This window comes from Thermostichus sp. MS-CIW-30, from assembly GCF_054058015.1.
In genome coordinates this window covers 55,631-102,869 of the sequence record NZ_JBSRZW010000010.1, presented here as the reverse complement: position 1 = coordinate 102,869, position 47,239 = coordinate 55,631, and the positions used below count along the sequence as shown (strand labels likewise).

Annotated in this window: 46 protein-coding genes and 1 riboswitch (1 of these 47 only partly in view); of the genes, 28 read left to right on the top strand and 18 right to left on the bottom strand. The window is 57.7% G+C overall.

From position 1 onward, the window contains the following. Positions 1-255 precede the first annotated feature (255 nt). Positions 256-4,356 carry a hypothetical protein gene (locus tag ACVWXW_RS06540; RefSeq protein WP_457403257.1) on the top strand — a complete coding sequence of 1,367 codons (4,101 nt, stop codon included), beginning with the start codon at positions 256-258 and terminating at the stop codon, positions 4,354-4,356. Between the two features lie 27 nt (positions 4,357-4,383). Here the strand turns inward: ACVWXW_RS06540 and ACVWXW_RS06535 are convergent, their stop codons facing one another. Genes ACVWXW_RS06535 through ffh form a run of 3 tightly spaced genes read right to left on the bottom strand, consistent with a single transcriptional unit; the run spans position 4,384 to position 7,425 of the window. Further along, a complete protein-coding gene (locus ACVWXW_RS06535; protein WP_457403256.1) occupies positions 4,384-5,445 on the bottom strand; it encodes a histidinol-phosphate transaminase in 1,062 nt (353 codons plus the stop codon). Between the two features lie 48 nt (positions 5,446-5,493). Continuing rightward, a complete protein-coding gene (locus ACVWXW_RS06530) occupies positions 5,494-5,952 on the bottom strand; it encodes a tRNA (cytidine(34)-2'-O)-methyltransferase (RefSeq protein ID WP_414342486.1) in 459 nt (152 codons plus the stop codon). A 9-nt stretch (positions 5,953-5,961) separates the two neighbouring features. Then, complete coding sequence (gene ffh, locus ACVWXW_RS06525) at positions 5,962-7,425, bottom strand: signal recognition particle protein (RefSeq protein WP_414398875.1); 1,464 nt, start codon at positions 7,423-7,425, stop codon at positions 5,962-5,964. Positions 7,426-7,591: 166 nt separating this feature from the next. Between ffh and ACVWXW_RS06520 the strand changes: the two genes are divergently transcribed. The 7 genes from ACVWXW_RS06520 (at position 7,592) to ACVWXW_RS06490 (ending at position 15,322) form a co-directional block, all read left to right on the top strand. Continuing rightward, a complete protein-coding gene (locus tag ACVWXW_RS06520) occupies positions 7,592-9,040 on the top strand; it encodes a carotenoid oxygenase family protein (protein ID WP_457403255.1) in 1,449 nt (482 codons plus the stop codon). Between the two features lie 574 nt (positions 9,041-9,614). Then, on the top strand, positions 9,615-10,574 hold the full coding sequence (locus ACVWXW_RS06515) for a hypothetical protein (protein ID WP_457403254.1): 960 nt from the start codon (positions 9,615-9,617) through the stop codon (positions 10,572-10,574). A gap of 82 nt (positions 10,575-10,656) precedes the next feature. Continuing rightward, positions 10,657-10,947 carry a DUF7219 family protein gene (locus tag ACVWXW_RS06510; RefSeq protein ID WP_414384063.1) on the top strand — a complete coding sequence of 97 codons (291 nt, stop codon included), beginning with the start codon at positions 10,657-10,659 and terminating at the stop codon, positions 10,945-10,947. 87 nt (positions 10,948-11,034) lie between these two features. Then, positions 11,035-12,762, top strand: coding sequence for an ABC transporter permease (locus ACVWXW_RS06505; protein ID WP_457403253.1), 1,728 nt, complete (start codon positions 11,035-11,037; stop codon positions 12,760-12,762). 28 nt (positions 12,763-12,790) lie between these two features. Beyond that, complete coding sequence (locus tag ACVWXW_RS06500) at positions 12,791-14,164, top strand: ABC transporter ATP-binding protein (RefSeq protein ID WP_457403251.1); 1,374 nt, start codon at positions 12,791-12,793, stop codon at positions 14,162-14,164. A 148-nt stretch (positions 14,165-14,312) separates the two neighbouring features. Further along, complete coding sequence (locus ACVWXW_RS06495) at positions 14,313-14,777, top strand: macro domain-containing protein (RefSeq protein ID WP_457403249.1); 465 nt, start codon at positions 14,313-14,315, stop codon at positions 14,775-14,777. After that, positions 14,762-15,322, top strand: a complete 561-nt coding sequence (locus tag ACVWXW_RS06490; RefSeq protein ID WP_457403248.1) for a hypothetical protein — start codon at positions 14,762-14,764, stop codon at positions 15,320-15,322. Before ACVWXW_RS06495 ends, ACVWXW_RS06490 begins: the two co-directional genes overlap by 16 nt. A gap of 63 nt (positions 15,323-15,385) precedes the next feature. On the opposite strand, the gene ndk is transcribed toward ACVWXW_RS06490, so the two are convergent. From ndk to ACVWXW_RS06475, 3 genes are all read right to left on the bottom strand, one after another. Then, entirely contained in the window at positions 15,386-15,835 is a 450-nt protein-coding gene (gene ndk, locus ACVWXW_RS06485; protein WP_011431937.1) for a nucleoside-diphosphate kinase, read from the bottom strand. A gap of 87 nt (positions 15,836-15,922) precedes the next feature. Further along, complete coding sequence (locus ACVWXW_RS06480) at positions 15,923-16,594, bottom strand: HupE/UreJ family protein (protein ID WP_457403247.1); 672 nt, start codon at positions 16,592-16,594, stop codon at positions 15,923-15,925. 49 nt (positions 16,595-16,643) lie between these two features. Further along, positions 16,644-17,156: a hypothetical protein gene (locus tag ACVWXW_RS06475; protein WP_414329998.1), complete on the bottom strand. Its 513-nt coding sequence runs from the start codon at positions 17,154-17,156 to the stop codon at positions 16,644-16,646. 61 nt (positions 17,157-17,217) lie between these two features. Here ACVWXW_RS06475 and ACVWXW_RS06470 point away from each other — a divergent pair, with 61 nt between their 5' ends. From ACVWXW_RS06470 to ACVWXW_RS06460, 3 genes are all read left to right on the top strand, one after another. Continuing rightward, complete coding sequence (locus ACVWXW_RS06470) at positions 17,218-17,571, top strand: MGMT family protein (RefSeq protein WP_457403246.1); 354 nt, start codon at positions 17,218-17,220, stop codon at positions 17,569-17,571. A gap of 212 nt (positions 17,572-17,783) precedes the next feature. Continuing rightward, the gene (locus tag ACVWXW_RS06465) at positions 17,784-19,736 is read left to right on the top strand and encodes a bifunctional metallophosphatase/5'-nucleotidase (protein ID WP_457403261.1); all 1,953 of its coding nucleotides are present in this window, start codon (positions 17,784-17,786) and stop codon (positions 19,734-19,736) included. A gap of 345 nt (positions 19,737-20,081) precedes the next feature. Further along, on the top strand, positions 20,082-20,609 hold the full coding sequence (locus tag ACVWXW_RS06460; RefSeq protein WP_457403245.1) for a hypothetical protein: 528 nt from the start codon (positions 20,082-20,084) through the stop codon (positions 20,607-20,609). Between the two features lie 35 nt (positions 20,610-20,644). On the opposite strand, the gene ACVWXW_RS06455 is transcribed toward ACVWXW_RS06460, so the two are convergent. After that, on the bottom strand, positions 20,645-21,862 hold the full coding sequence (locus tag ACVWXW_RS06455) for an RNA-guided endonuclease InsQ/TnpB family protein (protein ID WP_457403244.1): 1,218 nt from the start codon (positions 21,860-21,862) through the stop codon (positions 20,645-20,647). A gap of 57 nt (positions 21,863-21,919) precedes the next feature. Between ACVWXW_RS06455 and tnpA the strand changes: the two genes are divergently transcribed. The 5 genes from tnpA to ACVWXW_RS06430 all read left to right on the top strand — a co-directional run bounded on the left by tnpA (position 21,920) and on the right by ACVWXW_RS06430 (position 25,841). Then, positions 21,920-22,381: an IS200/IS605 family transposase gene (gene tnpA, locus ACVWXW_RS06450; RefSeq protein WP_457403243.1), complete on the top strand. Its 462-nt coding sequence runs from the start codon at positions 21,920-21,922 to the stop codon at positions 22,379-22,381. Between the two features lie 33 nt (positions 22,382-22,414). Continuing rightward, positions 22,415-22,879, top strand: coding sequence for a GUN4 domain-containing protein (locus ACVWXW_RS06445; RefSeq protein WP_457403241.1), 465 nt, complete (start codon positions 22,415-22,417; stop codon positions 22,877-22,879). A 45-nt stretch (positions 22,880-22,924) separates the two neighbouring features. Beyond that, entirely contained in the window at positions 22,925-23,662 is a 738-nt protein-coding gene (locus ACVWXW_RS06440) for a DUF1995 family protein (protein ID WP_457403240.1), read from the top strand. Positions 23,663-23,774: 112 nt separating this feature from the next. After that, positions 23,775-23,875: riboswitch (TPP riboswitch) on the top strand. A 5-nt stretch (positions 23,876-23,880) separates the two neighbouring features. Then, positions 23,881-25,248 (top strand): phosphomethylpyrimidine synthase ThiC, encoded by a 1,368-nt coding sequence (gene thiC, locus ACVWXW_RS06435; protein ID WP_457395687.1) that lies wholly within the window; start codon positions 23,881-23,883, stop codon positions 25,246-25,248. Between the two features lie 206 nt (positions 25,249-25,454). Further along, positions 25,455-25,841: a VOC family protein gene (locus tag ACVWXW_RS06430; protein WP_457388271.1), complete on the top strand. Its 387-nt coding sequence runs from the start codon at positions 25,455-25,457 to the stop codon at positions 25,839-25,841. A gap of 127 nt (positions 25,842-25,968) precedes the next feature. On the opposite strand, the gene psbM is transcribed toward ACVWXW_RS06430, so the two are convergent. Both psbM and ACVWXW_RS06420 read right to left on the bottom strand, forming a co-directional pair. After that, positions 25,969-26,076: a photosystem II reaction center protein PsbM gene (psbM, locus tag ACVWXW_RS06425; RefSeq protein WP_071818137.1), complete on the bottom strand. Its 108-nt coding sequence runs from the start codon at positions 26,074-26,076 to the stop codon at positions 25,969-25,971. Positions 26,077-26,161: 85 nt separating this feature from the next. Next, the gene (locus tag ACVWXW_RS06420; RefSeq protein ID WP_011431947.1) at positions 26,162-26,458 is read right to left on the bottom strand and encodes a 2Fe-2S iron-sulfur cluster-binding protein; all 297 of its coding nucleotides are present in this window, start codon (positions 26,456-26,458) and stop codon (positions 26,162-26,164) included. Between the two features lie 362 nt (positions 26,459-26,820). Here ACVWXW_RS06420 and psbB point away from each other — a divergent pair, with 362 nt between their 5' ends. From psbB to ACVWXW_RS06405, 3 genes are all read left to right on the top strand, one after another. Next, the gene (gene psbB, locus ACVWXW_RS06415; RefSeq protein WP_414350489.1) at positions 26,821-28,353 is read left to right on the top strand and encodes a photosystem II chlorophyll-binding protein CP47; all 1,533 of its coding nucleotides are present in this window, start codon (positions 26,821-26,823) and stop codon (positions 28,351-28,353) included. 106 nt (positions 28,354-28,459) lie between these two features. After that, positions 28,460-28,558: a photosystem II reaction center protein T gene (locus ACVWXW_RS06410; RefSeq protein ID WP_011431949.1), complete on the top strand. Its 99-nt coding sequence runs from the start codon at positions 28,460-28,462 to the stop codon at positions 28,556-28,558. A gap of 400 nt (positions 28,559-28,958) precedes the next feature. Then, complete coding sequence (locus tag ACVWXW_RS06405) at positions 28,959-29,369, top strand: response regulator (protein ID WP_457403238.1); 411 nt, start codon at positions 28,959-28,961, stop codon at positions 29,367-29,369. A 17-nt stretch (positions 29,370-29,386) separates the two neighbouring features. Here the strand turns inward: ACVWXW_RS06405 and purQ are convergent, their stop codons facing one another. Continuing rightward, on the bottom strand, positions 29,387-30,064 hold the full coding sequence (purQ, locus tag ACVWXW_RS06400) for a phosphoribosylformylglycinamidine synthase subunit PurQ (protein WP_414408622.1): 678 nt from the start codon (positions 30,062-30,064) through the stop codon (positions 29,387-29,389). A gap of 115 nt (positions 30,065-30,179) precedes the next feature. After that, a complete protein-coding gene (gene purS, locus ACVWXW_RS06395) occupies positions 30,180-30,437 on the bottom strand; it encodes a phosphoribosylformylglycinamidine synthase subunit PurS (protein ID WP_011431952.1) in 258 nt (85 codons plus the stop codon). A 62-nt stretch (positions 30,438-30,499) separates the two neighbouring features. Here purS and ACVWXW_RS06390 point away from each other — a divergent pair, with 62 nt between their 5' ends. Both ACVWXW_RS06390 and ACVWXW_RS06385 read left to right on the top strand, forming a co-directional pair. After that, the gene (locus tag ACVWXW_RS06390; RefSeq protein WP_414330211.1) at positions 30,500-31,273 is read left to right on the top strand and encodes an ABC transporter permease; all 774 of its coding nucleotides are present in this window, start codon (positions 30,500-30,502) and stop codon (positions 31,271-31,273) included. Positions 31,274-31,289: 16 nt separating this feature from the next. Continuing rightward, complete coding sequence (locus ACVWXW_RS06385) at positions 31,290-32,018, top strand: 2-phosphosulfolactate phosphatase family protein (RefSeq protein ID WP_457403260.1); 729 nt, start codon at positions 31,290-31,292, stop codon at positions 32,016-32,018. A 117-nt stretch (positions 32,019-32,135) separates the two neighbouring features. Here ACVWXW_RS06385 and ACVWXW_RS06380 read toward each other — a convergent pair whose 3' ends face one another. Further along, a complete protein-coding gene (locus tag ACVWXW_RS06380; protein ID WP_414355344.1) occupies positions 32,136-32,420 on the bottom strand; it encodes a hypothetical protein in 285 nt (94 codons plus the stop codon). Between the two features lie 244 nt (positions 32,421-32,664). Between ACVWXW_RS06380 and argC the strand changes: the two genes are divergently transcribed. The 4 genes from argC (at position 32,665) to ACVWXW_RS06360 (ending at position 38,365) form a co-directional block, all read left to right on the top strand. After that, positions 32,665-33,771, top strand: a complete 1,107-nt coding sequence (argC, locus tag ACVWXW_RS06375) for an N-acetyl-gamma-glutamyl-phosphate reductase (RefSeq protein ID WP_011431956.1) — start codon at positions 32,665-32,667, stop codon at positions 33,769-33,771. Between the two features lie 38 nt (positions 33,772-33,809). Further along, the gene (locus ACVWXW_RS06370; RefSeq protein WP_457403236.1) at positions 33,810-35,252 is read left to right on the top strand and encodes a hypothetical protein; all 1,443 of its coding nucleotides are present in this window, start codon (positions 33,810-33,812) and stop codon (positions 35,250-35,252) included. A gap of 601 nt (positions 35,253-35,853) precedes the next feature. Next, on the top strand, positions 35,854-37,296 hold the full coding sequence (gene murD, locus ACVWXW_RS06365; protein WP_457403234.1) for a UDP-N-acetylmuramoyl-L-alanine--D-glutamate ligase: 1,443 nt from the start codon (positions 35,854-35,856) through the stop codon (positions 37,294-37,296). Then, a complete protein-coding gene (locus tag ACVWXW_RS06360) occupies positions 37,241-38,365 on the top strand; it encodes an FtsW/RodA/SpoVE family cell cycle protein (RefSeq protein ID WP_457403233.1) in 1,125 nt (374 codons plus the stop codon). Before murD ends, ACVWXW_RS06360 begins: the two co-directional genes overlap by 56 nt. 143 nt (positions 38,366-38,508) lie before the next feature. Here ACVWXW_RS06360 and ACVWXW_RS06355 read toward each other — a convergent pair whose 3' ends face one another. Then, positions 38,509-38,703, bottom strand: a complete 195-nt coding sequence (locus tag ACVWXW_RS06355; protein WP_457403232.1) for a hypothetical protein — start codon at positions 38,701-38,703, stop codon at positions 38,509-38,511. 115 nt (positions 38,704-38,818) lie between these two features. Beyond that, positions 38,819-39,430, bottom strand: a complete 612-nt coding sequence (locus ACVWXW_RS06350) for a hypothetical protein (RefSeq protein ID WP_414343849.1) — start codon at positions 39,428-39,430, stop codon at positions 38,819-38,821. Positions 39,431-39,761: 331 nt separating this feature from the next. Here ACVWXW_RS06350 and ACVWXW_RS06345 point away from each other — a divergent pair, with 331 nt between their 5' ends. Further along, positions 39,762-39,941, top strand: a complete 180-nt coding sequence (locus ACVWXW_RS06345; protein ID WP_011431964.1) for a hypothetical protein — start codon at positions 39,762-39,764, stop codon at positions 39,939-39,941. 191 nt (positions 39,942-40,132) lie between these two features. On the opposite strand, the gene ACVWXW_RS06340 is transcribed toward ACVWXW_RS06345, so the two are convergent. Then, positions 40,133-41,719, bottom strand: coding sequence for an NAD(P)H-quinone oxidoreductase subunit 4 (locus ACVWXW_RS06340; RefSeq protein WP_457403231.1), 1,587 nt, complete (start codon positions 41,717-41,719; stop codon positions 40,133-40,135). A gap of 256 nt (positions 41,720-41,975) precedes the next feature. Further along, positions 41,976-42,977: a pyruvate dehydrogenase (acetyl-transferring) E1 component subunit alpha gene (pdhA, locus tag ACVWXW_RS06335; RefSeq protein WP_011431966.1), complete on the bottom strand. Its 1,002-nt coding sequence runs from the start codon at positions 42,975-42,977 to the stop codon at positions 41,976-41,978. Positions 42,978-43,303: 326 nt separating this feature from the next. On the opposite strand from pdhA, the gene ACVWXW_RS06330 reads away from it, so the two are divergent. Next, on the top strand, positions 43,304-44,125 hold the full coding sequence (locus tag ACVWXW_RS06330) for a phosphatidate cytidylyltransferase (RefSeq protein WP_457403230.1): 822 nt from the start codon (positions 43,304-43,306) through the stop codon (positions 44,123-44,125). On the opposite strand, the gene ACVWXW_RS06325 is transcribed toward ACVWXW_RS06330, so the two are convergent. Together ACVWXW_RS06325 and ACVWXW_RS06320 are read right to left on the bottom strand one after the other, a co-directional pair. Beyond that, positions 44,115-44,624, bottom strand: coding sequence for a putative iron-sulfur cluster-binding metallochaperone (locus tag ACVWXW_RS06325; protein ID WP_457385621.1), 510 nt, complete (start codon positions 44,622-44,624; stop codon positions 44,115-44,117). The two genes, ACVWXW_RS06330 and ACVWXW_RS06325, sit on opposite strands and share 11 nt — an antisense overlap. Then, complete coding sequence (locus ACVWXW_RS06320; protein ID WP_414401614.1) at positions 44,621-45,046, bottom strand: heavy metal-responsive transcriptional regulator; 426 nt, start codon at positions 45,044-45,046, stop codon at positions 44,621-44,623. The genes ACVWXW_RS06325 and ACVWXW_RS06320 overlap by 4 nt, the downstream gene beginning before the upstream one ends. 170 nt (positions 45,047-45,216) lie before the next feature. On the opposite strand from ACVWXW_RS06320, the gene ACVWXW_RS06315 reads away from it, so the two are divergent. Then, positions 45,217-47,239 carry the 5' portion of a valine--tRNA ligase gene (locus ACVWXW_RS06315; protein ID WP_457403228.1) on the top strand. The gene runs 716 nt beyond the window's last position, so 2,023 of the gene's 2,739 nt are visible here — the first part of the coding sequence; its start codon is at positions 45,217-45,219; its stop codon lies off the right edge, out of view.

Sequence of the window (47,239 nt, the reverse complement as noted above, 5' to 3'; positions counted from 1 at the left end):
CGCCTGAAATTCCGAAACTTAGCTGTCCTCTGGGGCCGCTAGGGATTGGGATAAAGCTCGCACCCTGCGCATAGCGCGGGTGTCGGGTAGTTTACAAAAGCTTGAATCGAGATGTTTTGTGAGTTTGCAAATGGCTACATAGGTAGTTGTGGGCTACGTGGGGATTATGAAAAAAATTAAGACTTTTAGCACAGCGGCAATTTTCGCCAGTAGCCCGGCACTAGGATAGCTTCCAAGTATACCCGGCGGGATCCCATGTATGTATATTGCCCGGAGGAGTTTCTGGGAAGCAGAACCCAGTGCAACCTAGAAGCATTGATAGAACGGCTGGAAGAGGGGGGTCGCACCCTTTTGAGCCAGTTGTTTGACGTTCGTTACCCTTACTGGAAGCGTAATCTCCGCAACAACATTCGCTTGGTGGGGGAGCTGCGCTATGTAGGCGAAGTACCCGTTCTGGTTTTGTTTGGCCTCTGGCCGAGAGGCAGTCACGAATACCGGGAGTTCTTAGACCGACGGCGAGATCCGGATTATCAAGAACGGGTGCGGAGCTGGGTGCCCGATGACCGTTTGCAGGCGTGGCTGGCGCAGCGGCACGAACCAGGGGATCCGCCAAACCATCTCCCCCCTCTGCCCGACGAGCTGTATGAATGGACACAGTTCTTGAATGCTCCCAATCCGCAGGAGCGGCTGGTGTTGGAAAGTGGGGAATGGGTTCGGCAAGTACGGGCCCTTTCTCCAGAGCAGCGGCGCCAGGCTTACCAAGCAGTATCCCGCTTGGTAATTGAAGGCAGGCTCTACTGGCAGCTCCCGCCGTTTTATCTGGAGGCAGAGGTCAAATGCTGGCAGGAGGGATCCCTGTATCTGGCCGTCAGCTTGGTGCAAGTCTGGGAGCAGCCAGGGAGATTGTTTCCATTTCTCATTGGAGTTTACGACCACGCCCCAGAGCAAAAGGAACGGTTTGAGCTGGGATGCCAAACCTGCCTCTTTGGGATGAAAGCCAAGCAGCCGGATATTCTCCAGCACCCGCAACCTTTGGAGGTATGGAAGCGGTACGCCCGTCGCGCCTACCCCGACTACATGGTGGCGGATGAGACCATTTGGTTGGAAATGCAGGAGATCACAGAGGGAAATTTGGCTTTGTCCATGGAGGAGGAAGAAATCCTGCAGAGTACATCCATGCCCCTACTGATCAACGGAAGGGCCGGGAGCGGCAAATCTCTGATGTTGTACTACCGCTTTGCCGACTATTGCAGCCACTACCTCAAAACTTCAAAACAGAGACCTCTTGAGTACCGCCCTCTCTTTTTGACCTATAGCCCCAGTTTGGTGCAGCAAGCTCGCAACAGGGTAAGTTCAATTTTGCGCATCAGCCACCGCTATCGGGAGGAGGGGTGCAGCTTCTCCACAGAGGAAATTCAGCAGTGTCAAGCTTTTTTTAGCACTTTTCAGGACTACCTGCTGAACTGCCTTCCCCCTGAGCGGCAAGAACGCTACCAACCGGATCGGTATGTCAATTTTTATCGATTTCAGAGCTGGTATTGTGGTCGCCGCGATGTAGAGCTGGCTTGGCACACCATTCGCACGCTGATCAAAGGCTATGAGGTCAGTGACTATTTGGATCCCGATAGCTACCGAGAATTGCCTGAGGCCGACCGCAGTGTGGATGAAGAAGCCTTCGAGCGGATTTACGAAGAGATTTGGCCGGGTTACCGGGATCGAACCACCCATGAGGGCTACTGGGATGACCAAGATTTGGCCAGAGATGTGCTGCAGAATGGCACTCTTAATCCTATTCATCCAGTCATTTTTTGCGATGAGGTTCAGGACTTTACCCAACTTGAGCTGAATATCATTTTTTGCTTATCTCCTTGGGGAAAATACAAGTTGGATTGGGCTATTGATCGCCTGCCCTATGCCTTTGCCGGGGATCCCTTGCAAACCATTAACCCGACGGGATTTCGTTGGGCTGCTCTGAAAAAATATCTCTACGAGCATATCCGCGCCCACTTGTTGCCGAGCCATCCCTTTGAGATTGCAGGCCCGCAGGAGCTGAGAAACAACTATCGCAGCAATCCACAAGTTACTCGTTTTAGCAATGTAGTCAACCTGTGGCGGCGAGTTCTCAGCAAGAGTCGAGAAATCTATCCCCAACAGCCCTGGCGTCCCCATGAGCAGGGCATGCCGGTTCAAAGGTTTGTGCTGGATGGTCAGGAAAGAAACTTAATCGAAGATGAGCTTAGAAAAATGCTTAGTGATCTCACAGGAACAGTCTGTATCTTACCCTGTCCTGTGGGAGAGGAGCTGAACTACGTGCGTCAGGATCCCGAACTCCAGAAGATCTTTGCCGAGGAATTGAAGCAGAATCTTAAACCACCGCTCCTGCAAACTGCTACGTCTGTTAAGGGAATGGAGTTCAAAAAAGTTATCCTCTACAAGTTTGGAAACGCCTATCGACAAAACTTTAACCGAAAGCTTAATGATTACGCCCGAGGAGCTGGGGAGGCGATATCCCTGCAACTCCATTATTTTCTCAACCAATTGTATGTCGGCATTACCCGCCCCATCGAGGCTCTGGCCATTGTGGACACCTCTGCCGGTTGGCGGGAGTTCTGGGATCCAAGCTTAGAATCCAACTCTTGGCTCAATCATCCTTCTCTGCAACCGGATCGGTCGGAATGGGAGACCGACCCACCGGTATTGGGTTACCCTGTCAAAGGCATCAATATCCAGTACTGGACCAATACAAGCTTGGAAGATCTGCAGGAGGCAGCTCTTGAGCTTCTCAGGCGCGGCATCGAGGAGGGCAACCTCAAACTTCTGGAGGATGTTCAAACTCTGGCGCGGAAGGCAAAAAAACCACCTTTAGAACAGGAATGTCAGGCCTGGCTCCTCAAGCTCCAGAGGGATTACGTTTCCGCAGGGCAAAAGTTCCTGAGCCTGGAGCAGTCTGCTTTGCCCAACAAAAATCTTAAACGAGAAGCCTGGGAGTGCTTTTGGAGAGGGAAGGCCTGGTTGGAGCTGCAGCGTAACGCCGCCTACTTTGCTGGATGTCCTGGGATCCCAGACTACAGCCCCTTGGTGGACTTGATGGTGGCGACCCAAAGAACCTCTGTCAAGTCTATGGAGCGCTTCCGACAGGTGGTGCGGGTGCGAGATTGGCTGAGCGTTGAAGTCAGCCCCAAAGATAGGGACTTCGTCCCGCTTACACGAACGGATTCCACCTGGAAAGAGTGTGTACAGCAATTTTTGGCAGAGCTTGAGCAAGTTCTCAACAACTTGGGAACTTTCTGCCCCCAGGAAGAGGCCCGCAGCCGGTTTTTGCAAGAGACCCTTGAGGCTTTGAAGGGACGTCTGGCCTTTCTCGGCCAGCGGCAGCCGTTCGCGAATCAGTACTACAAGATTTGGGGTATCTGTCACTTCTATCGGCAGGAATTTGAGCGGGCGGTAGAGGTTTGGGATCAGGGGGGCCAAACGGAGCATTCCCCCTACTACCGGGCCAAGATCCACCTGGAACCCCTTCCCGGCAAGGTGAGGTGGCTATCCAAAGACCGCCAAGACTCGGTGGTGCTGGACCGATGGCAAGAGGCAGGACGTCCCCTCACAGGCGAGTGGGCAGAGTACATCGGCGACGTCGTCACCAGTCTGGAGCGCTTGAAAGACTGGCCGCTGATGCTGCGAGTTCTGATCCAGTGCCGAGAGTGGGAGAAGCTCTGGAAAACGGTGCAGGCCCATCCTCAGGCGTGGCAGCGGGGACATGACTACGAGCTGGCGGCTGCCATGGCCCGGGATATCCGGACCAACTGGGAAGACTTAAGGCGCAAATCCCCTGGGCTGCGAGATTTTCTGCAGGAAGTGGTTACCAGCACACAGATGGAGCGGGCCTGGTGGCTACAGCCCCTGGAGGTAGGCTTGGCTTGTGAGCGATTGGGCCACTACCGAGACACGCTCAGGTTTTACGAGCGCTTCACCGAAAGCAGAACCGGCAGGCTGACCAGTCAGCAACGCTCTCAAATCCGGCAGCGCTGGCTGGTGACCCACCAAAGGTATCAGGAGTTTCTCCAAGCAGAAGGACGCCCAACAGACCGTTTGGCAGAGGAGTTTCGACAGGCTCAAGAGCGCTGGGGGGAGCAACTGCCCCAGGCAGAACCTGAGCTGGACGAACGGGATCCCTGGGCGTTTGACTTTGTGGAGTACCCCAGCCCTGTCCAAAGTTGGCTGCTGCAGCGGGCCCAAACCGACACCCAGAGCCGACTCAGAGCGGAAATCGCCCAGGCGCTGGAGCATCTGAACGAACGACACTTGCAGCAGGTGCACAGCTTGATCCAGCGCTTTTCGCGCGCCGACCCATCCACCTAGGCTGGCTCCGAACGCAGGCCGGGAGGCCTATTGCAGGATTTGGCGCAGGCGCTCCAAGGCCCGTCGGTTCTCTTCAGGGGTGCCCACCGTCAGACGCAGCCCCCCACCCGTGTAGCGCACACCAGTCCCCAGCTCCTGCCAGGCCCACTGCAGCTCTTGGGGATCCCAGCCGGCCACCCGGAAGTAGAGGAAGTTGGCTTGGCTGGGCCACACCCGCACCCCTGGCAGCTCCTGCAGAGCTTGATAAAGGGCTTCCCGCTCCTGACAAATTAGCGTCACGTCGGCCAAAAGCTCCTCGGCATGCTCCAAGGCCATCTGAACCGCCCACTGAGAAAGGGCCGTGAGGTTGTAGGGCAGGCGGATCCCATCCAACACTTGCATAAGCTGTGGATGACCCACAGCATAGCCCACCCGGTGGGCCGCCAGGCGAAAGGCTTTGGAGAAGGTGCGCAAGATTACCCAGTTGGGATGCTCCGCCAATTTGGGCAGGGCTGTGTGCCGGCTGAACTCAAAATAGGCCTCATCCAAAATCACCAGAATCTCTTCGGGCAGCCCTTCCACCCACTCCCACTCTGCAGCCGTCAGGCCATTCCCCGTCGGCGAGTTGGGATCCACCAGGCACACCACCCGAATCGGATGCTCCCTCAAAGCCTGTTGACATCGCTCTAGATCCAGAGCAAACGTCTCCGGGTCGCGGGGAACCCGCACCACTGGGATCCCCAGGCTCTGGGCCAGGATGGCGTACATGGAGAAGGTGGGCTCTGCCACCAAAATACCGCCCCGCCCGCCCAAACAAGTGGCAATCAGCAGCGAGCGAATCAGCTCATCCGACCCATTGCCCAAGCTGATCTGCTCTGGCTCCGCTCCGGCATAGGCGGCGATGGCCTGCTTCAGGCCCCGGTGGTGGGCATCGGGATAGCGGTTGCTGGGGATCCCCTTTTCCCAAAGGAGGGAGAGCTTCTGCTTAAAGCCCGCCGGCCAATCGAGGGGGAACTCATTGGCATCCAGCTTGTCGGCAGCCGGGGCTGGCACAGCGTCGTAGGGCTTGAGGTGAAGCAAATCGGGGCGCAGATACTGCAGAGCACACATCTTCCTGACGGGGAGAAGTAGCTATTATATCAGGGCCAACCCGACCACTTATTCTTTTGTCAGGGATCCCTGCTGACGTAGCGCCTCAAAAAGGGCAATCGCTACGGCATTGCTGAGGTTCAGGCTGCGCACCGGCCCCCGCAACGGAATGCGCACGCTGGGATAGGTTTCCAAAAACATGGGATCCAACCCCCGGCTTTCGCTGCCGAACACCAACCAGTCTCCCGGCTGATAGGTTACTTCCGTATAGAGGGCTTTGCCGCGCACGCTAAAACACCAGAACCGGGCCTCAGGGTGGGCCTGCACCAGAGCAGACCAAGAGGGGTAGCGATACAGTTGGACGTGCTGCCAATAGTCCAGCCCCGCCCGCTTGAGGTAGCGATCCGAAAGGCGAAACCCCAGAGGATCCACCAGATGGAGAGGCGTATCGGTGGCTGCACAGGTGCGGGCGATATTCCCCGTGTTGGCCGGGATCTCTGGGGCAACCAAAACAACGTGGAAGGGCATAGTCCTATCCTACTTGCCCCCAAATCCGCGGTTGCCGCCCCCTTTTTTACCCCCACCTTTGCCCGGCTTGCGGCTGGGCTGTTGCCGAGAGGGAGAGGCCGTTGAACGTCCGCGCCAACTGGGATCCCCTCCGGGAAGAGAGGTACGCCCACCCCCCCAACCCATACCGGGAAAACCGCCACCCATGCCCATGTTGCGCATCATGTCGCGCATGCGTTGAAAATCGCTGACCAGTCGGCTGACATCCTCCAGCTTGTGGCCAGATCCGCGGGCCACCCGTCGTTTGCGGCTGACGCTGCGGGCCAACAGATCCGGGTTGCGCCGCTCTTCGGGGGTCATGGAGTTGATCATGGCTTCGGCGCGGGCCAGTTGGTCTTGTCCCTTTTGCAGTTGTTCCTCGCTGATTTTGCCCATCCCCGGCATCAGTCTCAGCAGCCCTGCCAAGGATCCCATGCGTTTAATTAGGCGCATCTGCTTGAGGAAATCGGTGAAATCAAACTGGGCAGTCATCATCTTCTCCGCCATGCTGGCGGCATCTCCCAGGTCGATTTCCTCTTGAGCTTTTTCCACCAAGCTGAGGATATCCCCCATACCCAGAATGCGGGAGGCCATGCGATCTGGGTAAAAGGGATCCAGCGCTTCCACCTTTTCGCCAACACCGATGAACTTGATGGGCTGACCGGACACTTGGCGAATGGAAAGGGCGGCCCCACCGCGGGTGTCCCCATCCAGCTTAGTGAGAATGGCGCCGGTAATGCCCAGGCGCTCGTGGAAGGCTCGGGTAAGGCTGGCTGCCTCTTGGCCGATCATGGCATCCACCACCAGCAGGATCTCGTGGGGCTGCACCGCCGCCTTGATCCGCTCCAGCTCCGCCATCATCTCCAGGTCAATCTGCAAACGACCGGCAGTGTCCAAAATCACGTAGTCGTAGCCCTGCTGTCGGGCCGCCTCCACCCCTTGCCGGGCAATCTCGACGGGATCTGCTTTGCCCAGGTCGAAAACGGGGATCTGAATTTGCTGGCCCAGCGTCTTGAGCTGGTCGATGGCCGCCGGACGGTAGATGTCTCCGGCCACCATGAGAGACTTCTTGCCCTGCTTGCGCAAGTACAAAGCCAACTTGGCGCAGGTGGTGGTTTTCCCGGATCCCTGCAAACCGGCCATGAGGACAATGGTGGGAGGCTGCTCCGCTTGGGCAATGGGCACGTTGGCTTCCCCCATCACCTTCACCAGCTCGTCGTGGACGATCTTGATGAACTGCTGATCCGGCGTCACCCCCAGGATGACCTCGGATCCCAGGGCAGCTTCCCGCACATCCTCGATGAACTGCTTCACCACCTGCAAATTGACATCCGCATCCAGCAGGGCTCGCCGCACCTCCCGCAGAGCTTCTTGAATGTTGGTTTCGGTGATCTTGTCCTGGCCGCGCAGCTTTCTCCAGGCCAATTCCAACTTCTCGGAGAGGGCATCAAACATGGGTACTGTGGATCCTGTCAGGCGCTTTGGGGGCATTTCCTACCATAGTCGAATCGGGGCGACTCCATCTTGGGGATCCCAACCAAGGTGGCTATCCCGGCCCAGAAAAACTGGCGACTTCACAAAAGTTTAAGCAACAATAGAGGGCGTTGCATGCAGATCTTCCATGGTCAGCGTCGCTTCTCTTCCCTACAGCATCACCGACTGGCAATTGGGCTATCGCTCCCTATCCCAGGAGTACGACTATTGGATTACAGGGATCGAGGGGCAGATCCCGGCGGGGTTGCGGGGAACCCTGTTTCGCAACGGCCCAGGCAAGCTGGAGGTGGGATCCCAGCGCTACGGGCACCCGTTCGATGGCGATGGCATGGTCTGCGCCATCACCTTTGTGGAGGGGAAGGTTCATTTTCGCAACCGGTTTGTGCGCACCCGCGAGTTTGAAGCAGAGGAAAAAGCCGGTCGGGTGCTCTACCGAGGGGTGTTTGGCACCCAAAAGCCGGGCGGCTGGTGGGCCAATGTTCTCGATTTGCGGTTCAAAAATCCCGCCAACACCAATGTCATCTACCAGGGAGACAAGCTGCTGGCCCTGTGGGAGGCCAGTGCCCCTTACCGGCTGAACCCGGCCACCTTGGCCACCGAGGGGATCGAAACGTTTGCAGGAGGGATCTCGGCCAGCCAGCCTTTTACCGCCCATCCCCGGCGGGATCCCCACACGGGAGATCTCATCGCCTTTGGGGTGCGGGCTGCCCAGAACTCCACGTTGCTGTTTTATCGTCTGGACTCGCGCGGGCGCTTGGTGGAAAAGCGGGATTACCGCCTGCCCGGTTTTGCCTTCCTGCACGATTTTGTCTGGACACCCCGCTACCGCATCTTTTTCCAAAATCCCTTGGCTTTCAATCCCCTGCCGTTTGTGTTGGGCTGGCAACCGGCGGGCACCTGTCTGACCTTGAAACCGGGGGAGCCGACCCGCATCTGGCTCTTTCCCCAGGGCGACGAGCCGCTGCAACTGGAAACGGAGCCGGGGTTTGTTTTCCATTTTGTCAACGGCTATGAAGTCGGGGATCAGGTGGTGGTGGATGCCGTCCTCTATGAGAGCTACCCTGCCCTGGAGCCGGATGCCGATTACCTGCAGATTGACTTTGCCCAAATTCCAGCGGGCAAGCTGTGGCGGTTCTATCTGGATCCCAAGGGGGGCAGCGTGAAGCGGGAACTGCTGCTGGATCGCTCGGTGGAGTTTCCGGCCATCCACCCGGCTCGAATGGGGGGATCCCACCGCTACATCTACATCGGGGCCACCCATGCCCCCGGCCCCAATGCTCCCCTACAGGCCATCCTCAAGCTGGATACCGCCACAGGCCGCACGCAGCAGTACAGCTTTGCCCCCCGCGGCTTTGTGGGAGAACCGGTGTTCATCCCCAATCCAGAAGACCAGGGAGAAGAGGCAGGGTGGATCGTGACGGTGGTTTTTGATGCGGCCAGCCAGCGCTCTCAAGTGGTGATCCTAGAAGCAGCCGACCTGACAGCCGGCCCGGTTGCGCGGATCCCATTGCGGCACCACATTCCCTATGGCCTACACGGCAGTTTTACTCCCCAGGTGTGGGTAACGCCTGCCTAAACGGTGAACCCCAGGAATGGCTAATGGATCCCATCGGCTCGGGAAAGATCATGCGCCCCAGCCTTTGCGGGAGCCCTGGGGATCGGTCAGTCGGATCCCGGCTGTGCAAAAACACCTCCAGTCAGCGTTGCCGGAAAAAACTACAGGTACTCTATTCGTTTCAGCTTAGGGTGAGACGCCTGGGCTACTGAGAAAAGCCTTCTGGCTCTGCACCTTCAATGTTTTGGGTGTGAGTATAATGTCCTAGTTCGAATCGAAATGACCATAAAGATGAAATGGTTCTGTCTGGGGGATAAACATTCTGCGGCCTGAGAACCATTCCCTTGGAACAGTTGCTAGTATTGGCTACACGTCGGCTACAGTGTTGACAACTGCTGGCTCCCCAGTTCCCGACGAGGGCACCTGCTGGGAGTTTGTCAATGGAAGCAGGATGGAAAGACGCTGTTGGGCGTTGTTAGGCTAGTGAATGGTGTGTTGAGCAGGTCTTGGGTCAAGAGCAAAGTTATGGCCTGTTTTTGCAACGGTAAATGTCTGCCGCCGAGCATTCTGAATTGACAGCAACGGAACCGTCACAATGTCCTCCGATCTGAGACCTCCCTTTCGACCTGTACGGCCCCCCAGACCCAGCTCAACCGGCGAGGCCAAGGGATCCCTGTCATCAGCGAAAGCTCAGGATCCTGCGGCAGCTCCTGGTGCTGTTCGCGACAGCGGGACGGAGTCCTTGCAGCCTGTTGTCAGTACCACTGCTAGCTTGGAAGAAAAGAAAGAGCGAGTCTGTTTGGAACCCATCCCCCCGCCTGGGGAGAAGATGCAATACCGAGCCATCGGCCTCATCGAAGGGCAATACATCCCCTCCCCAGAGCACTTTACCCGCGGGATTTTGCGCACCTCGGATGGCCTGGATCTCAATGCCGTATTGCTGGGCCGGGTGATGAGCCTGGTACGGAAGCACCTGAAGCCGGAACGCAACTACCTGTGGGTGGTTTATCCTCGCACCCGCGACAAAACCGAAGATCTGCACGTGCAGTTGCTGGGGGTGTGGGCCCCAGAAGAAATGGGGCGAACTCTCCCCGAGGGATCCCGTCCAACAGTGGTGCCGGATTGGTTTTCCATCCGGGGCGAGGTCGTTTTTCAATCGCAGGAGAAAGGGTTCATCATTGTCAAGATCCGTCAATCGGGCAAAAAAGCTTCTGCCAACTCTCCCTCTCAGCGAGTCCAGAAGGATGGAACTGCAGCCTCCAAGCCCCAAGCCTTCAAATTGCGCCTGATTGGATCCCTGCCGGGCAAAGGGGTAGGCAATTTCTGGGATCTGCAGGTGCGCCGCCGCGGATCCCTGCTCTATGTGGAGGCGGGCACTCCCATCGGCCCTGTGCTCAAAACGCCGCCGCGCCCACGCCTGAAGCGTTCAACCCCCCGACTCCAGAAGGGCCCTCTCCCCCCGCCGCGAGGGCAGCAGCCCATTTCCAATCCACAAGTGTATCCGCCGCGGGATCCCGCAAAAGTACCCAAGCCGGTTAAGAGAAAACGCCCATAAACTGGGCTAGTAGATCCTGCTTTAATGGAGCTTTTCATGTTGACCTTCTTGTTGTGAACCATTCTTTTACCCTGGTTAGGCCGTGGCAGAACCAACTCCTCCCAACAAACCTCCCAACAAAGATGAATTCATTTCGCCTCGCTATCCCTACTGGGGCGAAGTGAAGCCGCAGAACCTAGTTTTTGATGCCAACCTGCAGGAATTTAGCAATAAAGTGTCCTTGATTTGTAGCTTGGAAACCGGGGGCAAAATTACCCCGGAAGAAGCCTACCGGCAAATCAAAGAGCTGTGGAAACAACTCAAGCAGACCAAAAAAGCCATCTTGGACAATCCCCAGTGGAAGGAATCTCCCCCTGAGTTGCCAGAAGAGTAGCCGCCTGGATCCGGGAGCTCGCAACTCCTCCCGGATCAACCGCAAACGGTGTACACTGGGCGCGGATGCCGGGCTTGGTCAGGGAAGATGAGGACTTTTCCTTCGCCGGAGGCGCTGCGTCGGCTGCCAGCGGGGGCTGCGGATGGGGCCATCATTCTGGGCACGTTGGTTCTCCTGGCCTTGGTGGCGCAGGTGGGAGTGGGGGCTTTTGAGCGGTTTCAGCCTCCGGCGGTGGTGCCCCGGATCGACTTGGATCCGCGCAACCTGCCCTACTACGCCGCCCGCTCCACCTTGCGCATGTTCCTCGCCTTGCCCTTTTCCACCCTTTTTACCTTGGTCTATGGCTACATTGCTGCCAAAAGCCGCTGGGCCGAGCGCATTTTGATCCCCCTGTTGGATATCTTGCAATCGGTGCCGGTGTTGGGGTTTCTCTCCATTACCGTCACCGGCTTTATTGCCCTTTTTCCCGGCAGCTTGCTGGGGTTGGAGGCGGCTTCTATCTTTGCCATCTTCACCAGCCAGGTCTGGAACATGACCTTTTCCTTCTACCAATCCCTGCGCACGCTGCCTCAAGAGTTGGTGGAAGCCGCTACCTTGTATCGCCTGTCGGGGTGGCAGCGCTTTACCCAGTTGGAAGTGCCGGCGGCAATGGTGGGCCTCATCTGGAACGCCATGATGAGCTTTGGCGGAGGGTGGTTCTTTGTGGCAGCCAGCGAAGCCATCAGCGTGCTCAACCAGGAATACACGCTGCCGGGGCTGGGATCCTATGTGGAAGCGGCCGTCCAGGCGGAGGATCTGCCCAAGCTGGGCTGGGCGCTCCTGACCATGGCCGGGGTGATCCTGCTGGTGGATCAGCTCTTCTGGCGACCTTTGGTGGCTTGGTCGGATAAGTTTCGCCTGGAACAGAGCAGCGGGGCTGCTGCCCCCGAATCCTGGCTGTACGATCTGCTGACCATGGCGCGGATCCCGCGGCTGATCGGCAGTTGGCTGTCCCCCTTGGCAGAGTTGGTGGATCGGCTGTTGTCCCACTTAACTCGCCCCCGTTGGGTGGATCCCCTTAGTCCTGAGGCCGAGCGACGCCGCGAGCGGCTGCTAACCCAGCTTTCCTGGGCAGCTATTGGCGGCATTGGGATTTGGATTGTTTATTTTGTGGCCACCACTGTGGGCTTTGGGGAGGTGGTGCTGACCTTCGGGCTAGGGATCCTCACCTTGCTGCGGGTTAGCGTGTTGCTGGTGTTCGCCACGGTGATCTGGACTCCCATTGGGGTGGCCATTGGCTTTAATCCAAAACTGGCGAAACTGCTGCAGCCGGTGGTGCAATTTCTGGCAGCTTTCCCGGCCAATTTCCTTTTTCCCTTTGCCACGTTGTTTTTTATCCGCGCCCAGATCAGCATTGAGTGGGGCAGCATTTTGCTCATGTCGTTGGGGGCACAGTGGTACATCCTTTTCAACTCCATTGCCGGCGCCCAGAGCATCCCCACAGACTTGCGAGAAATGGCTGTGGATGTGGGCTTACGAGGATGGCAGCGCTGGCGAAAGCTGATCATTCCAGGGATCTTTTCCGCCTGGGTCACCGGGGGAATCACGGCCAGCGGCGGCGCTTGGAACGCCAGCATTGTCTCGGAGATTGTGGCCTGGGGATCCACCACCCTCAAGGCTACAGGATTGGGCACCTACATTGCTGAGGCAACGGCGGTGGGAGACTGGCCCCGCATTACCTTGGGCATTGGCATGATGAGCTTGTTTGTGGTGGGCCTTAACCGCCTCTTCTGGCGACGGCTGTATCAGTTGGCGGAAGAAAAGTATCACCTTTAGTCTTTTCAGTTTCTGAGGTAATCTCTCTATGAGCTCTGCAGCTTCCCCCGTTTTAATTGAGGCTGAGAAAGTCTACAAGCGCTTTCCTTTGCCAGAGGGCAAGGGGGAGTTTACCGTTTTAAGCCAAATTGATTTGCAAGTGCGGGCAGGGGAGGTCTTGGCTCTGCTGGGCCGTAGCGGCAGTGGCAAAAGCACCCTTTTGCGCATCATGGCGGGCCTGATCCCCCCCAGTCAAGGGCGGGTGCTGAGTAACGGCCAGCCTCTACGTGGGCCTAACCCCGATGTGGCGATGGTGTTTCAGAGCTTTGCTCTCCTACCCTGGCTGACCGTGCAAGAAAATGTGGAGCTGGGGCTGCAAGCCCGAGGGATCCCCCGCGAGATCCGCCGGCAAACGGCCCTGAAGGCCATTGACTTGGTGGGCTTGGATGGGTTTGAGAACGCTTACCCCAAGGAGCTTTCGGGGGGGATGAAGCAGCGGGTGGGCTTTGCCCGCGCCTTTGTCCTAGAGCCCAAGGTGCTGTTTATGGATGAGCCTTTTAGCGCTTTGGACGTGCTGACGGCGGAAAACCTGCGGGGGGAAATTGATGAGCTGTGGAATGCGCAAGCCTTCTCTTCCCAAAGCATCCTCATCGTTACCCACAACATCGAAGAGGCGGTGTTTTTAGCGGATCGGGTGGTGATTCTGGGATCCAACCCGGGGCGGATCCGGGGGGAGGTGAGAATTGACCTGCCGCGGCCCCACAAGCGCACGGATCCCCGCTTCAAGTCCTTGGTGGACTACATCTACGAGATCATGACCAACCCCGAAATCGCTATTACGGGAGAGGTGGCCCTGCCTGCTCCGGTCGGTGATAAGGCGGCTTCCCCCTATGCCTTGCCTCTGCCCCATGCGCGGGTAGGCGGGATCAGCGGCCTTTTGGAACTGCTCGTGGAGTGGCCACAAGGGCGGGCAGAGATTTCTAACCTGGCTGAACGGCTGCAACTGGCCGTGGACGACCTGCTGCCTATTTTGGATGCGGCGGTACTGTTGGGGTTTGCCGAGGTGACCGGCAGAGTGGTGCAACTGACCGAAATTGGCCAGGACTTTGCCAACACCACCATCCTGCGCAGCAAGGATCTCTTCCGACAACAGCTATTGGCACGGGTGCCCGTGTTCCGCAGCATCTTGCAGACCCTGGAAGAAAAAGGCAGCCGCTCCATGCGAGCGGACTTCTTCTTGAATCTTTGGGACGAACACTTCCCCCACGCTGAAGCCGAACGGCAGTTTGCCACCGCCATTGACTGGGGGCGCTATGCGGAGCTATTTGAGTATGACGCCTCGGAAGAACGTCTCTATCTGCCCGAGCCAAGCGAGAGCTCCACTGCTCAAAAGCCTGTCGGTCTTGACTCTCGTTCCGAGTGAAGCGCATCTGGCTCTGCCTTTTTCAAAGCTGCATCGTAGAGCGGAGGTATGGCGCCAATTCCAGAAAGTCCCAAAATCTACCACATTACCCATGTAGACAACTTGCAAGGGATTTTGACATACCCCCCCGCTTTTAGGCAGGGGATTCTTGTTACTGGTTCTGCGACAGCACTTGAAATCATGGCCTGGGAACTTCAAGGCCTATGCCGCAGCCTGCCGGCGGGGGGAAGTCCAACCGGGCAAAATGTTCGTTTTCGAGACCGGAAACCTGACCAATCCGCGCTACATCATCAATTTCCCCACAAAACGCCACTGGCGGGGGAAGTCGCGGATCGAGGATATAGAAGCTGGGCTGAAGTCCCTTGCCGAGGAGATCAGGCATCTTGGTCTGCGCTCAGTCGCTTTGCCACCCCTAGGCTGCGGCCTCGGGGGTCTTCATTGGCCCGATGTGCGCTCCCGCATCGAGCAGGCGCTAGCAGAACTTCCCGACGTCCACATCCTTGTCTTTGAGCCCACCGGGCCTCAGCCTTTACCGAAGAGCATGCGCCGCGGCCAGATCCCTTCCTTGACCCGGGAAGAGCGGTGCTGGTGGGCCTTATGGAGCGCTATGTAAACGGTCTACTTGTTCCGTTTGTCTCTTTGCTTGAGCTGCACAAGCTGATGTACTTCCTGCAGGAAGCTGGGGAGCCCCTTCGCTTAAGGTTTACAAAGGGCGTTCATGGACCCTACGCCGAGAACTTGCGGCATGTTCTTAAGGAAATCGAGGGTTACTACATCTCTGGGTACGGATCGGGGAGTGACCGACCAGACAAGAAGCTGGAGCTGGTGCCTGGCGCCATCGAGGAGGCCCACAGCTATCTCGCCGATCAGCCAGAGACGAGAGAACGCTTTGAGCGTGTCAGCGACCTCGTGGAGGGCTTTGAGTCGCCCTATGGTCTAGAATTGCTGGCTACTGTCCACTGGATCGTGACTCGTGGGCACCCTTCTACGACGGCAGAGTTGGTGGAAAGCTTCTACGCCTGGGGAGATAGAAAACAACAATTCAGTAGCAAACAGATCCTGCTTGCCGCTCGAGTTTTGGCAGAGAAGGGGTGGTTCAAGGCACTTCCAACAGAGCCGCTTGCGGCCAGCCGAAGCCAGTTCGAAACACGGCCCTAGCGCTCTGCACTACTTCCGGTCTGGAACCTGCGAACACGACTACCCCTTGCCTGCAGCAAGTACCTACTCATAAATCCAGCTTTGGGCAACCGGTGTCCAGCTCACCAATTCCGACTCATCGAACCAAAGGGCGATCTCCCGCTGCGCGGTTTCAACTCCATCGGAGCCGTGAATGAGGTTGCGGCCAATGTCGATGCCAAAATCGCCGCGAATGGTGCCCGGTTCTGCCTCCAGGGGGTTGGTCTTGCCGATGAGCTTACGGGCGGCAGCAATCACCCCTTTGCCCTGCCAGACCATAGCCACCACCGGCCCCGAGGTAATGAACTTCACCAAACTGTGGAAGAAGGGGCGCTCCTTGTGTTCGGCGTAATGGGCTTCCGCCAGCTCTTGGCTCACTTGCACCAGCTTCAGGCCCACCAATTGGTAGCCCCGGCTCTCCAGGCGCTGGATGATGGTGCCCACCAGCCCCCGCTGCACGCCGTCTGGCTTGATGGCAATAAAGGTGCGCTCCATGGGATCTCCCCTCGTTTTACAGATCTTCACCGCTATCCTTGTACCGGATCGGGGATCCCGAGCGCAAGGGAGCAAAATTAGCGCTTTTTACGCGCCCACCACTGCCAAGGTCAGGAAGGCAGCCCCCACCACTGTAATCGCCCAGCCGGCCCAGCGAGTTAAGCCAGGGATCCGCAACCCCCAGCGTTCTGCTGCCCAAAGGGCCAGGAGAGCTACCCCATACTGGACGGTGCTCAACCCCAGTAGATATCCCACCCAAGGCATGGGTTGGGCGCCGATAATGGTTTCGGCGTAGGCATAGCCATGGAATAGCCCCGCCAGGGATCCCCCTATTAGCAAGAGCCAACTTGGGATCTGCCGCGGTTGCACCAGCAGCAAGCCGAAGAGAACCACGGAAGAGGCAATGGCCAGCTCCGTCAGTCCCAGGGGATCCCAGCCGGCCAGGTGGATCCCAGTGCCCACCAGACCCGCTAGCACAAAGCCCAGCGGGATCCCGTAGGGCCAGGGCTGCCCCGCCGCCACAAGACCGATGGCCACGACGAAGGCCAGGTGATCCAAGCCAATGACAGGGTGAGCCAGCCCGGAGAGAAATCCCTCCCAGGCCGTTGCAGGCAGTTTCCCTCCTAGGGCGTGGTGGGCAAAAGCCGGCGAAAAAAACCCCGTAACTGCCAGGGCGCCCCCAACAGCGGCAAAGCTGGGGATCCCTTCCTTCCGCCACCGCCCAAGCGGCGATGGGACTTGCTGCCACAGCCAAGACATGCTTTTGGACCTCCCTGAGTTCTCTCAATAGCTGCCCAGATCTCCCAGTCTAGGGGCGCTCTCTGTACCCTTGCAGATTTTCCGGCTCAAACTGGCGCAAAATCCGCGTGGCTTCGCGGAGGCGGGTTTCGTTCTCTTCTTCCACAATGAGCACGTACTTGCCCGCAGCGAGGCGGTTGCGGTAAGCCAAAGCATCGCCGGAGCCACCAGACAAGCCCACTCCGCCGCCGACGAAAAAGCTGCCCATGGCCCCGCCCATCGCGCCCAATAGGCCGCCGATCAGGTGGTTGCCTATAGGTCCCGCCCAGGCAAAGGTATCCAAACCACTCAAAACGCTGAACCCCACCCCGGCCAAAAAGCCAAAGGGCACCAACCAAATGGCCAAACGCTGCATCTGACGGCGGGCGGCTCGGGCCGGATCGATCAGCCCAAACTCGTCGGCGGTTTTGTAGCCCCGCCCCAGTAGGTGCAATCGCTCCAGGGAAAAGCCGGCTTGTTCCAGGGCGCTGTAGGCCGCCTCAGCGGCTATGCGATCCGGCAGTACCGCGATTAAATAGCTCATGGATGCGGGGATCCAATCCGTTCCACATCTTATTGTCTGCCAAGTTTGAGCGAGGATCCCTGTGACCCAGTCTGGCTCCACTAGCGCTCCATCTACTAGCCTCTACCAGCGCTTTTACGAAGTGGTGCGGCGGATCCCGCCGGGCCGAGTGGCCACCTATGGGCAGGTGGCGCGGGTTGCCGGTTACCCCGGCTATGCTCGCCAGGTGGGCTATGCTTTGTTTCGCCTGCAAGGCCAAAACACCGACATCCCTTGGCAACGGGTGATCAACGCCCAGGGCTGCATTTCCTACTCCCCCTTTCGCCTTGGCTACGACGACTTGCAAAAAGTCCTACTCCAAGCCGAAGGGATCCACTTCGACGCCGAGGGCCAGGTGGACTTGCAACAATTTGGCTGGGATCCATGGGAAGCTTAACCTAAACTTGACCTAACCTTAGACAGGCCATAACGAAACCCCCATCCCACCCCTGGTAACGTGAACGCGGATGCGTCCTCTCTTGCGGATGGAGTGAAGGAATTGTCATGAAACCAGCTTGCCGTGCTCGAGGGTCTGCCCCTGCCAAGAGATGGCTCCCGGATTGGCTGAACCCTCTGGCCAGGTCCCTGTGGGTCGGGTTGTGGTGTTTGGTGCTGAGCCTGGCCAGCGCCTGCGGTAGCAGCAGCTCGGTTCCCCCAACCGGCGGAGGGGCTGGGTTTATCGCCTCGGATCCCAATGTGGCTCTCTCGACTCAGCCGCCCGCTTTTACCCTACAAATCCTACACGCCAGCGACTTGGAAGCCTCGATAGCTGCCGTACAAGATGCGCCGCGCTTCTCGGCGGTGGTGAACGCTCTGCGCCCCCAATTCCCAAATACGGTGGTGCTCTCCAGTGGGGACAACTATATCCCCAGCCCCTTCTACAACGCCAGCACGGATCGGTCTCTGCAAGGCCGTTACAACCTCACCCCTGGCAAAGCCGATATCGAGATCATCAACGCCATTGGCTTTGAGGCGGCTGCCTTCGGCAACCACGAGTTCGACCAGGGCACGCGCCAAATTCGCGACCTCATCCGGCCCGACACTGGCCGCGGCTACGCTGGGGCTCGTTTTCCCTACTTGAGCGCCAACCTCAGCTTCAGCGGTACCGGCGAATTGGCCAGCGCTGACTTTGCCGCCGATGGCCAAGAGGCCAGCTCCATTCGAGGCAGAATTGCCAAGACAGCAGTGATTACCGTAGGAGGGCAGCGAATTGGCTTGGTGGGAGCCACCACCACTCGCTTGGCTGCCATTTCCAGCCCCGGCCCAGAGGTGAGGGTAGAAGGCAGGGTGGACGACACCGACCAGGTAAGTGCTGCCCTGATCCAGGGCTTTGTCGATCAACTCACCGCTCAGGGCATCAACAAAATTATCCTCCTAGCCCATCTGCAACAGTTGCAAAACGAGGTAGCCCTGGCCAGCCAATTGCGAAATGTGGACATCATCATTGCCGGCGGATCCCACCGGGTGATCGCCAAGCCCACCGATCGCCTGCGCACTGATTTGCCCGATACCCGCAGGGGTGACTACCCCATCTTGCGCTCCTCCGCCAGTGGTCAACCGGTGGCGGTGGTCAACACCGGCTCCAACTATCGCTACGTGGGCCGCCTGGTGGTCAGCTTTGACGCCAACGGGGTTATTGCCCGCATTGACCCGGTGAGCGGTGCCTATGCCACCGACGACCAAGGGGTAGCAGCTGTCAGGGGCACCCCCAATCCTGACGTAGTGCGGATAGCCAACGAAATTGGCAACATCATCCGCACCAAAGATGGCCGCACCTTCGGCTCCACCACCCAATTTCTCAACGGCCTGCGGGCAGAGGTGCGCACCGAGGAAACCAACCTGGGCAACCTCACTGCCGATGCCAACTTGGCCTACGCCAGAACGGTCGATCCTTCTACGGTTATCTCCCTGAAAAATGGCGGTGGCATTCGCGCTCCCATTGGGGCTACCACCGGCGGCGGCGGCGGTGAGCCGGTGCGGCGCATCCCACCGGTGGCTAACCCTGAAGCCGGCAAGCAGTCCGGTCAAATCTCTCAGCTGGACATCGAAACGGCCCTTGCTTTTAACAACGGCCTCTCTCTGTTGACCGTCACCGCTGAGGAACTGAAGCAGATAGTGGAACACGGGGTGGCGCAAACCCAGCCGGGAGCTACGCCGGGCCGCTTCCCCCAAATTGGCGGCTTTGCCTTTAGCTTTGATCCCTCGCGGCCACCGGGATCCCGCGTCCTCTCCTTGCGGGTGGATACGCCCACAGGTCGGGATGTGGTGGTGCGCAACGGCCAAGTGCAAGGGGATCCCAGACGCACCTTCCGCCTGGTGACCCTGGACTTCTTGGCCAATGGTGGGGATGACTATCCCTTCCCTCGCCTGTCTAACCCCAACCGGGTCAACTTGGCCCCCAGCTCTGGCATTACCTTCGACACCCCCGGCAGCGAGCAAGATGCCTTGGCTCGGTATTTGCGGCAGATCGGCGTGTTCACCGAACCGGACACCCCGCCGGCCCAGGATACCCGCATCCAGAACCTGTCGGCCCGCCCAGATACGGTGCTGCAAGGTCTGTAGATTGGGTTAACAGACTGGGGCAGATTGGTCCAGAGGAGTGGTAATCCGGTGCCGGGCTTCCTTCTTGCCAAAGGGGAGATTGGCTTGGATGAGTTGCCTCAGCAGCGTGCTGGAGAAATGTCTTGAGCTTTTTAGGAAGGGATCCCTGGCCAGTGTCAAGGATCCCTTTTCTTTTTCCTACTCCTATCCCTGCTGGTGTTACTTGGCAACGTTTACCGGGGTGCCCAGGCGGGCTGTAAACCTTGCGGGCATTGCCCACAATAGGTGGATTTGTATACGGATTGAGTTGCTTCCTCAAGGAGGAATCATTACCATCAAGGGTGACGTCCGCTCCTTTTGTTGTTCATGACTCTGGAGAAGTTTTTTACCCAGCTCAACGCCAATGGCTTAGCCATTGCGCTTTTGCTCTTTGCCACCCCTTGGGTGGTTTGGGTTCTCTGCGACTGGATCCCAGGCCAATGGGAGGAGCCTTTTTTGCTCAGCTTAAGTATCGGCTTGGGAGCGGTAACTCTTGTCCTCTGGGCGGGCTACTTGGCCTATGCCACCAACACCGCCGGCTGGCAGGCGGTGGTGAAGCAGGCGGATATGTTCTTGCTGCTGGTGCCTCCCTGGACTTTTCTTAGCTCCATCTGGGTGGCACGCCAGCGCATGCCTCTCTCGCGGGTGCCGGCTTTTCGCACCTTGCAAGGGATCGGCATTTTGGCGGCAGTCTATCTTATTTTTTCTTGGCTCAGTCGCCGGGTTTATCTTGTCTTCTTTTCCCGCCTACCCTTTTCGGCTTTCTTGTGGATCCTGGCAGGGCTGTTGGGGGTGGCGTACATCGGCTATCGCATCATCTTCGGGGATCCGCCCAAGTACCCGCCTGAAACCTGAGGGGACGGACAGCAGGGAGTGACATACTCCCGCACTCATGCTGACGCACAGGCGGGCTTCTCAGTGACTCCTGTGAAGGACATTTCCTGAGCTTTAAGGACGGGATGCCCCACCGCTCTGTATTTGATGTTTATCGCCGCGTTGTGGTCTCGGCTCAGCTCTAGCCCACAATGCGGGCAAGAGTGCCATCTGTCTCGGATGGTCTTCGGTACCTTTTGGCCGCACCGAGAGCAGTTTTGGCTTGTGCCGCTTGGATCTACTGCGATCACCCTCAGCCCAGCTCTTTCAGCCTTGACTGCGAGAATCCGCAGGAATTGCCCCCACCCGGCATCATAAGTAGATTTCGCTAGTTTGGTTCTGGCAATACCTTTGATGTTGAGCGCCTCATACGCAATATGCTTTCCCTTGCTTACCAGCTTCTTGGCTGTTTTGTAGTGGAAGTCTTTACGCTGGTTGGCCACCCTGAGATGAGCCTTGGCCACCCGCTTCAGGGCTTTCTTACGGCGGTTTGACCCTTTCTGCTTGCGGGATAAAGACCGCTGCAGCCTCTCCAGCCGCTTTTGGGCGCGGCGGTAATACTGGGGCACTGGGACGGACTCCCCCGTATCGGTCGTCAAAAAGGAGTCCAGCCCCATGTCGATCCCCATGGTGTTCTCCAGTGTTGGCAGGTCAGGAGTGAACTCGGGGACAGACGTATCTTGCAGGCTTAATGTCACATACCACCCGTCCGCTTTGCGGGTGATGGTAGCAGTCTTGATGACAAAACCGTCAGGCAAAGGACGGTGCTGAATCAGCTTAACTGTGCCAATCTTGGGCAGATGAATGAACTTCCCCTGAAGGCAGTCCTGCTTCATCTGGGGGAAGGTGAAGGAACGATACCGGCCCACCCCCTTGAATCTCGGCCTCCCTATCCTCTTGCCGTTGCGGTCGCCTTTCAGCCAGCGGTCGAATGCTTTGTGCACTCGCTCTACGCAATCTTGGAGGACTTGCGAGTGGACTGCTTGGTATTCGGGGAACCTTGCCTTGGTGTTCACCAAGTCTCGTTTTTGGGAGTAGACATCCGGCCTGTCTCTCAGCTCAGGCAAATGACAGATTAAAGGGCAAGCGTTGATATCACAGCGGTTTTGCTCCCACCAGTTAAACCGCTCTGCCAGCCGATAGTTGTACTGCTTGCGCAACAGCTCCAGCCACTGATCCATCAGGGCAGCTTGGCTGGGCGTAGGCCGCAGACGGTACTGATAAGCAGTCCTCATCTTAAGCGTGCCTAGAAACCGCTACACTGATTATAGCACCAGTAAGGATTAGCAGCCATGAAGCATGATTTTGTTTCCAGCGGCAGAGCTGTATCTGATTTGAAGGCACACTTGGTCTTAACCACCAAGTACCGTCGCAAGGTATTTACCAGCGAAATGTTGCAGCGATTGCATGAAGTTATGTATGACCTCTGCCAAAAGTGGGGCTGCAAACTTATTGAGTTTAACGGCGAGGCAGACCATATTCATCTGCTGTTCCAGTACTATCCGCAGATAGATCTGTCCAAGTTGGTAAACAACATTAAATCCGTCTCTAGCCGTAGGATGAGAAGCGAGTTTGCGGACTACATCAGCAAGATATATCGGAAAAATGTACTGTGGAATGAATCTTATTTCATCGCTTCATGTGGTGGGGTGACGGTCTCGGTTTTGTGCCAGTACATTGAAAACCAAGGAACTCCCGCCTCTCATCCCGACCCTCGTCCTGCGGACAGAGGGCGGGGCTTCTCGGCGGACTAGCTAAAATCAAGGGAGACCTTTTGCAACTTGGCAATGGTGACCGTCCCTCTGACTTCAGCCCTGAATATCGACTATCGTCCTCTACAGGAGCTGTTATCGGCGGGAGCCTGGCTGGAGGCGGATCGGCTGAGCCTACAACTGCTATGTCGGGCGGCAGGAGAGGGGGCAGCGCGGCGGGGCTGGCTGTATTTTTCCGAGGTGAGCCGGATTCCGGTGGAGGATTTGCGAACGATTGATCACCTGTGGCGAGTGGCCTCTGGGGATCGCTTTGGCTACTCGGTGCAGCGACAATTGTGGTTGGGGGTGAACCGCAACTGGGAGCGCCTCTGGCCCCTCATCGGCTGGAAGCAGGGCTACCACTGGACTCGCTACCCTGACGAGTTCATCTGGGATCTCTCCGCCCCCAAGGGCCACCTGCCCCTTTCCAACCAACTGCGGGGGGTGCGGGTTCTGGAGGAGTTGCTCACCCACAAGGCTTGGGAAGACTCGTCAGGCTAGGCAACCGTTTCTTGAACCTTGTTGGATCTGAATTGGATCTGAGCTGTGGCCGAGCAACTGCAACTGACTCAATTTCCCGACCTGCCCGTCGATCTGGCCCAAGCCTGCGAACAAGCCATTCGGGCAACTCGCTTGGCCATGCAAGCGGGGTATCGCCGCCTGCTCATCGAGATCCTGGCCCCCGACATCAAGCCAGAAGTATTGTCCCGCCCGTTCTTGGAGCTGCTGCAACCGCCTGCTTTGGTGCTATTCAGCGATGCCGGCGGAGCAGCCCTGGCCCAGCGGGAATGGGGATCCCTGCCAGAAGGGATTGAATTACAGAGCTTGACTTCCCGGACTCAACCTACCCCAGAACAGAGCCTCCTGCTGGTGATGCCAGCGGTTTACAGCTTGGATCAGGTGGAGCGGGTTTGCCAAGCGGTCAGCGGTGGGGATCCCTCTGGGCTGGCTTCCAAAGGACGGGATCCCAAACCCGTCGTTCTCCTCAACCCCCAATTGCAGGATGCCGCCACCGTGGGGGTGGGTCTGGCCGGTCGCCGGCTGCGGCAGCGGTTCCTGAGCACCTTTGAGACCAGCTACTACCTGCGCTCCCTGGTGGAGGGGGCCCTGTTTCGGGCCTATCCGGATCCCTGGAGCGTGTGGCAGCAGGAAGAGCCCGGCCTCTACAGCGTCTTGAAGACTTTTATTGCCCAGCCCACCGGCGAGGAAGTGGCCGAACTGTTCAGGGCCAGCAAGGGAAAGGATCCCTGGTGGAGCTGGCGGCGCTGGCTGGGATCCCTGTGAGGGTCAGGATCTCATGGGGAGAGAGGCCAGGGGTGAGGGTTAGTACTATCTCAAACTCTTTTAATAAAGACTATAAAGCTCCCCGCCTCATCTCTATTTCGGTGATATGATCACACCACGCTAGGAGTGTCTGGGGATCCCCCCCAGGCTGAGATTACATCCTCAGAACCTGATCTGGTTCATACCAGCGTAGGAAAGCGAGCACTGGAGTTGACAACATGCGCAGCGAATGGGTTGCCCGTCGCCGTGGGCAAGCAAATGTAACGCAGATGCACTTTGCCCGTCAGGGCGCGATTACCGAAGAGATGGAGTACGTGGCCCGGCGGGAAAACCTGCCGCCGGAACTGATCCGCTCGGAAGTGGCCCGGGGTCGCATGATCATCCCTGCCAACATCAATCACACCAACCTCGAGCCGATGTGCATTGGGATCGCTTCCCGGTGCAAAGTCAATGCCAACATTGGCGCTTCCCCTACTTCTTCCGGCTTGGCCGAAGAGCTGGAAAAGCTGAAATTGGCCATCAAATACGGCGCCGATACCGTTATGGATCTGTCCACCGGCGGGGGCGATTTGGATGAAATTCGCACAGCCATTATCCAAGCTTCTCCAGTGCCCATTGGCACGGTGCCCATCTACCAGGCCCTAGAAAGCGTGCATGGCAATGTCGAAAAACTCTCGGCAGAAGATATCTTGCATATTATCGAAAAGCAGGCCCAGCAAGGGGTGGACTACATGACCATCCATGCCGGGATCCTGATCGAATATCTGCCGTTGGTGCGCCATCGCCTGACGGGAATTGTTTCTCGTGGGGGTGGGATCCTGGCCCGTTGGATGTTGGCCCACCACAAACAAAACCCGCTTTATACCCACTTCCGCGACATTATCGAGATTTTCAAGAAATACGATGTTTCTTTTAGTCTGGGAGATTCTTTGCGACCGGGATGTTTGCACGATGCCTCTGATGAGGCGCAACTGGCGGAGTTGAAAACCCTGGGCCAGCTGACCCGCATGGCCTGGGAGCACGATGTGCAGGTGATGGTAGAAGGGCCGGGGCACGTGCCGATGGATCAAATTGAATTTAACGTGCGCAAGCAAATGGAGGAGTGCGACGAAGCTCCCTTCTACGTTTTGGGGCCTTTGGTAACCGATATTGCGGCAGGCTATGACCACATCAGCTCCGCCATTGGGGCGGCCTTGGCTGGCTGGTATGGTGCGGCAATGCTCTGCTACGTCACCCCCAAGGAACACTTGGGTTTGCCCAATGCTGAGGACGTGCGCAACGGCCTCATTGCCTACAAAATTGCCGCCCATGCTGCCGACATTGCCCGTCACCGGCCTGGGGCCAGGGATCGCGATGATGAGATGTCCAGAGCTCGCTATAACTTCGACTGGAACCGGCAGTTTGAATTGTCTTTGGATCCAGAACGCGCCAGAGAATATCACGACGAAACCTTGCCGGCAGATATCTACAAAACGGCAGAGTTCTGCTCCATGTGTGGGCCAAAGTTTTGCCCTATGCAAACTAAGATGGATGCAGAGGCTTTGAGCGAGCTGGAGCGGTTCTTGGCCGCGCAGCCAACAGGATAAGTCTTGGTTCATCCCCAATCCAATGGGTTGAAACCATCTTCTGTCCTGCCTATGGACTGGATTGGGATCCCAGCCTCAAGCTGTCAAAAAGTTGGGTCTAAAGTTCTGTCCTACCGCAGGGATCCCTGCCCTTTGTGGCGGGGAGTGTGTCAAGCTGATCTGTAGAAGAACCATTGCAGTTGGCTCAATTGAGCACAGAGGATGACATGGCACTTAGACAACTCGGGCATGTCGCCATCCGGGTAGAAGACATCCCCAAGGCGGTGGAGTTCTACCAAAAGCTGGGCATGGTCAACGTCTGGCAGGATCCCGACTGGGCCTACATGAAGGCAGGAGAGGATGGGCTGGCGCTATTGGGGCCGGGCTACCGCGCGGCAGGGCCTCACTTTGGCTTTGTCTTCGACAACCTGGAGGAGCTCCAGCAAGAACACCAGCGCCTGAAATCCCAAGGGATCCTGGTGGGGGAAATCCACAGCCACCGGGATGGCACTGCCTCTTTCTATGGCAAGGATCCCGACGGCAACCTGTTTGAGTTTTTGTATGAGCCTGCGGGAACCTTCGACCAAGCCAAGGCAGCCCAAGCCACAGCTTGACTTAGCACCTTGAGGGCACTCCCCCAAGTACTCTCAGTTTGTCCAACGCAAAGGGATCCTCTTGTACACAGGGGATCCCCCCTTTTGACCAGCATTTACCCGACTTGAGCCAGTGGGAGTTGCCCGGTCAGTCGCCAGATCTGCTGGAGGTTTGCACGTACAAAATCACCAGGAAGATGGCGGGCACCAGAACGACTAAGAGAGTGGCCAAGATGCCCAGGTAGTTCGTCTCCATAACTCCAAATGCCACAAGCCCAACTGGCAGTCAGCATACCACTCTTGAGTACGACTTGCCCAAAGGGAAAACAGGCGGGCCAAGGCTAGGGCTTTGTTTTGACGGAAACATCCCCCAGCACTTTGGTCTGGCAGGCAAGGCGGTAGCTATCGGGCTTGCGCTTGAGCTTGCGGTTTTCTGCCTCGGTGCGAGGGGAGAGGTTCTCGGATCCCTCGACAATCTCCACCACACAGGTGCCACATTGGCCGTTGCCGCCGCAGTTGAGCAGCTTGGCCATCATTTTGTAGAGATCGATCTGGTTTTCCAGAGCCTTCAGGCGCAGGTTAGCGCCTTCAGCGACGAAGATCTCTCGGTTCTCGTTGACGAAGCGAATCGTTGCCATACCCCTGCCAGAAACCACGACACCTTTCAGACTGAGCCAGGAGAGCGCTCACAGTTGCTAAGTATTGTAACATTTTAAGTCATATTTTTAATCTCTGGCGAGAGATCTGGGATGATGATGCCTAAAGTGAGACGGCATCCTGCCTGAAGCCACTCAGGTCGGTAGCGTTTCGTTATACTGTTTGATGCCCGTGATGGAAATTCTGAGAGCGATATCCTCTTGGGTGCGCTCAGGGGTTCAAGCGGGTGCGGCACCCCTCGACTCTGAAGAAACTGCTCAGGTCAGGATCCCAGGTAAGATGTCGGCTTAATTGTTTGACTGGATATCGCGTAAGTGTTGGAGAACGTGGAGGACCGAGCTTTATGGGACTACCGTGGTATCGGGTCCATACGGTTGTACTGAATGACCCAGGTCGCCTGATCGCGGTTCACCTGATGCATACCGCTCTGGTAGCAGGTTGGGCCGGGTCGATGGCGCTCTATGAAACGGCCATTTTCGATCCGTCGGATCCTGTCCTGAATCCGATGTGGCGTCAGGGCATGTTTGTCATGCCATTTATGGTTCGCCTGGGGGTGGTCAACTCCTGGGGCGGTTGGAATATCTACGGCGAGAGCGTTGCCAATGCGGGCTTCTGGACGTTTGAAGGGGTAGCCACTGCCCATATCGTTTTGTCCGGCTTGCTCTTCTTGGCTGCCTGCTGGCACTGGGTGTACTGGGATCTGGAGCTGTTCCGGGATCCCCGCACCGGCGAGCCGGCTTTGGATCTGCCGAAAATATTTGGGATCCACCTGCTGCTGGCCGGGATCCTCTGCTTTGGCTTTGGAGCTTTTCACCTGACGGGGGTGTTTGGCCCGGGAATGTGGGTGAGCGATCCCTATGCGACGACGGGACACGTCCAGCCGGTAGCACCGGAATGGGGGCCAGCCGGTTTTAACCCCTACAACGCCGGAGGGGTGGTGGCCCACCACATTGCTGCCGGCATCGTGGGCATCATTGCAGGTCTATTTCACATCACGGTACGCCCACCCCAGCGCCTCTATCGCGCTCTGCGGATGGGGAACATCGAGACGGTGCTTTCCAGCTCGATCGCGGCGGTGTTTTTTGCCGGTTTTGTGGTGGCCGGAACCATGTGGTACGGCAGCGCCACTACCCCTGTGGAGCTGTTTGGCCCCACCCGCTACCAATGGGATTCTGGCTATTTCAACCAGGAGATTAACCGCCGGGTAAATGCGGCCATGGAAGCCGGGATGACCCGCAGTCAGGCCTACAACTCCCTGCCCAAGTCTCTGCTCTTCTACGACTACGTGGGCAACAGCCCGGCCAAGGGGGGTCTGTTCCGAGCTGGCCCCATGAACAAAGGGGATGGCATTGCCATCGAGTGGCTGGGCTACCCGGTGTTCCGTGACCGCGAAGGGCGGGAGCTGACGGTGCAGCGGATGCCCAACTTCTTCGAGACCTTCCCGGTTATCCTGCGGGATGCCGATGGGGTGGTGCGGGCAGACATTCCCTTCCGTCGGGCAGAGTCTCGCTACAGCTTTGAGCAGGTGGGGGTGACTGTGGAGTTTTACGGCGGCAAGCTGGACGGCCAGGTGTTTACCGACCCGGCAACGGTTAAGAAATATGCCCGCCAGGCCCAGTTGGGTCAGTTGTTTGAGTTCGACCGAGAAACCCCCAAGGCGGACGGCACCTTCCACACCAGCCCCCGCGGTTGGTTTACCTTTGCTCATGCGGTCTTTGCCCTGCTGTTCTTCTTCGGCCACATTTGGCACGGCGCCCGTACCCTCTTCCGGGATGTGTTCGCCGGTATTGACCCCAATATGAGCGAGGAAATGGTGGAGTTTGGCGTCTTCCAGAAAGTGGGGGATCCCACCACTCGCAAGGTTCAGGAAGCCTAGAGCCCTTTTCGGCGATGCCGTCGGCACTCTGCTTCACTTTGGAGATGGGGTGCTGGCGGCTCCGAGTTAATCTGGAATCAAGCCCCCTTAGAAATGGAGGTTTTGTATGGAAGCCATCACCTACACCTTTATCCTGTTTTTGACGTTGGGCCTTCTGTTTTTCGCGGTCGCCTTTCGGGAAACTCCGAGAATTACCAAGAAGTAACCCAGGGTAGTGGCTGCCGTTCCTGCTGTGCCGGGCTCAAGCAAGGCAGAGGGAAGGTCAGTCTCTTTTGAGATTTGTGGTTTAGGCTTAGTTCTGGATGGGGCCGGAGCTCTCTCCGGCTTTCCTAATTTGCGGTTGGGTAGCGGCAACTCGGAATGGAGTGATTCCAAAATAAGATTCCAAAATAAATAGTCAAGTAGCGGCAACCTGAGGATCCTTCCTTTTGGGAGAGGAGGGGGGAGTTCTCAGAGCTACTGAGACCCTTTTCGGTACTCTTCAGTACTCTGTAGGAGAACGCTTGTCCTACTGCTCAAATTGAACTCGCTAAGGATGCCTTAGGATGGCTTTTGGGATCCCAGAGACAGCTTAGCTTGGGTTCAGATTCAAGATTGGGTTAACGATGGCAACAGTGCTGCTGGTGGAAGATGATCCGATCAACGCCCGTGTTTTTGAGAAGGTGTTGCGACGGCGGGGTGGGTTTGAGGTCTTTCACAGCCAGGATGTGGAGCAGATTTTGAAGCTGGCCCAGGGGCACGAGGTGGATGTCATTTTGTTGGATGTTTCCCTGTCCCAGAGCACCTTTCGCGGCGAGGCGGTGGACGGGATCCGCATTGCCCAACTGTTGAAGGCGGATCCGAAAAGCAGCTCCATCCCCATCATTTTGGTGACGGCCCATGCGATGCGCGGCGACCGCGAGGCATTTTTGGCCCAGAGCGGGGCAGATGGCTACATTGCCAAGCCGGTGGTGGATCACGAGGAGATGGTGAATCAAGTTCGCCAGGTGTTGTGTCGAGGGCCGGGGCAGGGGTGAGTTCTCCTGGAGAAGAATTAGGCGGCGAAGCTGCGCAAAATCGACTGCCAAAAGGGGATCCCATCTTGCCCTGGCAAATCAGGATCTGCTGCCCGCTCGGGGTGGGGCATCAAACCCAAGATCCGACCGCTGGGATCGCAAATGCCGGCAATATTATCCACAGAGCCGTTGGGCGCAACCGGAGCATAGCGAAGGACGATCTGCCCTTGATCCTGCAATTGCTTGAGGGTATCCGGGTCGCAGGTATAGCGGCCTTCCCCATGGGCGATGGGCAGGGTTAAGGTGGATCCCTGGGGATACGCGCTTGTCCAGGGAAGATCCTGCCGTTCTATACGGATCCCCACTCGGTCGCAGATAAAGTGCAGGTTGGCATTGCGCACCAGCGCCCCCGGCAGCAGGCCCGCCTCTGTTAAGATCTGAAAGCCATTGCAGATGCCCAGCACATAGCCCCCTCGCGCTACGTGCTCCTTCAGGGATCCCATCACCGGAGCAAAACGAGCGATGGCCCCACAACGCAAATAATCCCCATAGCTGAAGCCCCCCGGCAGCACCACCACATCCAGCTCCGACAAATCCGTCTCTCGGTGCCAGATCAGCCGCGTTGGGCAGCCCAAGAGGCCGCGGGTTACCCAGGCTACATCTCGGTCGCAGTTGGAACCCGGAAAAACAACAACGCCAAACCTCACGCCAGCCATTGGGATCCCTTAAGTGAGAGGAAAGAAGATGGTCAGATTAGAGGGATGGAAGAGGGGTTGGGGGTATTTTTGGAATGGCCATCAGATCAACCCCAAATCGCGTGAACCCATCAAATTAACCACCGATAGCAGCCACTTGGATTTGATAAGTCTCAATCACCGGGTTGGCCAGCAGTTGATGGCACAGCTCATCCACCTGGCGGTGGGCGGTCTCGGCGTCGGGGGCCTCTAGCTGCAGTTGGATATGCTTGCCAATGCGCACCTGCTGTACCTGGGTATGCCCCAGCTGATGCAAGCTGGACTGAACCGCAGCCCCGGCGGGATCGAGAACAGAGGGGCGTAGGTGAATCTGAATCTGGGCCTGGAACTGCATAGAATAAAGGCTGGATCTGTTACCAGTGTATCAGTCGGATCATCACAGCTTTGGGTTCAGTCATGGATGCGTCGCGCGTGGTGGCCATTGCCCACAACGTTTTCCGGGAAACGATTCGGGATCGGATTCTCTACCTGGTGATGGTATTTGCGGTGGCCATGCTGGGAGCCACTGTTTTGATCCCGCAGGTGGCCAACCAGGCCCACAACAAAATCATTGCCGACCTGGGGTTGGCAGCCATTCACTTCTTCGGCCTGATCGTGGCCATTTTCGTGGGCACAGGGCTGGTGAATAAGGAGATTGAAAAACGCACGGTGTATGTGCTGATCGCCAAACCCATGAGCCGGGCAGAGTTCATTGTCGGCAAGCATCTGGGCCTATCGGCGCTGCTGTCGGTGCTGGTGCTGCTGATGACGGTTGTGTTTCTGCTGAGCTTGCTGCTGGTGCAGGCCCCGATCCCCCTTTTGGCCATTCTCTGGGCAACAGTCTTCACTTTCTTAGAGCTGGTGCTGATTGTTGCCGCAGCCCTGCTGTTCGGGGTTTTCACTTCCTCGATTCTGGCCACCCTCTACACCATTGCCCTGTTCCTGATGGGCCATGCCAGCCGCGCCCTGCTGCAACTGAGCAAGCTGGTGAAAGATGCCGGATTTGGCAAATTGTTTGAGGTGATTTATTTGATCCTGCCGGATTTGGAGCGCCTCAATTTGAGAGATGCTGCGGTTTACGGCCAAGTTCCGCCCCCAGCAGAACTTCTCGGAGATGCACTGTACGGCTTGGTTTACACCCTTTTGCTGCTGATTCTGGCAGTGTTGGTGTTCGCCCGGCGTGAGTTCTGACGTTACCTCTTCCCCCATGCGTTTTTTCCACTTCTATACGCCCGAACAGGTGCCTTCATCTGGGATCCCGGAGTGTGCGGTGGCCATTGATGTGCTGCGGGCCACCACCACCATTGCCACAGCGCTGGCAGCAGGAGCAGAAGCGGTACAGGTGTTTGCCCACCTGCAGCAGCTCCAAGAGGCAAGCCAAAACTGGCCGGCTTCCCAGCGGCTTTTGGCCGGGGAACGGGGGGGCAAAGCGGTGGCGGGGTTTGATCTGGGCAACTCCCCCCTCGACTACACTCCCGACCGCGTGCGGGACAAGCGCATCTTCCTGAGCACCACCAACGGCACGCGCAGCCTACAGCGCCTGGAAGGGATCCCAGTGGTGATTACAGCAGCCCTGGTGAACTTGGGAGCCGTGGTGGATTTTCTCAGACGGGGCTCCTTTGCCGAGGTGTGGCTGGTGGGATCCGGGTGGGAAGGGGCCTTTTCGCTGGAAGATACTGCCTGTGCCGGGGCTATCCTGCATCGCCTGGGCTGCTCTTTGAACCAGTTGGGCAACGACGAGGCAGTGGCAGCCTTGGCCCTGTACCAAACTTGGCAGGATGATCTGCTGGGTTTGTTGCGGCGCTCTAGCCACGGGCAACGGCTATTGGGTCTGGGGCCGGAAAACGATCAGGATCTGGCCTACTGTGCCGATCTGGATCGTCTCTCGGTGGTGCCCCGACAGGTTCAGCCTGGGGTTTTGGCCAGTGGCGGGTAGATTCTGGACAGGTGGAGCGACCTGTGGATCCCACCACCCTCTGAGCTGGAAGTAGGCGGCCATTGTCAGCATGGGCTGGATCTCAACAGGCGGGGCGCGGGCTTGGGGATCCTTTCGCTAACCCGCTTGTGCCGTGTCGGGGGCAATGCCCAGCGCTTTCTGGTGCAGCCACGCCTGCCATTCCCCTGGGATCAGCTTGTTGTTAAACGCATCGCCAGAAACAAACATATCCCGCTGATTCTGGGCCAACACAAAAATGGAGCGGCGATCGAAATGGGAAGTGAGTTTGTAGAGGGTGTAGGGGCCTTCTGAGTAGAGGGTCAGAGTTTCCTGATCCAGGCCATGGCGGCTGCTTTGGCCGTAGGCCCGCAAGACAATGTTGATCAATCGCTCATAGTGCATAGACCGTAGATCGGCTAGAAAGCTCCACAGAACACAGACAGACTTAAGGTAAGGATGGAAACCGCTGCCAAGGCCCAAGCAGCTCAAGTTAACTCAGCATAACAAATCCTCTTGGATTGCTAGGCAACGCCAACGCGAATGAACAAGATGGGATCCGCACCCATGCAGCGTCAAATGCAGCAGAAAAATGCGGTAGAACTTAAGGCAAGCCATCACGCAACCCTCTTGCACAGGCAGCCCCCCCATGGCCAACATGGCGCCCCGCCCACCCCACCCCACAGAGCCTGTCCGCATTGGCATCGTCGGCGCTTCCGGCTACGGAGGGGTACAGTTGGTGCGGTTACTGAGCGAGCATCCCGGCGTGCAGATCACCTACCTGGCTGGGCAAGACAGCGCCGGCAAGCGCTACGGGGATCTCTATCCCCAGTTGGCCCAGGCGGTGGATCTGACCGTTCAGCCGGTAGAGGTGGATCGCATTGCCGCCAACAGCGATGTGGTGTTTTTGTCTCTCCCCAATGGGCTGGCTGCTGAGCTGGCTCCGCCTTTGCTGGCCAAGGGGTGCAAAGTCTTGGATTTGTCGGCAGATTACCGCTTTCGCAACCTGGCCACCTACCAATCTTGGTACCGCATGGGTCAGACGGATCCCAACTGGCCCAGCCCTGCCTATCGCCAGGCCAATGAGCAGGCGGTCTATGGGTTGCCGGAACTTTATCGCGAGGCGATTGCCCAAGCCCAACTGGTGGGCTGTCCCGGCTGCTATCCCACTGCCTCGTTGTTGGCGGTTGCCCCTCTGCTGCGGCAGGGGTTGGTGGAGCTGGACAGCCTCATTTTCGATGCCAAATCCGGCGTTTCGGGGGCAGGTCGTACCCCCAAGGTGGGATCCCTGTTTGCCGAAGTGGACGGCTCTCTGGCAGCCTATGGAGTGGCCCAGCACCGCCATACGCCCGAGATCGAGCAAGCTTGCACCGACCTGACCCACACCCCCATCACCGTGCAATTTACGCCTCATCTGGTGCCCATGGTGCGGGGGATCCACGTCACCTTGTATGCCACTCTGCGGGATCCCGGCTTTGTGGGGGAAGATTTGCTCACCATTTACAATGCTTTCTATCGCCAATCTCCTTGGGTGAAGGTGCTGCCGCGGGGGGTTTACCCGCAAACCAAATGGGTCTCCGGCACCAACACCTGCATGATCGGGGTGGAGGTGGACAGCCGCACCAACCGCGTTATTGTCCTGTCGGTGATCGATAACCTGATGAAAGGGCAAGCCGGGCAGGCAGTGCAGTGTCTCAACTTGATGATGGGATGGCCGGAAACGTTGGGTTTGCCTCGGCTGGCGTTTTACCCCTAGCTATAATGCCCGTGATCCCCTTGAAGCGGATTCTGTCCATGTCTGAACCCCTGAATCCCCCTTTCCATTCCGAGCCCCAAAACGCCTCGCCCAGCTCAAAGGTTGCCTCGGATCCCGTGAATGGCGCTGCTGAGGGCCTGAACTGGGAGGAGCTGTGGCGGCAGCTGGAAGCGGGCTGGCAGGATCTACCCCGTCGCTCCGAAGAGACGGTGCAACAGACCCTGGCTCGCCTGCAACTGGAGTGGGGCGGGCTGTGCCGAGAGGCGCGGGATCGGCTGCAAAGCGCTCTGGAACAGTCGAGAACGGCGGGATCCCCAGAGCCCATCCACCGAGAGCTGCAAGCGCTCTTGCCCCTGCTTAACCCCTGCCAATGGGAGGTGGTCATTGGCTCTTTGCGGCAGGCTGCGGATCGCGCCTGGGTGGCCAGCTTGCTGTATCACGGCTTGCAGGAAGCGGCCTATCCAGAGGCGGAAAGCCACGGGATCCCTTCTTGGGCTCGGACGCTGACCTCTGACCAACGCTCTGCTCTGGAGGCGATGAGTGCCCGTGCCTATGGCAACAGCCGCCTGCCTTTGGTGATGGACAAAAGCGGCCAGATTCAAGTAAAGGCCTCAGCCGCCTTGTTGGCCGCCTTGATCGCCATCGAGATCGGCAGTGTGGGTTCGGCAGGTGCCTTGTCCTTGCTGGGCACACCGGAGCTGCGCAAGCTCTTGAATGCCGAGGGCAAGCTGCGACGAACCGGCTTAAAACAGGGACGAACTGCCCTCACAGAAGAAGAATGGCAAACGCTGCGCCGTTGGCTGGATCCCAAGGGATCTCCTCCCGACTGGTATCTCAATCTCACTCAAGTGGGGATCCAGACCACCCAAGTGGGGGACTATGCGGCACGGCGGCTGCGGGAGTTTTTCCAGAGTGAGTGGATTAAGCTCGTGATCCCCCCCTTGTATCACCTGGTCATCGATGCAGTGCGGCTACTGACGGGAGAAGTGTTTCTCAGCGTGGGCACCACCCTGGAATCGGCTTTGGAATCGGCAGAGGCAGAGCGGCGACTGGAGTTGGTGCTGCAAGCCTTGCCCCAGGCGCGGAACATTCCCAGCCCCGACCGGATCCAAGCTGCCATCCCCGCTGTGGTGGAAGCTGCCGAGAAACTCCTCAGACCTCTGCTGGCCCGCCAGTTGATGACCGTGGCGGACATCTTCGATCCGCCCATTCGCAACGAGAGCCTAAATGAATTGGGGCGGCAGCTCAACCTCTGGAACCCCTTCCAGTTTTTGCTCACCTGGAGCACGGCCGGCTGGCTGGAGGCCCTTCTGGATCAGATCAGCGAGTTGCAGCAGACCTACCCAGAAATGCCCCTGTGGGAGAGCTATCGCCAGGGCCTTGAAACGGCAGTGCAAGCTCCACGGGTGATGGATCAGGCGGAGGCTCTGCGTCTAACGGCCAAGAGTCTGGATCCCAAGTTGGATCCTTTGGAAGATTGAACTGATGATGCATAGGAAAGAAAATTTCCTACAGCATCCACAAAGTGAGGCTGGCAGGCTAGGTGGAATCCTTTCTACGCCAAAGACAAATCTGCACGGGTTGTAGAGGGTGGCCGGCGGACTGGTCTGATACATTTACGCTGAACACTGCTGAACATCACTGTTCAACTATGCAGCGATAGCATTCTGTTTGTTTCCATTCGCGTTAGCGGGACGGAGTCCAAACAGAATGGCGGTATCCCGCAAAGCTTTGAGTAGAATACCCAAAGCGCAGTTTCCGTGTCGTCTTACTACCAATTTTCTGCTTTGCTTTGGCTACCATGTTGGCAGACTCGAAAGTAAACAGAAAGATCAACTGGTAGTAATCCGTACTGAACATATTATACATTATTTTCAGTATAGTTGAGCTTATTATTGACTAGAGTCATGCTCCAGCCTATTCCCAAGTTAGCCATCCAGGCGGCTAGGAAAACTCCATCCACTCCACCAACTGTTTACCCCCATAAGCAAGGGGAGTGCCGAACAAAAACATGCGGGTCAAGGACGTGACCGGTAAGATCCAAGCAGGGATCCCCAAATAAAGAAAGAAGTAGAAACCAACGTGCAACATCAAGTTTTGGGGTTAGGCATTGCGGGGCTGGCGGCAGCGCGGCTGTTGCGGGCCCAGGGCTATGAAGTGCTGGTTTGGGATGAGCAAGATTCCCCTCTTCTCAGACAGCGGCAGGCTGAGCTCAATCAAGAAGGGATCCCGGTTCGGCTGGGGCAGCCTTTTCAACTGGCCGAAGGGGTGAAACAGGTGGTGGTCAGTCCAGGCATTGCTTGGGATCACCCGCTGCTGCAGGAGGTGCGTCAACAGGGAATCCCGGTGGTGGGGGAGGCGGAGCTGGCCTGGATCTATCTTGACCACCTACCCTGGGTGGGGATCACCGGCACCAACGGCAAAAGCACCACCACGGCTCTGGTGGCGGAAATGTTCAAGGCGGCGGGGCTGCAAGGGATCCCCTGCGGCAACATTGGCCTGCCCCTGTCGCAAGTGGCTTTGGCAACGCTCCAGGGAAAGCTCAAGCCGGATTGGATCGTGGCGGAGCTGAGCAGCTATCAGTTGGAAGCCAGCAGCCGCCTCATGAGCAGTACTCCTGGAGGCCCGCCGCGCATTGGGGTGTGGACCACCTTCACTCCCGATCACCTAGAACGGCATGGGACGCTGGAGCGCTATGCCAGCTTTAAGGCTCGCCTTTTGGATCGGGCCCAGTGGCGGGTGCTCAACGGCGAGGATCCCTACCTGTGCTGCCGCCGGCAGGACTGGGAAAATACCTATTGGACTTCCCTTGTTGCTACCCAAGGCTGTTGTGACCGGGATCCCACCGCAACCCTTGACCTGCGGGAAAACCGCCTCTACATCCAGGGGGAGATGGTGGCGGAGCTGGAGGACTTTGCAGAACGCTGCCCTGGCCAACACAACCTGCAAAACCTGCTCTTGGCGGCAGCAGCAGCACGTCTAGCTGGGCTCCCCAACGCTGCCATTCAAAAAGCCATCCGATCTTTTGCCGGCATGCCCCATCGGCTGGAGCGGGTGGCGCAAATCCAGGTGGGAGCCACCCCCATCCGCTTTGTCAACGACAGCAAGGCCACCAACTACGAAGCCGGCTGGGTGGCACTCAACGCCCTCTCCCCACCCATTATTCTGATTGCCGGGGGAAGGGCCAAGCAGGGGGATCCCAGTGCCTGGCTGCAGTTGATTCGGGCCAAGGTGGCCCGCGTGGTGCTGATGGGGGAGTCTGCCCCAGTGCTGGCAGAGGCCCTCCAGGGGATCCACTATACTGACGTTGAGCTGGTGCCAACCCTAGATGTAGCGGTGGAAAGAGCCTTTGCAGCGGCTTGTTCCCTTTCCCGTCAAGCTCAGAGCTTGGGGAAGCCCGCTCAGCCCATCACCATTTTGCTGTCCCCCGCCTGTGCCAGTTTTGACCAGTACTCCAGCTTTGAACACCGTGGCAACCATTTCCGAGCCTGCTGCCAAGCCCTCCAGGGATCCCTGGAATGCTGAAGCTCGCTGGCTGCGCTGGCTCACCTTGATCTGGCTGGTGCTGGGGCTGATGATGCTGTTTTCCGCTTCCTACCCGGTGGCTCAGCGGATCACTGGCGATGGCCTCTACTTTTTCAAGCGGCAATTGCTCTGGGCCGGGCTGGGTCTGGGTTGCTTCTGGGTTCTGGTGCGGATCCCATTGCGGCGCTGGTTCCCCTGGGCCGGGATCCTCTGCTTGCTGGGAGTTGGCTTGGTGTGGGCCACCCAGGTGCCGGGGTTGGGGGTTTCCCGCCTGGAAGCCAGCCGCTGGCTGGATTTGAAGGTGATCCCTGTTATCCAGCCCTCGGAATTGCTCAAGCCCCTGTTGGTGTTGCAGGGATCCTGGATCTTTGGCCGCTGGTTTCACCATCCTCCCTGGTTCCGCATCCTCTGGGTGGTTATCTTCGCCTTTGCGCTCTTGGGGATCCTCGCCCAGCCCAACCTGGGCACCACGGCCATCTGCGGCCTCACCCTCTGGGTCATGGCTTGGACTGCCGGGATCCCAGCTTTCACCCTTTTGGCCACAGCGGGGCTGGGGATTCTGGCGGCTGTGGTGAGCATTCTCAGCAAAGATTACCAACGGCGGCGCATCTTGGCCTTTTTGGATCCCTGGAGTAACGCCCAAGGGGATGGCTACCAGCTGGTGCAAAGTCTGTTGGCCATTGGCTCTGGCGGCCTGTGGGGCAAGGGATATGGCCTCTCCCAGCAAAAGCTGTTCTACCTGCCCATCCAATACACCGACTTTATCTTCTCGGTGTATGCAGAAGAGTTTGGCTTGGCCGGATCCCTGTTCTTTCTGGGGTTGCTGACCTTCTACACTCTGCTGGGCTGGCGGGTGATGGGGCGCTGTCGGGAGTTGACCATTCGCTTAGTAGCCTGCGGCTGCCTGATGTTTTTGGTGGGTCAGTCACTGATGAACATCGGCGTGGTCACCGGGGTTCTGCCCACCACAGGTGTGCCCCTGCCTTTGTTCAGCCATGGGGGTAGCTCTATTCTGGCAGGGCTGATCACAGCAGGATTGTTGGTGCGGGCAGCCCGCGAAGCAGGGTAAAGTAAGGCTGCATGTTGCCAACCCAGCAAAGGGATCCTTTCACGCAAGCAGCAAACCCAGAGGGCCAGGGATCCCTATTGGTTGGCCTCTGCTTTAGAGCGGCTTCTTATGCAGCAAAACCAAAGCTGAAGTTGAAACCGAGCCTAGATCCAGCCCATTTCATCCAAAACGAGGGTAAACACCGTCGCACAACAAGCCACCAACAGTGACACATGAGCCGGTTGACCGTGGGCAATGCAAACGCCGGCTGCCACCGAAGCGCCCGTAGCAGCGGAAAAGGTGCGACCTGCCCAATTGCCTTTGGAGGGTTTGTCAGAAGGATTGAATTTGTTAAACATTTTTACAGCAGAAAGAGGATACAAAAGGAATAAACTTCATTAGGAAACGGCCTCAGATTATCACCCCCCGACTCGATTCCAGAGGGATCCAAGGCCATTCTCAATATTTCTTCGCTTAGGCTTCAATCTTTCGTAAAATTGCGCTGAGATGCTCATAATCACCCCGCAACAGACAGCTCAACTGCCGACCTGCCTGTAGAAGCCAGTTGCGATCCCGGTTCAGGATTCGGTAAGTTTGGCGAATCACGGCAGCCACCAGCTCATCGGTTGGGATCCCGTTGACCCGTAGCAGGGTGCGCAAAAACTCGAAAGAGCGGCAGAACTCCCTCACTTCCGTATCGGAGCAGAGATAAACCGGCTGGTGAATCTGGGGAGGGCGTGGCGGCAAGTACTGATAGACCCGTCCCCCGCTGACAAAGCCGACAATGGCCGCGCGAAAATCGGTGCGCAACATGGCAAAAATCTGGGGCTGTTGCTCCCGCAGCTCCTGAGGGGAGAGGCCCAAAGCCCTGGCGCGATGGACGGTGTCGATGGGGGCGATGGCGGCATAGCAAACCACGCCATAGATCAGGTTGCCGGTCTCTTCGTCTTGGGAGCGCGTCCAACTGCCGAGAGCAGGCATGGGCGGGAAGGTCAGGCGTTCCGGCTCGAAGCACTGGGCCACAAAGGTTGTGGTGTCGGCCTCCACCACTTCTCCAAAAGCAGAGGCAGGCTGGGGGGCTCTCATCGGGATCTCAGACTTCTCAAGGGTTGCTGCTGCAAAGGCCGACGGAGGGAGACAGAGGAGTCAGGAGAAAATGGAATTTTTCCAGGTTTTAAGACTTGTGAAGATAGGGGCATCCCCTTGCCCAACATTTTGCCCCTTTTGCAACGTTTTGTCCGATCCCCGGACGGCAAATCGGCAACTCAACGGCCTATGAGATCCTCATTGCTAAGAAAGTTAGCCGACTCTGGGGATCCCTGCGTAATATATTTTTTCACACGCTCCCGCGCAAATTCGCCATCCTAAATATTAGCCATTCTAAGTATTGAGCAGTTGGCGAGCGGAGGGAGAAACAATGAATGCTCAGCAACGCGGCCAAATCATCGCTTCTGAGTGGATGATCGACAGCCAAAACCCAGTACACTCCATTTCTCGGCTCAAGCGCCGGGCAACCTATTCCGATGTAACCCTCTGGTGGTTGGTGGTGCAGCTAAACCTGATGGAACAAAACTCTATCCACACCGATCACCGATAGGATGGACGGCACAAGAACAATCGGCTGCACGAAAATCCCAGCCCAGGAACATCCCGGATCCTAAATCCAATCTTAAAACTTAAAAAAAACAAAAGAAGAGCTGAAAGTTGAGTCGGGTTGCACCTCGAACACCAGCTCTTCTGGACAGAGTAAGGAATAGAGATAAAGAAGAACCGAGTCTCGACCCCCCTTTAATCCTCCAGAGGCAAAGCCGCCACCTGAGCCGATTGCACTGGCAAGGGGAAGAAAGGCCGCTGCACAATCTCAGTTGCCAACACACTGCGCAACTGGGCAGCTACCGCCACCGTCGTGACATCGTAGGTTTGGGTAGCCAGGCGCGGGTAGAAGCCAATGCCGAGAATCGGCAACAGCAGACAGAGGGCCACCGCCATTTCCCGCGGGCGCATATCCCCCAGGTAATCTTCCAAAACTAGGCCGGGATCCTGAGCCCCGTAGAACACCTGACGCAGCATGGAGAGCAAGTAAATGGGCGTCAAAATGATACCCACTGCCGCCAGCAGGGCAATTCCAGCTTTGAAGGTCGGCGCATAGGCATCGCTGGTGGTCAAGCCCAAGAACACCGTCAGCTCACCCACAAATCCGCTCATCCCCGGCAGCGCCAGAGAGGCCAGGGATCCCGCTGTAAACAGGGCAAAAGCCTTCGGCATCTGCTTGGCCAACCCTCCCAACTTGTCGAGGGCAAGGGTGTGGGTGCGCTCGTAGGTGATCCCCGTCAGGAAGAACAAAACTGCAGCGATCAGACCGTGGGAGATCATCTGCAGCACTGCCCCATTGATGCCCAGCTCCGTGAAGGCGGAGATCCCGATCAACACAAAGCCCATGTGGGCAATGGACGAATAGGCCAAGCGCCGCTTGAGATGGTTCTGACCAAAGGCCGCCAACGCCCCGTAAATGATGTTCACCACACCCAACACCGCCAGCACCGGGGCGAAGTACACGTGGGCTTCCGACAACATGCCCACATTCATGCGGATCAGGCCATAGCCCCCCATCTTGAGCAGAACCCCCGCCAAGATCATGGAAATGGGAGCAGAGGCTTCGCTGTGGGCATCCGGCAGCCAGGTGTGCAGCGGGAAAATCGGCAGCTTCACCCCAAAGGCGATCAGCAAAGCCGCATAGGCCAACAGCTCCAAGGCCACCGGGTAAGACTTAGCGCTCAGCTCTGCCATCTCCAGGCTAAAGCCCTCGCCATAGAAGGCCATTGCCAGGGATCCCACCAAGATAAAAATGGAGGCGGCGGCGGTGTAGAGGATGAACTTGGTGGCGGCGTACTGGCGCTTCGGCCCACCCCAGATGGAGATGAGCAGATAGACCGGCACCAGCTCGATCTCCCACATCAGGAAGAATAGAAGCATGTCCTGCGCCAGAAATACGCCCACCTGGGCGCCGTACATCAGCAGCAGCAGGAAGAAAAACAAACGCGGCTTGTGGGAGAGATTCCAAGCCGCCACAATCGACAGGGTCGTGATCAAACCCGACAGCAACACCAGCGGCAAGGACAGGCCGTCCACCGCCAGCGACCAGTGGAACCCAATTTGGGGCACCCAGGCGTAGCGCTCCGCCAGTTGCAGAGAAAAGTCCTGCAGGTCATAGTGCCGCGCAAAGACATAGGCCATCAGGCCCAAATCAAAAGCCCCCACAGCGAGGGCATACCAACGCACCCAACGGCTCTGGGGGATCAAGGGGATCCCGAAGGCTGCCAGCAGAGGCAAGAGCACCAGCACCGACAGCCAGGGAAACTCAAGAGAATTGCTCATGACCGGGAATAAATACTCATGCTCGATATCTCAATGATATGAAGCTGTGTAAACAAATGGGAAGCGATATTTACAAAAAAATCTGCGCCATCGCGCAGATCTCGAGAAAGTTTCTCTGATGCCGATCCTCGAGGAGCCTCGAGGGATCCAGCAGGACAGCACTCCGCCAGGTGGATGGGCCACCCGAGTTGGCCAGAGAACCTTGTGGGGATCCCCCGGCAAGCGACTCCCCCGCTACCGGGGAAGTGGCCAGGATCTACTCGTCTTCGGCAAAGACAAAACGGTGCAGCTCGTCCAGAGTGGGCTCTGGGCTTTCCAGGGCGAAAAGAACCGCGTCCTCAATCACGGCGCTGACCTCCGCGTGGATGGCTTGGAAGTCTGCCTCGGTCATTAGGTTGTGCTCCAGGGCATAGCGTTCCAGTTGCTTGATGGGATCCCGCTGCCGCCAGAACTCTTTTTCCTCAGGACTGCGCAGCTCGTCAGGGTCGGCCAGAGAATGGCCCCGGAAACGATAGGTGATGCACTCCAGCAAGGTGGGGCCTTCTCCGGCACGGGCGCGGGCGATGGCCTGTTGGGCGGCCTCTCGCACTGCTAGCACATCCATCCCATCCACCTGGTAGCCGGGCATGCCAAAAGCCGGGCCTTTGCGGTAAATATCGGTGTCGGAAGTGGCGCGTTCATGGGCCATGCCAATAGCCCAGAAGTTATTTTCCACCACATAGATGATGGGCAACTTCCAGAGGGCAGCCATGTTGAGGCACTCGTAAAACTGGCCGTTGTTGCAGGCTCCATCCCCGAAGAAGCAGGCGGTTACCTGGTCGGTGCCCCGATATTTGGCAGAAAAAGCAGCCCCCGTCGCCACTGGGATCCCTTCGGCCACGAAGGCATAGCCCCCCAAGAAATTGTGCTCCGCCGAGAAGAGGTGCATGGAACCACCCCGACCCTTGCTGCAGCCGGTGGCCTTGCCGAACAACTCTGCCATGACCGCCCGCGGCGGGATCCCGGTGCTGAGGGCATGCACATGATCGCGGTAGGTGCTGCACACGTAGTCGGTGGGCTTGAGCGCCTTGATCACCCCCGTAGAGACGGCCTCCTGGCCGTTGTACAGATGCACAAAGCCGAACATCTTGCCCTTGTAGTACATTTCGGCGCACTTGTCTTCAAACAGGCGGCCCAGCACCATGTCTTCATAAAGAAGACGAGCCTCTTCGGCAGAAATGCGAGCAGTTGTGGAGCGCGAAGTAAGTTCTTGAACCATGCTGCGGTGCAACGAATCAGAGGTATCTTAGGCGGTCAGCAGTGAGCTTTGCGGTTTGCCCATTATCTCATGCTCCAGTCTGTCTGCCACCTTACCTGGAAATCCCATCCTGCAGGGCCGAAAGCGGTTGTTTCGAGGCCAAGGGAGTTAAACTGAAAGGCTAGGGCAAGAGGCGTTTCCATTGCAGCAGCCGCATCAGGACTCCGTCCCGCAAACGCGAATCTTGAACACCAGAGGGGGGGTTTCTTCTGCTCTCGGCTTGGACGTCGATCTGCTGGAGCCGGGGGCAAGAGGTATTTGGCCAGCCAACGTGACGGGGTGCGCCCATGGGAGCCCGTTGGGTTAGCGGTTTTGCGGCGGTGTTGTTTGCGTTGGCGGTCACCCTGCTAGGGGGCTGGTATTTTACTGCAGCCATTGGGCTAATCATTTTTTTGGCCCAGTTGGAGTTTTTTCGCTTGGTGCAAGCCAAAGGCAATGCGCCGGCCATGCGCACCACCATGTTTTCCAGCCAGGTGCTGGTGATTTTGCAGCAGGTGAGGCCGGAGTGGACCAGCCCTGCCTTTATCGTGGCGGGATCGATCATCTGTTTTTATTTGCTCTTTAAGCCCAAGGTGGCCACCATTGCCGATATTGCCACCTCAATTTTGGGACTGTTTTACTGTGCTCTGCTGCCCAGTTTTTGGATTCGGGTCAGGGCCTTGTCTTTTGCGCAAGGGCTGGGCGAAGGGCTATGGATTACGCTGCTGGCCATTGGCTGCGTGATCGCCGCAGATGTAGGGGCCTACCTGTGTGGTCGGGCCTTTGGGCGCACCAAGCTCTCCATCCTCAGCCCGAAAAAGACGGTGGAAGGGGCGGTAGCCGGGATTGCCGCCAGCATGACCCTGGCCGTGGCCGGAGCCCACGCTCTGAGCTGGCCCTGGAGCTGGCTGAGCGGCAGCGTGCTGGGGTTTTTGATTGGGTTAACTAGCCTGCTGGGGGATCTCACCGAGTCCCTCATGAAACGAGATGCGGGAGTAAAAGACTCCGGGGATCTCATTCCCGGCCACGGCGGCATTTTGGATCGGGGCGATAGCTACGTCTTTACCGGGCCGCTGGTGTTTTACTTTATGGAATGTCTGGAATGGCTCAACGCCTATTTCAGCCAATAATCGGGTTTTGTTCCTCAGCCTTCCTTTGCTGCATCTCCAAGATGACTTGTCTGACGTTTTCCAGACAGCAAAATCCCTGCGGGTTGTTCACCTGACAGCCACAGCCCCTGGCTTTGATGTGGTCGGCAATCCCCTCGAGGATAGCCTGGGGCGTTTTGGATCCCTGGAGCTCTTGCCAAATGCGCCGGCGCGTCCATCCAAAACAGTAGCAGACAGGCACGTCCTCGCCACTTTCTTTCTCGCCACTTTCTTTTTGAAAGACGGGAACCTTGAGGTCGTCAACCCCAAAGCTTTGACCTTCCTCAGAAAAATAGACGACGGGGCAAAGGGGATCCCGACAAAACGCATAGCTGGCGTTAGCATTAAGTTGCTCCAAAGCCTGACAAGACAGAAGGCTCTTCAGCGTAATCAGTTGAATCGGGATCCCTTGCTCCCCGCTCTTTGGACACAAGGGCTGCCAAGCTTTAGCAGAAAATGGGAAAAAGGGTTCTCTTGTCATGGGTTATTAAGCTGTTGCTGTTGAAAGATAGCGCAAGAGGAACTTTTCTCCTGCTCAGAAAATTTTTGTTGACACTTTTCAATGAGTGTCGATAACTCCCCTCTGAGTTCCTGTAGATGGGCGATTGACTTGTCGATTTGTCTTAGTTTTTCAGTTAGCTTTACGTACACCTGCCAACAGGGCAGGGCTTGCCCGTTCTCCTGAAGCAGGAGCAATTCTTTGATCTCGGCCAGGGTAAGTCCCAAAGCCTTAGCGCGGGCAATGAAAGCTAGCCGCTCCAGCTCAGCTTCTCCGTAGAGGCGGTAGCCCCCCTCTGTCCTACGGGGCTTGGGGATGAGCCCCAGGCGCTCGTAGAAGTAGAGGGTTTGGGGGCTGATGCCCAACTTCTCGGCTACCTGACCCACCCGCAGCAGCTCAGACATGCCGGGTTCTCTACCCTCTCTCCAGAAGCTCTCTTAGCCTAAACCCTGTAGCTAACTACAAGGTCAAGAGAGATCCCCAGCAAAGCCCACCCCCCCAAAAGAAAACCCGACGGCTGGGAGTAAGCTTGCTAACCTAGTTAGGGTAGTCCTTTGAGCAACCCAGCCCCCGCATGACTGCTGCACCTTCCCTCGCCAACCTGCCCAGCCAGTACAACCCCTTCGAGACCGAGCCGAAGTGGCAGCGCTTTTGGGAGGAGAAGGGCTTTTACGTGGCGGATCCCAAGGCGCCGGGAGAGGCCTTTAGCATGGTGCTGCCCCCGCCCAATGTGACGGGCAACCTGCACATGGGCCATGCTTTTGCCTTTACCCTGCCGGATGTGGTGACGCGCTACAAGCGCATGCGCGGCTACAACGTGCTCTGGCTGCCCGGCACAGACCATGCCAGCATCGCCGTGCACACCATCCTGGAAAACCAACTGCGCCAAGAGGGCAAGACCCGCTTCGATCTGGGCCGAGAGGCTTTTCTGGAGCGAGCCTGGGCTTGGAAGGAGCAGTCGCAGGGAGCTATCAAGAGCCAATTGCGGCGGCTGGGTCTCTCGCTGGACTGGACGCGGGATCGCTTTACCCTCGACGAGGGGCTGAGCCGGGCGGTAACCGAGGCGTTTGTGCGGCTATACGAGGCGGGGTTGATTTACCGGGGCGAGTATTTAGTGAACTGGTGCCCGGCCACCCAGTCGGCGGTGTCAGACATTGAGCTAGACGACAAAGAGGTCAAGGGCCACCTGTGGCATTTTCGCTATCCCTTGGCCGAGGATCCCAGCCAGTATCTGGTGGTGGCCACCACTCGGCCCGAGACCATGCTGGGGGATACGGCGGTGGCGGTGAACCCCCAAGACGAGCGCTATTGCCATCTCATCGGCCAGTTCATTCGCCTGCCCATTAAAAATCGCCTCATCCCCATCATTGCGGATGAGTATGTGGATCCCTCCTTTGGCTCCGGGTGTGTGAAAATTACCCCGGCCCACGACCCCAACGACTTTGAAATCGGCAAACGGCACCAATTGCCCTTCATCAACATCCTCAATAAAGACGGCACCCTCAACGAAAACGGGGATCCTTTCACCGGCCTAGATCGCTTTGTGGCCCGAGAAAAGGTGGTGCAGTGGTTTGCCGAACATGGCCTGTTGGAGAAGGTGGAGGACTACACCCACACCGTTCCCCACAGCGACCGCGGCGGCGTGCCCATCGAGCCTTTGCTTTCCATTCAGTGGTTTTGCGATGTCTCGGGGATGGGGGCTCGCTGTTTGGAAGAGGAATACCAACGAAATAGCCCCCGCTTTATCCCTGAGCGCTGGACCAAAGTCTACACGGGCTGGCTGGAAAAGCTGCGCCCCTGGTGCATTTCTCGGCAGTTGTGGTGGGGCCATCAGATCCCAGCTTGGTATCCAGTCCTCAATGGCCAGCTTCTCGAGGATCCCCAAGCTTTTGTGGTGGCCCGCAACGGCGAGGAAGCGCTGCTCAAGGCACGGGAAAAGTTTGGCCCAGAAGTTGAGCGGGTGGAACAGGATCCCGATGTGCTGGATACCTGGTTTAGCTCTGCTCTGTGGCCCTTTTCAACCCTAGGCTGGCCGGAAGAGACCGAGGATTTCAAACGCTACTATCCCAACTCCCTGATGTCCACGGGCTTTGACATCATTTTCTTCTGGGTGGCCCGCATGGCCATGATGGGATCCCAATTTACCGGCCAGATCCCCTTCAAAGATGTGTACATCAATGGCCTGGTGCGGGATGAGCACGGGGCGAAAATGTCCAAAACCAAGGGAAATGGCATCGATCCCCTGGAGCTGCTGGACAAATACGGCACCGACGCCCTGCGCTATGCCCTGGTCAAAGAGGTGGTGGGGGCAGGGCAGGATATCCGCCTGGCCTACGACCGCAAGACCGGCGAGAGCGCCAGCGTAGAGGCCGCCCGCAACTTTGCCAATAAGATCTGGAACGCCTCCCGCTTTGTGTTGATGAACTTGGAGGGGCAAACCCCCGCCCAACTGGGATCCCCTGTTCCTGAAGCGCTGGAGCTGGCCGATCGCTGGATCCTGTCGCGGCTGCACTCCACAGCCACCCAAGTCATCGCCGAGCTGGAAGCCTATGGCCTGGGCGAGGGGGCGCGCCTGCTCTACTCTCTCATTTGGGATG

Bases quoted from the DNA above. Each gene is read 5' to 3' on its own strand.
- ACVWXW_RS06540 (WP_457403257.1), top strand. From the start codon at position 256: ATGTATGTATATTGCCCGGAGGAGTTTCTGGGAAGCAGAACCCAGTGC.
- ACVWXW_RS06535 (WP_457403256.1), bottom strand. From the start codon at position 5,445: ATGTGTGCTCTGCAGTATCTGCGCCCCGATTTGCTTCACCTCAAGCCC.
- ACVWXW_RS06530 (WP_414342486.1), bottom strand. From the start codon at position 5,952: ATGCCCTTCCACGTTGTTTTGGTTGCCCCAGAGATCCCGGCCAACACG.
- ffh (WP_414398875.1), bottom strand. From the start codon at position 7,425: ATGTTTGATGCCCTCTCCGAGAAGTTGGAATTGGCCTGGAGAAAGCTG.
- ACVWXW_RS06520 (WP_457403255.1), top strand. From the start codon at position 7,592: ATGGTCAGCGTCGCTTCTCTTCCCTACAGCATCACCGACTGGCAATTG.
- ACVWXW_RS06515 (WP_457403254.1), top strand. From the start codon at position 9,615: ATGTCCTCCGATCTGAGACCTCCCTTTCGACCTGTACGGCCCCCCAGA.
- ACVWXW_RS06505 (WP_457403253.1), top strand. From the start codon at position 11,035: ATGAGGACTTTTCCTTCGCCGGAGGCGCTGCGTCGGCTGCCAGCGGGG.
- ACVWXW_RS06500 (WP_457403251.1), top strand. From the start codon at position 12,791: ATGAGCTCTGCAGCTTCCCCCGTTTTAATTGAGGCTGAGAAAGTCTAC.
- ACVWXW_RS06490 (WP_457403248.1), top strand. From the start codon at position 14,762: ATGGAGCGCTATGTAAACGGTCTACTTGTTCCGTTTGTCTCTTTGCTT.
- ndk (WP_011431937.1), bottom strand. From the start codon at position 15,835: ATGGAGCGCACCTTTATTGCCATCAAGCCAGACGGCGTGCAGCGGGGG.
- ACVWXW_RS06480 (WP_457403247.1), bottom strand. From the start codon at position 16,594: ATGTCTTGGCTGTGGCAGCAAGTCCCATCGCCGCTTGGGCGGTGGCGG.
- ACVWXW_RS06475 (WP_414329998.1), bottom strand. From the start codon at position 17,156: ATGAGCTATTTAATCGCGGTACTGCCGGATCGCATAGCCGCTGAGGCG.
- ACVWXW_RS06460 (WP_457403245.1), top strand. From the start codon at position 20,082: ATGACTCTGGAGAAGTTTTTTACCCAGCTCAACGCCAATGGCTTAGCC.
- ACVWXW_RS06455 (WP_457403244.1), bottom strand. From the start codon at position 21,862: ATGAGGACTGCTTATCAGTACCGTCTGCGGCCTACGCCCAGCCAAGCT.
- tnpA (WP_457403243.1), top strand. From the start codon at position 21,920: ATGAAGCATGATTTTGTTTCCAGCGGCAGAGCTGTATCTGATTTGAAG.
- ACVWXW_RS06445 (WP_457403241.1), top strand. From the start codon at position 22,415: ATGGTGACCGTCCCTCTGACTTCAGCCCTGAATATCGACTATCGTCCT.
- thiC (WP_457395687.1), top strand. From the start codon at position 23,881: ATGCGCAGCGAATGGGTTGCCCGTCGCCGTGGGCAAGCAAATGTAACG.
- ACVWXW_RS06430 (WP_457388271.1), top strand. From the start codon at position 25,455: ATGGCACTTAGACAACTCGGGCATGTCGCCATCCGGGTAGAAGACATC.
- psbM (WP_071818137.1), bottom strand. From the start codon at position 26,076: ATGGAGACGAACTACCTGGGCATCTTGGCCACTCTCTTAGTCGTTCTG.
- ACVWXW_RS06420 (WP_011431947.1), bottom strand. From the start codon at position 26,458: ATGGCAACGATTCGCTTCGTCAACGAGAACCGAGAGATCTTCGTCGCT.
- psbB (WP_414350489.1), top strand. From the start codon at position 26,821: ATGGGACTACCGTGGTATCGGGTCCATACGGTTGTACTGAATGACCCA.
- ACVWXW_RS06410 (WP_011431949.1), top strand. From the start codon at position 28,460: ATGGAAGCCATCACCTACACCTTTATCCTGTTTTTGACGTTGGGCCTT.
- ACVWXW_RS06405 (WP_457403238.1), top strand. From the start codon at position 28,959: ATGGCAACAGTGCTGCTGGTGGAAGATGATCCGATCAACGCCCGTGTT.
- purQ (WP_414408622.1), bottom strand. From the start codon at position 30,064: ATGGCTGGCGTGAGGTTTGGCGTTGTTGTTTTTCCGGGTTCCAACTGC.
- purS (WP_011431952.1), bottom strand. From the start codon at position 30,437: ATGCAGTTCCAGGCCCAGATTCAGATTCACCTACGCCCCTCTGTTCTC.
- ACVWXW_RS06390 (WP_414330211.1), top strand. From the start codon at position 30,500: ATGGATGCGTCGCGCGTGGTGGCCATTGCCCACAACGTTTTCCGGGAA.
- ACVWXW_RS06385 (WP_457403260.1), top strand. From the start codon at position 31,290: ATGCGTTTTTTCCACTTCTATACGCCCGAACAGGTGCCTTCATCTGGG.
- ACVWXW_RS06380 (WP_414355344.1), bottom strand. From the start codon at position 32,420: ATGCACTATGAGCGATTGATCAACATTGTCTTGCGGGCCTACGGCCAA.
- argC (WP_011431956.1), top strand. From the start codon at position 32,665: ATGGCCAACATGGCGCCCCGCCCACCCCACCCCACAGAGCCTGTCCGC.
- ACVWXW_RS06370 (WP_457403236.1), top strand. From the start codon at position 33,810: ATGTCTGAACCCCTGAATCCCCCTTTCCATTCCGAGCCCCAAAACGCC.
- ACVWXW_RS06355 (WP_457403232.1), bottom strand. From the start codon at position 38,703: ATGTTTAACAAATTCAATCCTTCTGACAAACCCTCCAAAGGCAATTGG.
- ACVWXW_RS06350 (WP_414343849.1), bottom strand. From the start codon at position 39,430: ATGAGAGCCCCCCAGCCTGCCTCTGCTTTTGGAGAAGTGGTGGAGGCC.
- ACVWXW_RS06345 (WP_011431964.1), top strand. From the start codon at position 39,762: ATGAATGCTCAGCAACGCGGCCAAATCATCGCTTCTGAGTGGATGATC.
- ACVWXW_RS06340 (WP_457403231.1), bottom strand. From the start codon at position 41,719: ATGAGCAATTCTCTTGAGTTTCCCTGGCTGTCGGTGCTGGTGCTCTTG.
- pdhA (WP_011431966.1), bottom strand. From the start codon at position 42,977: ATGGTTCAAGAACTTACTTCGCGCTCCACAACTGCTCGCATTTCTGCC.
- ACVWXW_RS06330 (WP_457403230.1), top strand. From the start codon at position 43,304: ATGGGAGCCCGTTGGGTTAGCGGTTTTGCGGCGGTGTTGTTTGCGTTG.
- ACVWXW_RS06325 (WP_457385621.1), bottom strand. From the start codon at position 44,624: ATGACAAGAGAACCCTTTTTCCCATTTTCTGCTAAAGCTTGGCAGCCC.
- ACVWXW_RS06320 (WP_414401614.1), bottom strand. From the start codon at position 45,046: ATGTCTGAGCTGCTGCGGGTGGGTCAGGTAGCCGAGAAGTTGGGCATC.